Annotated in this window: 47 protein-coding genes and 5 pseudogenes (1 of these 52 only partly in view); 32 read left to right on the top strand and 20 right to left on the bottom strand. The window is 70.5% G+C overall.

Annotated features, from left to right (window positions below):
- Window positions 1-207: 207 nt before the first annotated feature.
- The 7 genes from ACFVYR_RS30735 (at window position 208) to ACFVYR_RS30705 (ending at window position 6937) form a co-directional block, all read left to right on the top strand.
- Window positions 208-1020, top strand: coding sequence for a SagB/ThcOx family dehydrogenase (locus tag ACFVYR_RS30735; protein ID WP_384256151.1), 813 nt, complete (start codon window positions 208-210; stop codon window positions 1018-1020).
- 33 nt (window positions 1021-1053) lie between these two features.
- Window positions 1054-2088: a TOMM precursor leader peptide-binding protein gene (locus tag ACFVYR_RS30730; protein WP_384256154.1), complete on the top strand. Its 1035-nt coding sequence runs from the start codon at window positions 1054-1056 to the stop codon at window positions 2086-2088.
- Entirely contained in the window at window positions 2088-3416 is a 1329-nt protein-coding gene (locus ACFVYR_RS30725) for a YcaO-like family protein (RefSeq protein ID WP_384256156.1), read from the top strand. Before ACFVYR_RS30730 ends, ACFVYR_RS30725 begins: the two co-directional genes overlap by 1 nt.
- Window positions 3391-4203 carry a CPBP family intramembrane glutamic endopeptidase gene (locus tag ACFVYR_RS30720; protein WP_384256160.1) on the top strand — a complete coding sequence of 271 codons (813 nt, stop codon included), beginning with the start codon at window positions 3391-3393 and terminating at the stop codon, window positions 4201-4203. The genes ACFVYR_RS30725 and ACFVYR_RS30720 overlap by 26 nt, the downstream gene beginning before the upstream one ends.
- The gene (locus ACFVYR_RS30715; protein WP_384256162.1) at window positions 4200-5045 is read left to right on the top strand and encodes a type II CAAX prenyl endopeptidase Rce1 family protein; all 846 of its coding nucleotides are present in this window, start codon (window positions 4200-4202) and stop codon (window positions 5043-5045) included. Before ACFVYR_RS30720 ends, ACFVYR_RS30715 begins: the two co-directional genes overlap by 4 nt.
- Window positions 5042-6112, top strand: coding sequence for an LLM class flavin-dependent oxidoreductase (locus ACFVYR_RS30710; RefSeq protein WP_384256165.1), 1071 nt, complete (start codon window positions 5042-5044; stop codon window positions 6110-6112). The genes ACFVYR_RS30715 and ACFVYR_RS30710 overlap by 4 nt, the downstream gene beginning before the upstream one ends.
- A 117-nt stretch (window positions 6113-6229) precedes the next feature.
- Window positions 6230-6937: a TetR/AcrR family transcriptional regulator gene (locus ACFVYR_RS30705; protein WP_384256167.1), complete on the top strand. Its 708-nt coding sequence runs from the start codon at window positions 6230-6232 to the stop codon at window positions 6935-6937.
- Window positions 6938-6995: 58 nt separating this feature from the next.
- Here ACFVYR_RS30705 and ACFVYR_RS30700 read toward each other — a convergent pair whose 3' ends face one another.
- From ACFVYR_RS30700 to ACFVYR_RS30685, 4 genes are all read right to left on the bottom strand, one after another.
- Complete coding sequence (locus tag ACFVYR_RS30700) at window positions 6996-7163, bottom strand: hypothetical protein (protein WP_384256171.1); 168 nt, start codon at window positions 7161-7163, stop codon at window positions 6996-6998.
- A 40-nt stretch (window positions 7164-7203) separates the two neighbouring features.
- Window positions 7204-8265, bottom strand: a complete 1062-nt coding sequence (locus ACFVYR_RS30695; protein ID WP_384256173.1) for a methyltransferase — start codon at window positions 8263-8265, stop codon at window positions 7204-7206.
- Between the two features lie 172 nt (window positions 8266-8437).
- A complete protein-coding gene (locus tag ACFVYR_RS30690; RefSeq protein WP_384256176.1) occupies window positions 8438-8593 on the bottom strand; it encodes a hypothetical protein in 156 nt (51 codons plus the stop codon).
- 19 nt (window positions 8594-8612) lie between these two features.
- Window positions 8613-8822: a winged helix-turn-helix transcriptional regulator gene (locus tag ACFVYR_RS30685; protein ID WP_384256178.1), complete on the bottom strand. Its 210-nt coding sequence runs from the start codon at window positions 8820-8822 to the stop codon at window positions 8613-8615.
- 77 nt (window positions 8823-8899) lie between these two features.
- On the opposite strand from ACFVYR_RS30685, the pseudogene ACFVYR_RS30680 reads away from it, so the two are divergent.
- From ACFVYR_RS30680 to ACFVYR_RS30670, 3 genes and pseudogenes are all read left to right on the top strand, one after another.
- Window positions 8900-9535 (top strand): annotated as a pseudogene (locus tag ACFVYR_RS30680) (enoyl-CoA hydratase/isomerase family protein); the annotation flags it as partial.
- A 105-nt stretch (window positions 9536-9640) separates the two neighbouring features.
- Entirely contained in the window at window positions 9641-9907 is a 267-nt protein-coding gene (locus ACFVYR_RS30675; protein WP_384256181.1) for a hypothetical protein, read from the top strand.
- A 100-nt stretch (window positions 9908-10007) separates the two neighbouring features.
- Complete coding sequence (locus ACFVYR_RS30670; protein ID WP_384256183.1) at window positions 10008-10442, top strand: hypothetical protein; 435 nt, start codon at window positions 10008-10010, stop codon at window positions 10440-10442.
- Window positions 10443-10481: 39 nt separating this feature from the next.
- Here ACFVYR_RS30670 and ACFVYR_RS30665 read toward each other — a convergent pair whose 3' ends face one another.
- Window positions 10482-11582 (bottom strand): hypothetical protein, encoded by a 1101-nt coding sequence (locus tag ACFVYR_RS30665; protein WP_384256186.1) that lies wholly within the window; start codon window positions 11580-11582, stop codon window positions 10482-10484.
- A 90-nt stretch (window positions 11583-11672) separates the two neighbouring features.
- Entirely contained in the window at window positions 11673-12236 is a 564-nt protein-coding gene (locus ACFVYR_RS30660) for a CGNR zinc finger domain-containing protein (protein ID WP_384256188.1), read from the bottom strand.
- Between the two features lie 110 nt (window positions 12237-12346).
- Here ACFVYR_RS30660 and ACFVYR_RS30655 point away from each other — a divergent pair, with 110 nt between their 5' ends.
- The 3 genes and pseudogenes from ACFVYR_RS30655 (at window position 12347) to ACFVYR_RS30645 (ending at window position 14799) form a co-directional block, all read left to right on the top strand.
- Window positions 12347-13519, top strand: a complete 1173-nt coding sequence (locus tag ACFVYR_RS30655) for an epoxide hydrolase family protein (protein ID WP_384256191.1) — start codon at window positions 12347-12349, stop codon at window positions 13517-13519.
- 132 nt (window positions 13520-13651) lie between these two features.
- The gene (locus tag ACFVYR_RS30650; protein ID WP_384256193.1) at window positions 13652-14080 is read left to right on the top strand and encodes a hypothetical protein; all 429 of its coding nucleotides are present in this window, start codon (window positions 13652-13654) and stop codon (window positions 14078-14080) included.
- A gap of 177 nt (window positions 14081-14257) precedes the next feature.
- Window positions 14258-14799: pseudogene (locus ACFVYR_RS30645) on the top strand (GNAT family N-acetyltransferase).
- Between the two features lie 124 nt (window positions 14800-14923).
- Here the strand turns inward: ACFVYR_RS30645 and ACFVYR_RS30640 are convergent.
- A complete protein-coding gene (locus ACFVYR_RS30640) occupies window positions 14924-15862 on the bottom strand; it encodes a GlxA family transcriptional regulator (RefSeq protein ID WP_384256195.1) in 939 nt (312 codons plus the stop codon).
- A 205-nt stretch (window positions 15863-16067) separates the two neighbouring features.
- On the opposite strand from ACFVYR_RS30640, the gene ACFVYR_RS30635 reads away from it, so the two are divergent.
- The 5 genes and pseudogenes from ACFVYR_RS30635 to ACFVYR_RS30615 form a co-directional block, all read left to right on the top strand.
- Complete coding sequence (locus tag ACFVYR_RS30635) at window positions 16068-16757, top strand: DJ-1/PfpI family protein (protein WP_384256198.1); 690 nt, start codon at window positions 16068-16070, stop codon at window positions 16755-16757.
- Window positions 16758-16821: 64 nt separating this feature from the next.
- Window positions 16822-17151, top strand: coding sequence for a hypothetical protein (locus tag ACFVYR_RS30630; RefSeq protein WP_384256200.1), 330 nt, complete (start codon window positions 16822-16824; stop codon window positions 17149-17151).
- A complete protein-coding gene (locus ACFVYR_RS30625) occupies window positions 17148-17624 on the top strand; it encodes a hypothetical protein (RefSeq protein ID WP_384256203.1) in 477 nt (158 codons plus the stop codon). The genes ACFVYR_RS30630 and ACFVYR_RS30625 overlap by 4 nt, the downstream gene beginning before the upstream one ends.
- A gap of 2 nt (window positions 17625-17626) precedes the next feature.
- Window positions 17627-17923 carry a DUF3817 domain-containing protein gene (locus ACFVYR_RS30620; RefSeq protein ID WP_384256205.1) on the top strand — a complete coding sequence of 99 codons (297 nt, stop codon included), beginning with the start codon at window positions 17627-17629 and terminating at the stop codon, window positions 17921-17923.
- Window positions 17920-18327: pseudogene (locus tag ACFVYR_RS30615) on the top strand (DUF6010 family protein); the annotation flags it as partial. The gene ACFVYR_RS30620 and the pseudogene ACFVYR_RS30615, both read left to right, overlap by 4 nt.
- A gap of 21 nt (window positions 18328-18348) precedes the next feature.
- Here the strand turns inward: ACFVYR_RS30615 and ACFVYR_RS30610 are convergent.
- Complete coding sequence (locus ACFVYR_RS30610; protein ID WP_384256207.1) at window positions 18349-19206, bottom strand: alpha/beta fold hydrolase; 858 nt, start codon at window positions 19204-19206, stop codon at window positions 18349-18351.
- Between the two features lie 100 nt (window positions 19207-19306).
- On the opposite strand from ACFVYR_RS30610, the gene ACFVYR_RS30605 reads away from it, so the two are divergent.
- On the top strand, window positions 19307-19717 hold the full coding sequence (locus tag ACFVYR_RS30605) for a winged helix-turn-helix transcriptional regulator (protein ID WP_384256210.1): 411 nt from the start codon (window positions 19307-19309) through the stop codon (window positions 19715-19717).
- Window positions 19718-19754: 37 nt separating this feature from the next.
- On the opposite strand, the gene dctA is transcribed toward ACFVYR_RS30605, so the two are convergent.
- From dctA to ACFVYR_RS30590, 3 genes are all read right to left on the bottom strand, one after another.
- Complete coding sequence (dctA, locus tag ACFVYR_RS30600; protein WP_384256212.1) at window positions 19755-21134, bottom strand: C4-dicarboxylate transporter DctA; 1380 nt, start codon at window positions 21132-21134, stop codon at window positions 19755-19757.
- Between the two features lie 87 nt (window positions 21135-21221).
- Complete coding sequence (locus tag ACFVYR_RS30595; protein WP_384256214.1) at window positions 21222-22280, bottom strand: tartrate dehydrogenase; 1059 nt, start codon at window positions 22278-22280, stop codon at window positions 21222-21224.
- A 73-nt stretch (window positions 22281-22353) separates the two neighbouring features.
- Complete coding sequence (locus ACFVYR_RS30590) at window positions 22354-23244, bottom strand: LysR family transcriptional regulator (RefSeq protein ID WP_384256365.1); 891 nt, start codon at window positions 23242-23244, stop codon at window positions 22354-22356.
- A 339-nt stretch (window positions 23245-23583) separates the two neighbouring features.
- Here ACFVYR_RS30590 and ACFVYR_RS30585 point away from each other — a divergent pair, with 339 nt between their 5' ends.
- The 3 genes from ACFVYR_RS30585 (at window position 23584) to ACFVYR_RS30575 (ending at window position 26467) form a co-directional block, all read left to right on the top strand.
- Complete coding sequence (locus tag ACFVYR_RS30585; protein WP_384256217.1) at window positions 23584-24069, top strand: hypothetical protein; 486 nt, start codon at window positions 23584-23586, stop codon at window positions 24067-24069.
- A gap of 124 nt (window positions 24070-24193) precedes the next feature.
- The gene (locus tag ACFVYR_RS30580; RefSeq protein WP_384256219.1) at window positions 24194-25420 is read left to right on the top strand and encodes a glutamate--cysteine ligase; all 1227 of its coding nucleotides are present in this window, start codon (window positions 24194-24196) and stop codon (window positions 25418-25420) included.
- A gap of 153 nt (window positions 25421-25573) precedes the next feature.
- Entirely contained in the window at window positions 25574-26467 is an 894-nt protein-coding gene (locus ACFVYR_RS30575; protein ID WP_384256222.1) for a phenylalanine 4-monooxygenase, read from the top strand.
- Here ACFVYR_RS30575 and ACFVYR_RS30570 read toward each other — a convergent pair.
- Complete coding sequence (locus ACFVYR_RS30570; protein ID WP_384256224.1) at window positions 26412-27779, bottom strand: FAD-dependent monooxygenase; 1368 nt, start codon at window positions 27777-27779, stop codon at window positions 26412-26414. The genes ACFVYR_RS30575 and ACFVYR_RS30570 overlap by 56 nt on opposite strands.
- Before the next feature lie 89 nt (window positions 27780-27868).
- Between ACFVYR_RS30570 and ACFVYR_RS30565 the strand changes: the two genes are divergently transcribed.
- Window positions 27869-28453 (top strand): TetR/AcrR family transcriptional regulator C-terminal domain-containing protein, encoded by a 585-nt coding sequence (locus ACFVYR_RS30565; protein WP_384256368.1) that lies wholly within the window; start codon window positions 27869-27871, stop codon window positions 28451-28453.
- Window positions 28450-28974, top strand: a complete 525-nt coding sequence (locus ACFVYR_RS30560) for a hypothetical protein (RefSeq protein ID WP_384256226.1) — start codon at window positions 28450-28452, stop codon at window positions 28972-28974. Before ACFVYR_RS30565 ends, ACFVYR_RS30560 begins: the two co-directional genes overlap by 4 nt.
- Here the strand turns inward: ACFVYR_RS30560 and ACFVYR_RS30555 are convergent.
- Both ACFVYR_RS30555 and ACFVYR_RS30550 read right to left on the bottom strand, forming a co-directional pair.
- A pseudogene (locus ACFVYR_RS30555) lies at window positions 28946-29596 on the bottom strand (WYL domain-containing protein); the annotation flags it as partial. The gene ACFVYR_RS30560 and the pseudogene ACFVYR_RS30555 sit on opposite strands and share 29 nt — an antisense overlap.
- A gap of 184 nt (window positions 29597-29780) precedes the next feature.
- A pseudogene (locus tag ACFVYR_RS30550) lies at window positions 29781-30140 on the bottom strand (helix-turn-helix transcriptional regulator); the annotation flags it as partial.
- 81 nt (window positions 30141-30221) lie between these two features.
- On the opposite strand from ACFVYR_RS30550, the gene ACFVYR_RS30545 reads away from it, so the two are divergent.
- A complete protein-coding gene (locus ACFVYR_RS30545; RefSeq protein WP_384256370.1) occupies window positions 30222-30608 on the top strand; it encodes a VOC family protein in 387 nt (128 codons plus the stop codon).
- A gap of 298 nt (window positions 30609-30906) precedes the next feature.
- On the opposite strand, the gene ACFVYR_RS30540 is transcribed toward ACFVYR_RS30545, so the two are convergent.
- On the bottom strand, window positions 30907-31830 hold the full coding sequence (locus ACFVYR_RS30540; RefSeq protein ID WP_384256229.1) for an alpha/beta hydrolase fold domain-containing protein: 924 nt from the start codon (window positions 31828-31830) through the stop codon (window positions 30907-30909).
- Window positions 31827-32384 (bottom strand): quercetin 2,3-dioxygenase, encoded by a 558-nt coding sequence (locus ACFVYR_RS30535; protein ID WP_384256231.1) that lies wholly within the window; start codon window positions 32382-32384, stop codon window positions 31827-31829. The genes ACFVYR_RS30540 and ACFVYR_RS30535 overlap by 4 nt, the downstream gene beginning before the upstream one ends.
- A 115-nt stretch (window positions 32385-32499) precedes the next feature.
- Here ACFVYR_RS30535 and ACFVYR_RS30530 point away from each other — a divergent pair, with 115 nt between their 5' ends.
- The 3 genes from ACFVYR_RS30530 (at window position 32500) to ACFVYR_RS30520 (ending at window position 35510) form a co-directional block, all read left to right on the top strand.
- Entirely contained in the window at window positions 32500-32937 is a 438-nt protein-coding gene (locus tag ACFVYR_RS30530) for a MarR family winged helix-turn-helix transcriptional regulator (RefSeq protein WP_384256233.1), read from the top strand.
- A 226-nt stretch (window positions 32938-33163) separates the two neighbouring features.
- Entirely contained in the window at window positions 33164-33793 is a 630-nt protein-coding gene (locus ACFVYR_RS30525) for a GNAT family N-acetyltransferase (protein WP_384256236.1), read from the top strand.
- Window positions 33794-34496: 703 nt separating this feature from the next.
- Entirely contained in the window at window positions 34497-35510 is a 1014-nt protein-coding gene (locus ACFVYR_RS30520; RefSeq protein ID WP_389613210.1) for an NADPH:quinone reductase, read from the top strand.
- Window positions 35511-35749: 239 nt separating this feature from the next.
- On the opposite strand, the gene ACFVYR_RS30515 is transcribed toward ACFVYR_RS30520, so the two are convergent.
- Window positions 35750-36274: an Imm21 family immunity protein gene (locus tag ACFVYR_RS30515; RefSeq protein WP_389613231.1), complete on the bottom strand. Its 525-nt coding sequence runs from the start codon at window positions 36272-36274 to the stop codon at window positions 35750-35752.
- Window positions 36275-37279: 1005 nt separating this feature from the next.
- Here ACFVYR_RS30515 and ACFVYR_RS30510 point away from each other — a divergent pair.
- Both ACFVYR_RS30510 and ACFVYR_RS30505 read left to right on the top strand, forming a co-directional pair.
- The gene (locus ACFVYR_RS30510) at window positions 37280-40027 is read left to right on the top strand and encodes a hypothetical protein (protein WP_384256243.1); all 2748 of its coding nucleotides are present in this window, start codon (window positions 37280-37282) and stop codon (window positions 40025-40027) included.
- The gene (locus ACFVYR_RS30505) at window positions 40024-41808 is read left to right on the top strand and encodes a hypothetical protein (protein ID WP_384256246.1); all 1785 of its coding nucleotides are present in this window, start codon (window positions 40024-40026) and stop codon (window positions 41806-41808) included. The genes ACFVYR_RS30510 and ACFVYR_RS30505 overlap by 4 nt, the downstream gene beginning before the upstream one ends.
- 45 nt (window positions 41809-41853) lie before the next feature.
- Here the strand turns inward: ACFVYR_RS30505 and ACFVYR_RS30500 are convergent, their stop codons facing one another.
- A complete protein-coding gene (locus ACFVYR_RS30500; RefSeq protein WP_384256248.1) occupies window positions 41854-42819 on the bottom strand; it encodes a pirin family protein in 966 nt (321 codons plus the stop codon).
- Between the two features lie 336 nt (window positions 42820-43155).
- On the opposite strand from ACFVYR_RS30500, the gene ACFVYR_RS30495 reads away from it, so the two are divergent.
- Together ACFVYR_RS30495 and ACFVYR_RS30490 are read left to right on the top strand one after the other, a co-directional pair.
- Window positions 43156-44040: a PRC and DUF2382 domain-containing protein gene (locus tag ACFVYR_RS30495; RefSeq protein ID WP_384256251.1), complete on the top strand. Its 885-nt coding sequence runs from the start codon at window positions 43156-43158 to the stop codon at window positions 44038-44040.
- 245 nt (window positions 44041-44285) lie between these two features.
- A complete protein-coding gene (locus tag ACFVYR_RS30490; RefSeq protein WP_384256253.1) occupies window positions 44286-47048 on the top strand; it encodes a glycosyl hydrolase family 65 protein in 2763 nt (920 codons plus the stop codon).
- Between the two features lie 55 nt (window positions 47049-47103).
- On the opposite strand, the gene ACFVYR_RS30485 is transcribed toward ACFVYR_RS30490, so the two are convergent.
- Window positions 47104-48144, bottom strand: a complete 1041-nt coding sequence (locus ACFVYR_RS30485; RefSeq protein ID WP_384256255.1) for a phosphotransferase family protein — start codon at window positions 48142-48144, stop codon at window positions 47104-47106.
- A 181-nt stretch (window positions 48145-48325) separates the two neighbouring features.
- On the bottom strand, window positions 48326-49960 hold the 3' portion of the coding sequence (gene metE / locus ACFVYR_RS30480) for a 5-methyltetrahydropteroyltriglutamate--homocysteine S-methyltransferase (RefSeq protein WP_384256258.1). Its footprint extends 684 nt past the window's final position; only the last 1635 of its 2319 coding nucleotides appear in the window; the start codon falls outside the window, past its right edge; its stop codon occupies window positions 48326-48328.

The raw sequence follows: 49960 nt of genomic DNA, 5'->3' as shown, positions 1-49960 counted from the left end.
GGGCCGAGGCCCACCGCACGCCGGTTCCGCTCCCCGCTTCGGCGACGACGGTAAATCCGCACGTGACGCGGGTGAATACAAGGAGCGAATGACATGAGCGATGCGGATACCCCTGCGGATTCGCGTCTTGTTCAGGCTTCAGTGGCTGCCAGTGCCTATCGGACGATGAGTCCGCATGTCCGGGGTGTCGGCCTGCAAACCAATTCCATGCGCTTCGAGAACCTTTCGTCGGGCGCCGTCGAACGGCTCGCGGAAGAGTTCTTGATTGCCACCAGAATGCGACGCTGGGACAGGTCGTCCCTGCTCTCCATCGGTTATTACTTCTCCGATGTCATGGCCGTGGTCCAGTCCCGCCAGGACCGCCTGCCGCACCGGAGCACCCCGCGCACCCCGCTGCCCGAGGGCAGGGACACCACGGCCCCACTCGACCACGCCGTCTTCGGCCGGCGCAGCGGCCGCGACTTCTCCGGCGCCCCGGTGCCCTTCGACGACCTCGCCACGGTGCTCCGCTTCGCCGGAAGCGTCACGGCCGAGGCCGACATCGAGCTCGCCGACGGCTCACCCCTGACCATGGGATTTCGTACCGTCCCCAGCGCGGGCGGCCTCTACCCCGTAGAACTCTGGCTCGCCGCCCTGAACATCGAGGGCCTCGACCGGGGGCTGCACCACTACCTGCCCGTCGAGGACGCCCTCGCCACCCGGGCGGGGCCGGACGTCATCGACCCGCTGCTCGCCTCCTTCGACCCGCAGGACGGCTCGATCGACTTCGAGCGGGCGGCAGCCGTCCTCCTGCTCGTCGGCAACCCGTGGCGCTCCATGCGCAAGTACGGCCCCCGCGGCATGCGTTCGATGTTCCACGAAGCGGGCGGCATCGCCCAGAACTCCCACCTGGCCGCCACCGGACTCGGCCTGCGCAGCGTGGACTTCTCCGGCTTCTACGACGACGAGGCGCACGCGGCGCTGCACCTCGACGGAGTGCACCGGGCGCTGCTGCACACCGTGCTGCTCGGCGCGGGCTGACCACCCGCACACCCGCAGAGAGAGGCCCCTCGCATGTCAGACAACCGGCAGCCACGCGTGCGCCGTTCGTTCTCGGTCGTCGGTCACAGCCCCGACGTCGTCGAGCTGCGCACCGGCGTGTGGAACGCCAAGTCGTACACCCTCACCGACGACTCACGCTCCGGCAAACTCTTCAACCTCGTCAGCGGACTCGACGGAACGCTCTCGCGGCGCGACCTCGCCAAGCGCGAAGGCGTCTCCCGCGTCGAGGTCGAGGCGCTCGTCGACCACCTCTACGGCCTGGACGCCATCGAGGAGGGCCCGAGCAGCGCCCTCGACTCCTACCTCGACTCCATGGCCACCCTCGGTGGCCGCGGCCAACCTCGCGCGGCCGAGGGCGTGGTACTCCTCGGCGACGCCGAACTGGCCGAACGGACGGCCGCGTTGCTGCCGCCCGACGTCACGGGCGACGTGCTCATACCCGCCCCCGACCACCCGGTGCGCGCCCGCCTCGACACCCTCGCGCCCGCCGTCCTCCACGACGGCCTCGCCTTCAGCGAAGCCGTCGAGATCCTCGACCCGTGGCGCGGCCAGTACCTGCTGCTCGCCGAGAAGACGGTCGACCCGGTGCGCGCCCAACTCCTCAACCGGCTCACCCGCGCCGCCGGGATCAGCTGGACCTACGCCGCCGTCGACGGACCCTTCCTCTTCGTCGGGCCCACCATGGTGGCCGGACGCTCCGCGTGCTTCGAGTGCTTCGAGACGCGCGTGACGATGAACCTCCGCGAGAGCGCGGGCTACCAGCGCTACAAGGAGGCCCTCGTCCGCTCCGCGGTGCACGCCGGCGCCCCGCCCGTCTACGGCCCCGTGCAGGCACTGCTCTGCTCGCACCTCGCCCTCGAGGCGACCAACTACCTGAGCTGCGGCTCGACGTTCACCATCGAGAAGGTCCTCGGCTGCTACCTGCCGAGCATGGAGATCTCCTACCAGGAGGTGCTGCCCCTGCCCGGCTGCCCCGGCTGCGGCCCGGTCCCCGAACGGGACGACGAGACGCTCCACTTCGACCCGCGCACCTGGCTGGAGGACTGATGCGGCTCACAGTCCACCAGGACGAGGACACCCGCGTCCACCGGCTGCGCCGCCGCATGCACGGGCCGCTGTGCGGGCTCACCACGTCCATGGGGTTCCTCACCCGCTACCCGGGCGGACCGCGGCTCCTGGTGGGCACCGCGGACATGACGGGCGTGCACGTGCGCCAGGACCAGCCGCCGCCCAAGGCGGGCAGCTACCACATCGGCGGCTACGGCATCTTCCCGTTCGAGAGCCACATCCGCTCCCTGGCCGAGACCCTGGAGCGCTACTCCGGCTACGCGGCGGCCCTCGACGGCAGGTTCACGACGCGGCACGCCTCGTACTCCCAACTGCGCGCCGAGGGCGAACCGGTGCTGCCGCCTGCTGCCTTCAGCCTCTTCACCGAGGAGCAGTACGCCCGCGACGGCTTCCCCTTCTCACCCTTCGACCCGGACGCGGAATCGGGCTGGGTGAAGGCCGGCTCGCTCACCGACGGCGAGCCCTGCTGGCTGCCCGCCCACCGCTTCCTCCTCGGATACGTACGCGAACGCGACGAGCCCTGGACGCTGCCCGCCGTCACCACGGGCACCGCGACGCACACCACCCCCCAGGCCGCCCTGCGCGCGGCACTGGAGGAAGTCGTCCAGGTCGACGCGGCGATGGGGCACTGGTACGGGCGCACGGAGTCCGTCCTGATCCGCCCCGACGCGCGGACCCGGCACGTCGACGCGATCGTCGACACGTACTTCCCCACGTCGGCCCCGCGCCCCGAGTTCCATGCCCTGCCCAGCCCCGACCTGCCGGGCTTCACCATCGCCTGTCTGCTGCGCCAGCCCCCCGGCCTGGTCCCGGAGGCCGCCATCGGACTCGGCAGCGGCGCCTCGCTCGCCCGCGCCATGTACCGGGCGCTCCTCGAAGCGGCGGGCGTCCAGTGGCTCGCCGCCTGGGTGGCCGTCGAGCAGGCCGTCGACGGCACGCCCGCCGACGCCGACATCTACGACCTCGAAGGCAACGTCGGCCTGTATGCCACGTCCAACGGCGCCCGGACCGTCGAACGCCGCTTCGCCGCGCACACCGAGCGGGCCGCGTCCGAACTGCCCCCGGACGACGACCGCCCCGTCAAGGAAGCGGTGCGCGCCCTCGTCGACGCCTTCCGGCTCTCGGGCAAGCAGCTCTACTTCGGCGACCTCACCACCTGCGATCTGCGGGCCCTCGGGTTCCACGCGATGCGCGTGTGGTCCCCGGACACCGTGAGCCTCCCCCTGCCCAGCGCCGTCCCCGCCGCCCATCCGCGCTTCGCCGACTACGGGGGCTTCACCGATGACGTCCCTCATCCATATCCCTGAGCTGCGCGACACGGCACTGACCGCGCTCGTCCTGTGCGCGCTCAGCGCCCTGGCGCTCGCCTCCCACCTGCATGTCCGCCACTTCGACCACCGCGGGGTGCACACGCTCCAGGTGTACGCCGCCGTGCTCGCCGCCGTGACCGGGTTCGGCCTGCTCGTGCTCGGCCCCGGCGCCCTCGGGCGCGGACCCGCGTGGGGGCTGCTCGCGGGCCCGGTCCTCGGTGCGGCGGCGGCGCCGCTGGTGGCGGCGGCCGACACGGCGGTCACCCGCCGACTGGGACGCCGCGCCGCCGCACGCCCGGCGCCCACCGCGCCGTCCGCGACCGCGCCCCGCACGCGCGGCACCCGCGCGGTCGGCCCCGCGGCCCGGCTCGCCAAGGCCACCTCGTCCACCACGTCCACGGCCACCGAGCAGCGCTGGACCGCGACCCGCCGGGACAGCGACGTCGCGCTGCCCCTGGCCTGGCTGGTGGCCGTCGGCGTCCTGGAGGAGTGCGTGTTCCGCGGCACGCTCACGGGGGTGGCTCTGGCACAAGGCGCTCTGCCCGTACGGGTATTGATCCTCACCCTCGCCACAGCGGCGTTCGCCCTCTCGCACATCTTCTTCGGCTGGGCCCAGGTCGCGGCGAAGCTCCCGCTGTCGGTGACGGCGCTTGCCCTGACCCTGCTGACCGGCAACGTCCTCGGCGCGGCCGTCACTCACGCGCTCTTCAACGCCCGCATCTGGCGCTACCAGAACACGGTGCGCGCACCCCGTGGTGCCCGGACCGGGACGGCCCGGCCATGAGCGCGGCCGAACAGCTGCCGTGGCCCGTCACGGGCATCGGCGTCCTCGTCGTGGCGGTGTCGGCGTACGGTGGGCTCGCGCCGTGGCTCGCGGGCCGTCTCCGCGGCGGGGCGCGGGCCCGGTCGGTGGCGGGGGCCGCGGCCGGGGCCCTGGTCATCGGGGCCGCACTCGCCCTCGGCGTGCTGCCGGGCGATATCGGCATCGGGGCACTCGACGGTGCGGCCCCGGCGCTCGTCCCGCTCGGACTCGTCCTGGGCTGCGGCGAGTTCGCGGCCTCGGCCTTCCTCGCGGGACTCGCCGCGGACGTCGGCGCCGCCCTGCGGGACACGTCCACGGGCCGGGCCGCCCGACGCCTCACCGGGGCCCTGCGGCGCCCCCGCTCACGCGGGACGGCCCCCACCAGGACCGCCACCGCCCGCGAGGGCCGCGCCCCGCGCCCCGCTTCCGCCGCGGGCCGCACCCACTGGCTCTCCCTCGCCCGCGGGCACGCCGCCGACGAGGCGCGGGCCCGCGTCACAGGGCCCGGCGCCCGCTGGGGCATCGCCGCTTTCGCCCTGGCCGTCGCGGGGGAGGAGGCCGTCTTCCGTCCCGTACTCCTCGACGCGCTACGGGCATCGGGCGCGGTGGCCGCCCTCACCGTCGCGGTCCTCACGCACGCCGTCCTCCGCGTGCACGCGGCCCCCGCCGGACGGCGCACCGCCCCGGACAGCTGGGTTCCCACCCTCCTCCTGCCGACCGCCCACGCCGTCCTGTACTGGCGCACCGGGACGCTCGTGCCGCTGCTCGCCGCCGACGCCGCCTTCTTCGCGCTGCTCATCCCGACCGAGAGGAAACGATCGTGAAACACGGCATCTCACTGCTCCCCGACTGCAGGCCGGCGACGCGCGGCGCCCAGGAGTACTACCAGGACGTGCTGCGGATCTCCCGGCTTGCGGACGAGGCCGGTCTCGACTACGTCAAGATGACCGAGCACTACCTCAAGGACTACGGCGGCTACTGTCCGAGCCCGCTGACCTTCCTCGCCGCCGTCGCCGCCCAGACCGAGCGGATCGGCCTGATGACCGGCTGCGTCCTGCCCGCCTTCCACCACCCGATCCAGCTCGCCGCGCACACCGCGATGGTCGACGCGATCAGCGGCGGCCGCCTCGAAGTCGGGTTCGCGCGTGCCTGGATGCCGTACGAGTTCGCGGCGTTCGGGGTGTCCATGGACGAGAGCCGCGACCGGTTCAACGACACCATCGCGGCCGTCCTGCGGCTGTGGACCGAGGAGAAGGTCAGCGAGGAGAGCCCGTTCTTCTCCTTCCGTGACGCGACCTCGCTGCCGCGCCCGGTGCAGCGCCCGCATCCGCCCGTGTGGGGCGCGGCGGTCCGCTCCCGGCAGAGCTTCGCCTGGCTCGCCGAGCAGGGCTTCGGACTCCTGGTGACGCCCCCGCCCAGGCAGCAGGACCTCGCGGGCGTACGGGACCTGGTAGAGGTCTACCTCGACACCTTCGAGGACGTGCACGGCTCGGCCCCGGACGCGCCGCGGCCCCGCGTCGCCGTCTCCATCCCGCTGTACGTCGCCGAGACGGACGACGAGGCGTACGCCACGGCCGACCCGCTCCTGCGCGAGTACCTGACGGTGTGGGCCGAGGCCGCCGAGGCCTGGATGCACACCTCGTCCAAGGACTACCCCACGTACTCCCAGATGGCGCTGACCCTGCGCAACCTCGACATCGCGGACTTCCGCAGCCTCGGCACCGCCGTCGTCGGCTCGCCGGAGACCGTCCTCGCGCGCGCCCGCGAGCTACGGGAGTTCCTGTCCGTCGACACGTTCCTGTGGCAGGTGGACTTCGGCGGCCAGGACGGCGTGACGATGGAACGCAGCTTCCGGCTCTTCAGGGACGAGGTGCTGCCGAACCTCCGGTGAGGACCGGGTGAAGGTGCGGGGCGGGGTGGCCGGAAGCACTTCCGGCCACCCCGTTCCTCTAACATGGTTAGAGAACATCAGCGGACCGGGAAACCGAGGACCAGGAGGGGTTGGCGCATGCCAGGCCATCGAGCCGCCAACACGGCCCGGCGCCAGCCGAGACCGTCCATCACGCTGGAAGCCGTCACCGCCGCGGCGCAGCGCACACTCCAGCGGGACGGCCTCGACGCCCTGTCGATGCGCCGCCTCGCCGACGAACTGTCCATCCAGGCACCCTCGCTGTACTGGTATGTCCGCAACAAGGACGAGCTGCTCGACCTGCTCGCTGACTCCCTGCTTGCCGACCTGCGCCTAGATGTCCATGTGCGTGACGATGGCGACTGGCAGAGCGGACTGCGCGAGATGATGCAGGAGTACCGCAAGTACCTCCTGTCCAAGCGGGACTCGGGCCGGGTCCTCGCGGGCCGCCTGCAGTTGGGGCCGCACTTCCTGCGGCACGCGGAGGTCATCCTCGGCGTGGTGCGCGGCGCGGGCTTCGACGACCAGGACACCGCGGACTCGCTCTACTCCCTGACGCAGTACGTCCAGGGCTTCGTGCTGCACGAGACGTCGCCGCTCTCCGCGGACGTAGCGCGCGGCGCCGACCCCAAGGAGTTCCTGGAGGCGGCCAGGGAGCGCCTCGCCGGTCTGTCCGCGCAGGAGTACCCGAACGTCGTGGCGGTCGGCGCCCGGCTCGCGCGCCCCGACATCGAGGCGCGCTTCAACTACGGCCTCGACCGGTTGCTCGACGGACTGCGGGACCGGCTCGCGGGACGCGACTCCTAAAAGGCGCCCTGATCCCGGTCCCGGCCGGACCCAGCCGCTCTGGCCGCGGCGGTCCTGGCTAGCCTCGGCGGTCCTGTTCCGCCTGACGGGCGTCCCGCTCGGCCTGCTCGCGTTCCTGGCGCTCGCGGTTGCGGGCCTGCTCTTCGTCCTGCTTCTTCTGCAGGACGCGCTGCCGGGCGCGGTTGCGGGCCCGCTCCACGGGGTCGCCCTTCCACGGTGCACGCATGGGAGTTACCTCCTCGATAGGGGGATGAACGCGGTACGGGTCATCGGGCCGGGTCGGCGGGCCGGGCGATCAGCACCGACTGGGGCGGGGTCGCGGGCATGACGCGTTCCAGCGTGAAGCCCGCGCCGCGCAGCAGTTCGCGCCACTCGTCCTCGCCGCGCTCGCGTCCGTCGTTGTCGGCGAGCATTTCGATGTCGATGAGCTTGGCCCAGTGGAAGCCGTTGCCGGGCGGCACGACGGCCTCGATGACGAAGAGGCGGGCGCCGTCGCCGCCTGCCTCACGGACCTTGCGGAGCACGGTGAGGGCGGTGGCGTCGTCGAAGCAGTGCAGCATGTTCTTGATCAGGTACGCGTCGCCGCCCGCCGGCACGTTCTCCGTCGCGTCGCCCGGCACCAGGCGCACCCGGTCGGCGACGCCGAGCCGGTCGAGCCGTTCGCGGGCGAGGTCGATGACGTGCGGCCGCTCGACCAGGACGCCGGTGACGGCGGGAGTCCTGGCAAGCAGCGTGCCGAGCAACTCGCCGTCCCCGCCGCCGAGATCGACGAGCGTGCCGTACGCGCCGAAGTCGAGGGCGGGCGCGAGTTCGGCGGCGAGTTCCGAGGTGAGCTCGCCCATCGCGGCCTCGTAGACGGACCGGAACGCGACGTTCTTGTCGAGGTGCTCGAAGAGGGGCATGCCGTGAGCGGCCTCGAAAGCGGGCCGCCCGGTGCGCACGGTGTCCATGAGCCGGCCGAAGGAGTCCCACATCGGGCCCTCGGTGAGCATGAGCACCCAGTTGCGGATGGGAGTCGAGGCGTCCTGACGCAGACAGTCGGCCATCGGCGTCAGCCCGAACCGGCCGTCGGCGTGCTCTTCGAAGACACCCACCGAGGCCGTGGCGCGCAGGCATCGGTGCAGGGCTGGGGTGTGCGCGCCGACGGCCGAGGCGATCTCCGCGACGGGCAGCGGGCCGTCGGCGAGGACGTCCGCGACACCCAGCGAGGTGAGTACGGAAAGGGGCTGGGACACCCATTTCGCCGCGGCGAGGGAGAGCACCCTGGCGTGTGGCGGATCGTAGGGGCCTCCTGGAAGGCCGATCGGAGCGGATGCCTCGGCAGTCACGTAACCCCCCTGGAAACGGCGCCCTGATCGCGTCCCGCAGACCGGCGGAGCGCGTCTCTAACAGTGTTAGGTGCTATCCAGGCTAGCACCGCGACCACGTCGCGGCGAGGTTTTCGAGGGGCTGAGCGGGATGTGGTGGACGGTGTTCCACGCGGCCCGCGCCGTCGGCGAGTCAGGTCACCGCTGCGGCGATCAGCAGGGATCGGACGCCGTACATCGCGGCGAAGTGGCCTGGATCCGCGCTGCCACCGGTACCCGGGAATGCCGAGGGGTCGAGCAGCGCCAGCGCGCCGAACGCCGCCGAGGCGGCCGCCACCAACACGTTCACGTGGCGACGTGACGGGATGTCAGCCGTGCGTACGCCGCTCGTCGTAGTGGGTGCGGGCGGCTTCGACCGTGTCGAGATGGTCGACGACCCACCCCAGCATGGCTTGCAGCGGCGGTTCGAGGCTCCGGCCGAGGTGGGTGATGCGGTACTCGATCGCCACCGGTTCCGTGGACAGGATCACTCGCTCCACCACGCCGTTGCGCTCCAGCCGCCGCAGGCACGCGGTCAACGACTTCGGCGTGACGGCGGGCAGATGCTGGCGGAGCTCCCGCGACCCTCACGGTCTCGGTCACCGACGGCGTAGCCCACGTTGCGATCGACAACCCGCCGCTGAACCTGTTCGACTCCGCCCTTCTGCTCGATCTCGACCGGTTCGCGGAGTCGATGTCCGGCAACGACGACGTCCGGGTGATCGTTTCCGACAGCGCGGACCCGGACTTCTTCGTAGCCCACGGCGACATGACGATGGCCGACGACCCGGCGTCGTTCCGGGAACTCCCCGTCGCGCCCGATGAAGACCTGTCGCTGAACCCGATGATGCGGCTGCGCGAGCGCATTCGGTCGCTGCCGCAGGTCACCATCGGCAAGCTGCGTGGTCTGGCACGTGGGGGCGGTGCGGAACTGCTGTCCGCGATGGACATGCGCTTCGCGTCGCTCGAACACGCCGGTCTGGGACAGATCGAGTGCGGAATGGGAATCATCCCTGGCGCGGGCGGCACCGCATACCTGCCCCGTCTCGTGGGCCGCGCCCGCGCCCTGGAGATCATTCTCGGCCGGCAGTTGATCGATGCCGCGACCGCGGAACGGATCGGATGGGTCAACCGAGCCGTGCCGAGCGCCGAGCTGGACCACGTCGTCGACACCCTGGCCGCCCTGGCCGCAGGCGCTCAGACCCGCGAGGGAGAACGCCGCCTCGAATCCCTCGTCGAGCAGCTCATCTGAGGCAAGCCGACCGGAACCTTTGCGGAGCGAACTCCGTCCTCATCTCTAAACGATCAACACACTGCGACCGGCGAAGGCAAGGAGGAGAAAACAGGTGAGGAGCAGGTGAGGGATGGCGAGGCGGACCGCGGAGAGCGGCAGGGCGACGAGGACCCGCGCACCGGCGATGAGCCCTGGTGGGCCGGTCTCGGCTGGCCGGGAGGCGTGTTCTTCGTCGTGGTCGGCGTGGCGCTGCTGCTGTGGTTGCTGCTGAGCGGGCAGACGGACGACGACGACTGGTCCGCCTATTACGGAGCCGGCAAGGTGCTGGCCATCGGATGCGTGGTCGCGGGCACGACGCTTGTGGCCCGAGGCCGCGGACGTAACGGCTAGCGCCCTTCTGGCGGATCTCCCTGGGAGAAGGAGCGGCGTTCGGTGAGCGGGCGTTCGCCCCTCCGCACTGGTGCCGCAGCCCCGAGTAACGTCAGGACGCATGGTGTCCCTCTTCGCGTTGTTCGGCCCGCTCGCGATCACACTCCTCCTCTTCGCCGTCGGCACGATCCCGTACGCGTTGTGGGTGACCCGGAGGAAGCCCTCGCGGCCTGCCCGCTGGGCCGTGATCGGCGGCGCAGCGGCGATCGCCGCCTATGGGGCCGGAACCGTCTACGGGCTCGCCTTCACGAAACCGCTCGACATATGCGGGGACGAGACCGGCGACGGCGTGTACAGGGACGTCGGGCGGGACTATGGCCTGACATCGGTGAGCGTGGACAGCTTTCCCCCGTCCGTCACCTGCCATTGGACCAGCGGCCACGCCACCGAAGCGGTGTGGTTCTGGAGTACGCCCCTGTTGTACGCGGGACTGGCTTGCTCCGCCGTCTGCTTGGTCGTCCTCATTCAGCGAACACGAAGAGCACGAAGAGGCTGAGCGCCCGGCGGCCGGGTGACCGTCAACGGGGAACTCCCGCTAGGAGCGCGTGGCCCTCGCGCACCCGTTCTTGGAGAAGCCGCCCTGTCCGACCGGCGCGGCGCGGTCGTACGGGTCGACCTCCGTGCCGGCCCCGTCCGCCGGGCGGTCCGTGCCGAAGGGCGGGGTGAAGTAACCCGTGGGGGCACCGCAACCGCCGTTGGTCATGTCGTACTTGTACGAGGCGATCGAGAACGTGCCCGGCTCAGTGATCACCTTGTCGGGGTCGTCCCAGTTCAGGACCAGCTCGCGCCGGACGATCGTGCGTACGATCTCGTCGCCGCCGCCCGCGTCCGCGCGGGCGACCGGGTAGACGAACGTGACGTCGGCGGTCACCTGGAGCGCGCCGCGCTCGCCCTCCCGGTAGGTGAGCCGGCCCCGGGTCTTGACGATGTCGCCGACGATGCGGGTGCGGGAGGGCCGGAAACGGCTGAAGAGGAGGAGGGGGTCGTTCTTCTCGCTCGGGTTCCGGAAGGAGGTTCGCAGGAATTCCTGGACGTCCTTCTGGTGCGGGCTGATCAGTGCGATCGCCTTCTCGGGGCGTTCCCCCCGCAGCACCTCGCGGTCCAGTCCGGACGCGACGAGGAAATCCCTGGTACGGGCGAGGGCCTGATCCACCTCGGCCGCGCTCATCCAGCCGACCGCCCTTGCCTTCGGCACGGAGATGCCCTCCGCTCCGTTCGCCCAGCTCTCCGCCGGTGAGCCGCGGAAAGGCCCGTGCTCGGTGGGCTGTTGGGCCGCCCGCGCCCGGGGCGCCTGCGTGGGGCGGGCGGCCTCGGCCGCCATCGGCGACGAGTCGGCGTCGTCGCCGACGAACAGGTCCGCCATGCGCCCCGGCGCGAGCGCCACCGCCAGGAGCATCAGTGAAGCCAACGACCCGGCCACGTACCAGCCCGTGCGTCGCTTCGGCCGTGCGGGCGTGTGACTGCGCCAGCCCTCCGGGTCGCGGCCGTGCCCCGCGGCCAACCGGTTCGCCACGTCGCGAGCGCGCGCCGACGGCTCCTTGGGCGCATCGGCGGCACCCGCCACCGACTCGCGCAGAAACCGCTCCCACTCCTCGTCGGACCTGGACGACCCGTCTGACGCCGTTCCCGAACCCATCCCCAACCCCAACCCCTGGCAATCGCTAGTCAGTCGCCCTCTCGCCTGGGACGTGTCCGCATAATGACACAAATCCATTGATCTTTGGATCTACGCGTTCTTGCGCTGGTTGGCATGGAAGCGCGCCTTCTTCTGGCGATTCCCGCACGTGTTCATGTCGCACCATTTGCGGGTGCGACTCCGACTGGTGTCGAAGAAGGCGGCTTGGCAGGTCGGCGATGCGCACAAGGCCAGTCTTCCGTCTCGTTCGCCCGCGATGATGCTGACCGCGTCGGCGGCGATCACGCCGAGGGCATCTTCGACGCAGGAAGCCGAGCCGAGCCGCCATCGCCGCCTGCCCTCGGGCGTCAGGACCGCCGCGGCCCGGCCCTGAACGCTGAAGTCATTGATGACTTGGACGGCAGACGCGGGGAGAGCGTCCTGGACCGCGGCCGCCGTCGCGGCGGCGTGAATCGACTCCCTCAGTTCCCGGGCGCGGTCGAGCTGGACAGCGGTGCAGGAGTCCACGGCGAGGCCGTTCACCGCCAGCCAGTCGACGAGCCGCTGCGGCGTGGGAATGCGCTCGACAGCGTCGCCATGACGCTCCGTCAGGGTGCCGGTGAAGCTGGTGGCCAGCACCGTACCGAGGCGGAAGTCCGGGAAGTCAGTGCGCATGGAACCACCTTAGCCGGTTGCGCGCGGTCATGAAAGCGCGGTAGAACCGTCATAGCCGGTTCGCGATGAGTCGCGGCCGGTCCCACGATGGCCAGGAGGCAGGAGGTCTCATGACCCGTACAACCAGCGACGTGCAAGCATTCGAAGCCCACGCGACCGATGCCGAGCTCGACGATCTGCGGGCGCGTCTCGCCGCGGCGCGGCTGCCCGAGGTCGAGACGGTCCATCGCGCCGAGCCCGGCTCCCGCCGATGGGCACAGGGGGTTCCGCTCGCCGACCTCGTCGACGTGGTGAACTACTGGCGCACCGGGTACGACTGGCGGTCGTTCGAGGAGCGCCTCAACCGGATCGGCCAGTTCCGCACGACCATCGACGATCTGGGAATCCACTTCCTGCACCGCCGATCCGCGCGCGCGGACGCCACTCCTCTGATCCTGACGCACGGCTGGCCGGACAGCATCGCCCGGTTCGTCGACGTGGTGGAGGAGCTGGCCGACCCGAAGGACGCGGCCGCCCCGGCGTTCCACGTCGTGGTCCCGTCGTTGCCGGGCTTCGGCTACAGCGACAAGCCGGCCACCACCGGGTGGGGAACCGAGAAGATCGCGGCGGCATGGGTGGAGCTGATGGGGAGGCTCGGCTACAGCAAGTTCGCAGCACATGGTGGCGACTGGGGAGGCGTTGTCACGACGATCCTCGGCGGCAGGTTCCCGGCGCACGTCCTCGGCATCCACACCACGTTCGCTGAGGCGTCGCCCGGCCTGCCGACGGACACGCTGACGGCGGTCGAACGCCAATGGGCCGAGGAAGCCCGCGATTTCCGGCGCCACCGTGCGGCGTACGCGAAGCAGCAGGCGACCCGGCCGCAGACCATCGGCTACTCGCTCGTCGACTCACCGGTCGGGCTGCTCGCCTGGATCCTCGACAAGTTCGCCGAGTGGTCGGACACCGAAGACAGTCCGTTCGAGACCATTTCCCGGGACCGAATTCTCGACGACGTCACCCTGTACTGGCTGACGCGGACCGGCGCGTCGTCGGCCCGCATCTACTACGAGAGCCACAACTCCCTCGACCCCGAACTGCGGGTCGACGTCCCCTCGGCGCTCACGATGTATCCCCGCGACGTGGAGAAGTGCCCGCGCCCCTGGGCACAGCGGCGGTACCGGCAGATCGTCCGATGGAGGGAGCCCGGAACCGGGGGCCACTTCCCGTCGCTGGAGGTGCCCGAGTTCTTCGTCAAGGATCTGCAAGAGGGCCTCGCGGCAGTGCTGTCCGCCCATCGGTGAAGGAACGAGCCATTCCCTGACCGGAAACTGGTCTGCTGGGAACCACGTCGGGGTGCACGGTGACTGAAACCGTCAGTGAGTCATCGCATGACACCCGGGGGAGACGGTATGAATCGGCGACACTCCACAGGCGTGGCCCTGGCCGTGATGCTCTTGTCCGCGTGCAGCCCTGAGGGAAGCTCCGGAAGCGCTGCTGACGGCAAGGACGGAGCTCGCAGTGTCGTCGATTCCTACGTCGCAGCCTTGAACGGCCGGGACACGGGCCGGTTGATCGAAGTGGGTGGCGTCCCTGACGATCACCGCGCCCGGCGTGAAGCCCATCGAATCCTCACGGCCAAGGGCGGTCGCGGATTCTCGGTCGCGGCAGTCCGGATCGACTTGGACATGGGGCCGGACGTCGGATCGGCCAAGGTGGCGATGAGGGATCGGTCCGGCAAGAAGATGAACGACTCATTCAGCGTGGTGCGGGAGGGCGGCAGGTGGCACCTCGTCGTCTTCACCGACCGGCCTACGCCCGCTGACAAGCCGAGCTCGTCGACGGAGCGGCCCGGCGGCTCATGAGGCGTCTGTACGCCCCGGCACAGTCACCGACCGAGCCGCCGGTGCACGCGCCCCGAGTCCAGCGCCTACGAGGTCCGGCCCGGCAGCATGTCCCTCCCTCCGGGCCTGCACCACTCATCGGCCAGGGTGAAGATCACGCACGCACCGCATGTCAGAGGCTGCTGCCATGATTCCGGGATGGCTCCCGACTCCCTCGTCCTTCACCAGCTCACCTCGGCGGACGACGCAACTCCCGAACTCCGCCGCGATCTCACCGAGTGCTGGGTCGAGGTCACCAACGCGGGTGGTGCCGCGGGCTTTCCCTTCCCGCCCGTCGGCACCGCCACGGTGATGCCGGCCCTCGACCGTATAGTCGACCGACTCGCTCCCGACACCAGCCGAATCCTCACGGCGACCGCCGATGGGCGACTCGCGGGCTGGCTCAACATCCGCCGCGACCGGTTCGAACTGGTCGCACACTGGGGACCCTCCATCACGTCCAAACCCGTACTTCGTTCCGGGGGCTGGGTGTCGGACGTGCCCTGATGGAGGAGGTGTCCAGGCTCGCCAGGGACGAGATGGGCCTGGAACAACTCCACCTCGCCGCGCGTGGCGGTGTGGGCCTGGAGGAGTTCTACGGGCGGCTCGGCTGGAAGGAGATCGGCCGATGGCCCGGCGCGCTCCGGCTCGGTGCAGGCGACGACCGCGATGAGATCCTGATGTTCCTTTCCCTGCTCTGAGAGCCTGTCTTTGAACCCCCGCCGCTGCGCAGGCGGGGGTTCAAAGACAGGCTCTGAGCGACCTCGCCTTCGGAATTCACCTCCGGGAGTGCACAGGTGAACTCGTCGAGTTCGAGTCAGTGGTTCAGCTGAACGTGCGTCGGTAGGTCCGCGGGCTGACGCCGGTGGTGCGTTTGAAGCGGTCGCGGAAGGCGGTCGGTGAGCCGAAGCCGACCTGGCTGCCGATGCGTTCGACGGAGTGCTCCGTGGTTTCGAGGAGGTGCTGTGCCTGGCGGATGCGGGCACGGTGGAGCCATTGGAGCGGGGTGGTGCCGGTCTGGTCGCTGAAGCGCCGGATCAGGGTTCGGGTGCTGGTCCCTGCCTGCTCGGCGATGTCCGCGAGGGTGAGGTCGCGGGCCAGGTTCTCCCGCAGCCAGTTGAGCAGCGTATCCAGTTCGGAGCCGTGCGGCGTGGGAGCGTGGTCGTAGACGATGAACTGCGCCTGCCCGCCCTCCCGTTCCAGGGGCATCACCGACAGGCGGGCGGCGTCGGCGGCGACGGCCGAGCCGTAGTCGCGGCGGATCATGTGCAGGCACAGGTCCAGGCCCGCCGCCGCGCCGGCCGAGGTGAGGAACTGGCCGTTGTCGACGTAGAGGACGTCCGGGTCGACGTCGATGTCCGGGTAGGTGGCGGCCAGTAGCCCGGCCGCATACCAGTGGGTCGTGACGCGCAGCCCGTCGAGCAGCCCGGTGGCGGCAAGGGGGAAGGTGCCCGCGCAGATGGAGGCGATGCGCGTGCCGTCGGCGGCGGCCGACCGCAGCGCGTCCCGTACGGCGGTGGGGAGCGGGGCAGTGGCATCGGCCACGCCCGGCACGATGATCGTGTCCGCGTCCTTGAGGCCCTCCAGACCCCAGGGAGCGCGCAGGGTGAAGGCTCCGGCGTCGATCTCGTCGCGCTCGGCGCACACCCGGACCTGATAGCCGGGCCGCCCGTCGGGCAAGCGGGTCCGGGAGAAGACCTCGATCGGGGTGGACAGGTCGAACGGGATCACCTGATCCAGTGCGAGAACGGCGACGGTATGCATGGCCAGAACCTACCTCTCCGCTGGCTCGGCGACTCCGGGCAAGGTGCTCGGGCGACTCCCCATCACCTACATCACCGCAGCTCGTGCCGCTCCGGCACCCCTTGGCACTATCCCGTTGAAACCTGTCACTAGTGCCACTGGGCGATGACGGTGACAGCCGGTTGACTTCGGAGCATCCGATGGAGATCAACCCGAAGGAACCTCCATGCACATCCAAGTCGTCCTGTTCGATGGCTTCGACCCGCTCGACGTCATCGCCCCCTACGAGGTGCTGTACGCCGGCGGCTCGGCGTCGGACGGCGCGGTGACCGTCGAGCTGGTCTCCGCGGAGGGCCCTCGTGAGGTGATCAGCGGCACCGGCGGACTGACACTGCGCGCCACCGGCGCTCTCGACCCGGAGCGCGCGGACATGCTGGTGGTCCCCGGCGCCTCCGGCCGCGTAGGCGAACCCGGTGAGGCGCCAGAAGAAGAGACGGGCCCCCGCGAGTGGAAGCAGGACGAGTCCATCCCGGTGCTCCTGGGCCGCACGCTGACCACCGAGCTCCCCGCACTCCTCAAGCAGGCCATGGACGACCCGGGCACCACGGTCACCACAGTCTGCGGCGGCTCACTCATCCTCGCCATGGCAGGCCTGCTGGAGGGACGTCACGCCACCACCCACCACCTGGGCCTCGACATGCTGGACGCCACCGGCGCCCACGCGGTCCGCGCCCGCATCGTGGACGACGGAGACCTGATCACCGCCGCCGGCGTCACCTCCGGGCTCGATCTGGCCCTGTACCTGCTGGAACGCGAGGTGGGCCCCCGCGTCGCACATGCCGTCGAGGAACTCTTCGCCCACGAGCGGCGCGGCACCGTGTGGCGCCCCCAGGGCCCGACGCCCACCACCCTCTGAACAACCGGCCCTCCGCGGCCCAGCCGCTCACCACCCTCCTTGCACAGTCAGGAAGAACATCAGCATGTCGGTCGAAGGCACCTGGAACCTGTCCATCCCCACCCCCATCGGCAAGATCAAGGCCGTGGTCGAACTCCGTGAGCAGGACGGCATCCTGACCGGCACCGCCCACGGAGCCGGCGAGGACGTACCACTCAGCGACATCACCCTCGACGGCGACCGGCTCACCTGGAAGCAGGCCATCACCAAGCCCATGCGGCTGAACCTGGCCTTCGACGTGGCAGTCGACGGCGACACCCTCCAGGGCACCTCCAAGGCGGGCCGCCTTCCGTCCACGAAGGTCACCGGCGAGCGCCGCGCCGCCCCGGAGCACGCCCCGGAGCGCCGGGCGTGACCAAGCTCCTTCTGTCCCTGCACGTCCTGGCCGCCATCATCGCCGTCGGCCCGGTCACCGTAGCCGCGAGCATGTTCCCCGCGACGCTGCGCCGTGCCCTCGGCGACGACGGTGACAGCGACGCCCGAACGACCCTGCGCACCCTGCACCGCATCTGCCGTGTCTACGCGGGCGTCGGCATCGCCGTCCCGCTCTTCGGCTTCGCCACAGCCAGCAGCCTCGGCGTCCTCGGCGACACCTGGCTGATCACCTCGATCCTGCTGACCGCGACGGCCGCCGGAGTCCTGGCCCTCCTGATCCTGCCCGCCCAGGACCGCGTCCTGGCCGGGACGACGAGTCCTGCCGCGCCGCCGTCGGCACCAACCCCTCCCACACCGGGGCGCCTGGCGATGCTCACCGGCACCTTCAACCTGCTCTGGGCCACGGTCACCGTACTGATGATCATCCGCCCCGGCTCCACCACAGGGGCGTGACCATGCACCTGCGACCTCCGCGCCACTTGCGCATCGCCGCTCATGCCGAGCTGATCTCACTGCTCGTCATGCTGGCCAACCTGTTCACCGTCCACCTCAAACCCGTCTCATCCCTGATGGGTCCCACCCACGGCTGCGCCTACCTGTTCGTCGTGATCGCGACCTGGCGGCTGGAAGAAGCGACGACCGCCGCCAAGACCCTCTCCGTCGTCCCGGGAGCCGGCGGACTGCTCGCACTGCGGCGACTCGGCCAGGCCTGTCAGGACCCGGCCCGACAGAAGGAGTTCAGCCAGTCATGATCTACGTATCGCCGATCATCGTGGGCATCGTCTACTGCCTGGTGATGTCTCTGATCAGGGAGCCGCACCGGCGCCGCTTCAACGCGGTCATGGTGGCGGGGGCGGGCGCCGCCTATCTGAGCGGGGGCGGCTTCGGCCCGTGGGAGTTGCCGGTCGTCGCGCTCACCGCGTACATCGCCTACCGGGGACTGGAATCCTGGACCTTCATCGGCATCGGCTGGCTGCTGCACACCGCGTGGGACGTGGCCCACTGGCTCAAGGGCAACCCGATCCTGCCCTTCGGACACAACACGTCCATGGCCTGCGCCATTTGCGACCCGGTCATCGCCCTGTGGTGCTTCCGCGGCGGACCTCCGCTGATCACACTCATCCGCCAATGGGCCAGGACCGGCCGGACAACGGATCGTCCTTCGGCCGACTTCCCGTCACTTCGGCAGATCGGGGGAGAGGAAAGGAGCAAGGAGTGCGCACAACGCGTCGGGGCGGTCGAGGGGGATGATGTGGCCACAGTCCTGGAGACGGTGACCGACCAGGTTGTCGGCGATGGGGCGGAGTTGGCGTTCGAGCCCCGTGCCGACGGGGTGTGAGCCGACCGCCATGGTGGGCATGGTCAGCCGAGCCGTCGCGACGGCGTCCTGAACCTGCTGTGCGCTGGTGGGCAGGGCCCTGTAGTAGGAGAACGCGCAGCGCAGGGCCTCACTCCCGGTATACGCGTCGACGAAGGCCGCACGGATGTCCTCAGGTACTCCTCGCCCGAGCGTCCCCGAGTCGAGGAACCAGTCGATGTACGGGGCCTCGTTGCCGGCCAGGACGGTCTCGGCGAGACCGGGGACGGCGTGGAAGCCGAACCACCATGGGGCGCCGCCCGCGATGACGTGCTCTGCTCCGGGCAGGCGGCCGAGCAGCGCCTCCATCACGACCAGGCGTCGGACGAGGTCCGGTCGCCGCAGCGCGAGCAGGACGGCGGGGGCGGTACCCGCGTCGATGCCGACCACCGCGGCCGAGGGCTCGCCGAGTGCGTCGAGCAGCCCTTCGGCGTCGTCGGCGAGAGAGCCGGCGTCGTACCCCTCGATCGCACGTTCACTGGCTCCGAAGCCTCGAAGGTCCGGGGCGATGACCCGGTACTGCCCCGCGAGTCGGCCCATGACGCCGCTCCAGAGTCGCCAGGTGTGCGGAAAGCCGTGCAGCAGGAGAACCGCAGGTCCCTCCCCGGCGATCGCGACATTGAGCTGGACGCCGTTCGTCGTGATGCGGCGCAAATGGTGCACGGTGGTGACGGGCATGCCGACCCCTTCAAGTGGTTACCATTGGTGACCACTGAACGATAGGTAACCGGCCGATCGCTTTCTAGACGGCACTTTCAGGGAAGGTGGTGAGCCGCAGGTGACCACCCCAGGAGCGCGGGCCGCCGACCGCGGCGTACGCGGCGATCTGTTCGATCCCCACTGCCCGACACGGCAGTTGCTGGACCGCATCGGAACGAAGTGGACGTCCATGGCCGTCAAGGCGCTCGCCGATGCCGCACCGGGCGAGGTGCGCTTCGCGGAGCTGAGACGCCGGATGCCCGGCGTCTCACAGAAGATGCTGTCCGTGACACTGCGCAGTCTGACCCGCGACGGGCTGGTGTCGCGCCGGGTCGAGCCGACCGTTCCGCCGCGAGTCTTCTACCGGCTCACCGGACTCGGGCTGTCGCTGGAAGCCGCGCTTGCGGGGCTGCGGATCTGGGCGGAGGAGCACATGGCTGAGATCGACCGCGCCAACGAAGCCGCCGACGAGGAGGAAGGTAGGAGGTAAGCAGGACGGTTGAGAGCTCCATTGCCGTCACGGCGACTCACGCCTTGCTGGGCAGGTCGGCCGGGAGCACGGGCGTCTGGGCGGGCGCGGGCTCGGGTTCAAGTTCGGTGCGTTGTGGTTTGCCGGTGTGGAGGACCTTGTTGACCTGCGCCGTGTCGAGGGCGTTCTCCCAGCGGGCGACGACGAGGGTGGCCACGCTGTTGCCGGCGAGGTTGGTCAGGGCCCGGCATTCGGACATGAACTTGTCGATGCCGAAGATGAGCATGATGCCGGCGGCCGGGACCGTGCCGACGGTGGAGAGGGTGGCGGCCAGGGCGATGAAGCCGGCGCCGGTGATGCCGCCGGATCCCTTGGAGGTGAGGATCATGACGGCGAGCAGGCCGAGTTGCTGGCCGATGCTCAGGGGGGTGTCGGTGGCCTGGGCGATGTAGACGGCGGCGAGCGAGAGATAGATGGAGCTGCCGTCGAGGTTGAAGGAGTAGCCGGTGGGGACGGTGAGTCCGACGATGTCCCGCCGGATGCCGAGGCCTTCGAGTTTCATCATCAGGCGCGGCAGGGCGCTCTCGGACGAGGAGGTGCCCAGAACGAGGAGGAACTCCTCGCTGAGGTAGCGCAGCAGCCGGAAGATGTTGATGCGGAGGAGGGCCGTGACGGCGCCGAGGACGACGATGACGAAGAACGCGGAGGTGCCGTAGAAGAGGCCGATGAGCCGGCCGAGGCTGGTGAGGGTGGAGATGCCGTACTCGCCGATGGTGTACGACATGGCTCCGAAGGCGCCCATCGGGGCGGCCAGCATGACGTAGTGCAGGATCTTGAAGACGACCGTGCCGAGGCGCTGGATGCCGTCCACGAGGGGTTCGCCGACGGGGCCGACGGCTTTGAGGGCGATGCCGAACAGCACGGAGAAGAAGATGACTTGGAGGATGTTGCCCTCGGCGAAGGCCCCGACCGCGCTGGTCGGTACGAGGTCGGTCAGGAAGTGCCACCAGGACTGGTTCTCGCCGTCCTTGACGTACTGGCCCGCGTCGCCCGTCAGGTGGAGGTCGCCGGGGTGGGCGTGCACACCGGCACCCGGCTGGAAGACGTTGACGGCGACGAGGCCGACGAACAGGGCGACCAGGGTGCCGGCCTGGAAGTAGAGCAGGGATTTCAGCCCGACGCGGCCGACGCGGCCGAGGCTGTCGACGCTCCCGATTCCAGCGACGATGGTGAGGAAGACGATCGGCGTGATCAGCATCTTGATCGCGGCGACGAAGGTGGTGCCGACGGGCTCCATGGCGGTCCCCACGGAGGGCCACAGCCAGCCGGTGAGGACGCCGGTGACGATGGCGGTCAGGACCCAGAAGTACAGCTGCCGGTACCAGCGCTTCTTGGTCGTGTCGGCGGCGGGCGGTGCGGACGTTGCGGGTGCTGCCATGGCGTTTCTCCTCGTTGAGGAAAGCGGTCCGGGCGTGGTGGGCGGTCCGTACGCGGCGGCCCCCCCGTGGAGCTGAAGGCCCGCGGGTTACAACAGTTCGAGGAGCTTGTCGGTGAACTCCGCGGTGGTGGCGGTGCCTCCGAGGTCGCGCGTACGCAGATCGGTCTTGGCCAGCACCGCGGCGATGGCGTCGGTGATGTCGCGGGCGGCTCGCGGGTGGCCGAGGTGGTCGAGCATCATGGCTGCCGACCAGATCGCCCCCAGCGGGTTGGCGATCCCCTGGCCCGCGATGTCCGGGGCGGAGCCGTGGACGGGTTCGAACATGGAGGGGAATTCCCGCTCCGGGTTGAGGTTGGCGGCCGGAGCGATGCCGATGGATCCCGCGACCGCGGCGGCGAGGTCGCTGAGGATGTCGCCGAACAGGTTGGATCCGACGACGACGTCGAAACGGGCCGGTTCCAGGACGAACTTGGCGGCGAGGGCGTCGATGTGCTCCTGGTCCCAGGCGACATCCGGGTGGTGTGCGGCTCGTTCGGCGACGAGCTGGTCCCAGAACGGCATGGTGTGGACGATGCCGTTGGACTTGGTGGCCGAGGTCAGGCGTCCGTCGCGGCGGGCGGCGAGGTCGAAGGCGTAGTCCAGGACGCGGGTGACGCCGGTGCGGGTGAACACGGATTCCTGGACGGCCATCTCGTCCTCGAAGCCCCGGTTGAGGCGGCCGCCGACCTCGCTGTACTCGCCCTCGACGTTCTCGCGGACCACGACGAATTCGACCTTGCCCGCCGCCGCGCCGCGCACCGGGCTGTCGATGCCTTCGAAGACGCGGATGGGCCGCAGATTGACGTACTGGCGGAAGCTGCGGCGGATCGGGATCAGCAGCCCCCACAGGGAGACGTGGTCGGGCACGCCGGGGCAGCCCACCGCGCCGAGCAGGATGGCGTCCTTGTCGCGGAGTTGGTTGATGCCGTCCGCGGGCATCATCGCGCCCTCGCGCAGGTAGCGCTCGCACGACCAGTCGTCGTAGTCCGTGTAGCTGAGGGTGAAGCCATGCCGGCGGCCCAGAACGTCGAGCACCTGCCGCGCGGGTGGCAGGACTTCGGCGCCGATGCCGTCGCCGGGGATGAGGGCGATGCGGTGGTTCGTCATGCCGTTGATTGCAGCAACGTGCCTGGTCCGGCGTCCAAGACGCAGTTCGTATCTCACTTATAGGCAGGGCTTATCAGGCGCCATCGGCTGGGTGGGTACGGGCGATGTCCAGGAACGCGACGGCAGCGGGAGAGAGAAGACCACGGCGGCTGACGAGTCCGATCTGCAGGGCGGTCGCCGGTTCGATGTCCAGGACGCTCGCCCCCGCCTGCCGGGCCAGCTCCCGCCAGGACTCGGTGACCACGGCGAGCCCGACGCCGGCCAGTACCAACGGCAGCAGCGCCACCCGGTGCTCGATCTCCGCGGCGACGCTGAACTCGATGCCCTGCTTGCGCAGTGAGTCGACGTAATCGCGCATGCCCGTACCCGGCTGACCCACGATCAACCGGCGCCCCGCCAGCTCCTCGCTCGCCACACTCCGCCGTCCGGCGAGCGGGTCGCCCGCCGGAACGAGAAGCACGAAGCGCTGCTGTCCGAGGGAGAGCGCGGTGACCTCCTTCTCCGGCAGCGGACCGGCCGAGGCGAGCAACCCCAGCTCCACCGTCCCGGTGCGTACGGCTTCGATCACATCGCGGGTCGTGAAGGCCGCCTTCAGCGCCACCACGACGCCGGGGTGACGGCTGCTGAAAGCACGGATCAGCGTGGTGAGCGGCTCGACCGCCTGTGAGGGCATCGAAGCCACGTCCAGCCGCCCCGTATGCAGTTCGTGTACGGAGGCGACGCTGGCCCGCGCGGTTTCCAGGCTGCGCACGGCCTCGCGCGCCGGTTCGATCAGCGCCCGGCCCGCTTCCGTGAGGACCGCCCGCCGCCCGATCCGATGGAAGAGCTCGGAGCCCAGGTCGCGCTCCAGCGCGCGAACCGCCTGCGACAGCGAGGGCTGCGACACGTACAGGGTGGTGGCCGCGCGGTTGAAGCCGCCGGAGTCGACGATCGCCAGGAAGTACTCGAGCTGGCGGATGTCCATCATGTCTCCCGGGCGGGCTGGTACAGCAGCCCCTCGCTGCTCAGGCGCCGAGTGGCCTCCCGCGGCGGGTGATGCTCATGATCAGCGACTCGGACAGCGGCAGCACAAGACTACGGGGCCGCCACGCAGGCATTCCCGACCGGCAGGCCTGGAAGGGCATGCACCGCACAGACTGAGGTGATGGACGGGCACAGGCCGAGGTGATGATCGGCACGATGACGTGCTGGACGCTTGACCCGGGCGTTTGAACTGATGGGCCATTTGGACGAGCCCTTGATCGCACGTCATCTCCGCGTGGCATGGACAGCAGGAGCAAGCTCCATGTCACGGAGGTTTTCCATGTTGCGATCTGCGAGGCTCAGTGCCGGGCGGTCCCTCGCCCTGGGCGCGGCAGCGGCTTTCATCGCCACGGCGTGCCTACCCGTTGCCGGCGCGACGGCAGTTGAGCCCAAGGCTTCCCTCACCATCAAGTCCGGCACGATGAAGCAGAAGACCCGGGCTGTAACGGTCAACATGACGGCGACCTGCCACGGTGGCGGAAAAGCCGCTGTGAGCTATGCCTACGCGAAAGTGCAGGGCCGGTCGTACCAGTACGAGCGGGAGATCGTCGACTGGCTCCCGGCAGCCAATTCGACGGAGCTCATTCCCAAGTTCGGGGATGTGACCGTGGCGTGTGACGGGAAGCCGCACGACCTGAAGGTGAAGTTGAAGGGTAAGTCGGGTGCTTGGCCGGCCGCTGGCACAGGAACCGTGTGGGCAGGGCTGAGCAAGTCCGACAAGAAGATCGCCGAAACGAGCGCCAAGGTGCCCTTCAGTTTCGGGTAGACCGGCGCTCTCAGGGCGGTTGCGCCCAGCATCATCGTTGCTGGGCCGTCATGGTGGCAGGCTTCGGCTGATCACTGAAGGCCTTCGCGTTGCGGCCTCGGGGGGTGGCAGGAACGGTTGTTTCATGACGGTTCCCGATGACCTGCCCCCTATGGGGGTGGAAGAGGAATACTTCCTGACCTCGGCTGGAAGCCGTGCTGTCGTCGATGGCGCCTCGGCCATTCTCCCGGGCGCCACGGCGCTGTTGGGTGACCGCTTCTCCGGCGAGCTCATGGAGTGCCAGGTCGAGGCGAAGACGCCGCCGTGCACCACCCTGGAGCAGGTACATGGCCATCTGACCGCGATGCGGGCCGCGGTCACGAAGGCGGCCGGCGCGCAGGGGCTGCGGATCCACGCCTCGGGCACCCCCGTGCTGGGGTTGCGGGACTCTGCCAGGCTGCGGGACGACCCGCGCTACCTCGCAGCTCACGCCACGTTCCGGGCCAGGACGGAGGGAGCCGTCATCTCGGCGACGCATGTTCATGTGCAGGTGCCCGGGCGCGAGGAGGCGGTGCTGGTCGGCAACCATCTGCGTCCCTGGCTTCCGGCTCTCGTCGCGCTGTCGGCCAACTCCCCGTTCTGGGCGGAGCGTGACACCGGTTACGCCAGTTGGCGGATTATGGCGGCACACGCGCTGCCCGTGTTCGGGCCGCCGCCGTACTTCGCGTCCCTGGACCATTACGAGCAGGTCGCCTCCCGCCTGCGGGAGGCCGAGGCAGTGGTCGACGAGGGCATGCTCTTCTGGGACGTACGGCCGTGCACGCATCTGCCGACCGTGGAGATCCGCGTGATGGACGCGGTGGCCGACGCCGAGGCGGTCGCCGCGCTCGCGGCCCTCATCAGGGCCACGGTCGTGACCGCTCTGACGCGGGTGTACCGGGGCGACCCCGGGCCCGTCCTCGAGGAACCGGCACTGAGTACCGCGTACTGGCGTGCTGCGCGCGACGGGTTGCTGGGCTTCGGCGTGGACGTGCGCCACGGACGGCTGCTGCGGGCACCGGAACTCGTCGCACAGCTGGTGCGGTATGCCCGGCCGACGCTGGCGGAGTACGGCGAGCTAGGACCGGTCTGCCGGGTGCTGCGGCGTTGGTGCCGACTGGGCGGCGGCGCGGCTGTTCAGCGGGCGGCCTTCGGCCGGCGGGGGCACTTGCGGGACGTGGTCGATGATCTGACGTCGGCCACCGCAGGCGTGTTGACGGACTTCGGCGCGGCGGACTCCGGTGCGTGCCGGGGTGGCGGCCAGGAGACCGACCGTGTCGCTCCGGCACCCGTCGCCGTCGACGACATCACCGGTGAGACCGTCTCCGGCTGACGGGTCAGCCAGGGGAGAGGGGGCGGGCGGTGACGTCGGCGGTCACCCGTACGGCCTACGCAACACGCGAAGCGCGAGCAGGGCAGCAAGGCTGAAAGCCTCGCTCCAGCGGGCAGCGAACCGCCTGTGTGGCCTGCAAGGGAAGGGCTCGCGATGCAGCAGATATCCGGCTACCCGGACATCGGGATGGTCGACGGCAAGGTCTTCGTGGACTTTCCTCCCGACCACCCGGGGCACCGGGATCCCAGCTATCACGAGCGCCGCGTCGCGATCGCCGAGGCGGCCTTCCACACCGATTCCGCCTCCCGTGCTCCGGACATCCCGTACACCGACGAGGAACACGAGGTGTGGCGCACGATCACCGCGGCACTGGCGGGCCTGCACGCCAAACACGCGTGTTCGCAGTTCCTGGAGGGCGCCGACCGCCTGGCGCTGCCCGCTGACCGACTGCCGCAGCTCGCCGAGGTCTCGGACACCATCGAGCGGCTCACCGGATCACGGTTCAGTCCGGCCCCCGGCATGCTTGAGCCGCGCGACTTCTACAGCTCCCTGGCCGAGCGCCGCTTCCAGGCCACGCAGTACATCCGGCACCCCTCGATGCCGCACTTCTCGCCCGAACCCGACATGATCCACGAGATCGTCGGGCACGGCACCGCCCTGGCACACGACCGCTGGGCCGACCTCTACGAGCTGTTCGGTCACACCATTCGCCGCCTGACCGGCCGCGAGGCCGTCGGCACCGTGTCGAACGTCTTCTGGTTCACCATGGAAGCCGGGCTCGTCAAGGAAGGCGGCGACATCAAGGCCTGCGGAGCCAGCCTCCTGTCCTCACCCGGAGAACTGCAGAACATGTCCCGGACCGACATCCGCCCCCTCGACACGACGCTCATGGAGAGCCAGCCCTACCACGTCACGGGATTCCAGCCCCTGCTCTTCTGCGCCGAATCCTTCGATCACCTCGTGGAACACCTTGGGACGTACTTGACTACCTTCACGGACAGCGACTCCATTCGAGATGGCCGTCCGGGCGGATCAGCGCGGCACTGACCGCGGCCCAGTCCGCTCGGTCCTCCTTCTCGGCCAGCTCCGTCCTGACCCGGACCGTGTCGGCCGGCACGGCATGGGGCACGGCGTCGCCGGTGAAGTCCAGGAGGACGTGTCGCCCCGGCCGGAGCAGTTCGAACAGGCGGCTGTCGTCGGTGAACCGCAGATCGGGCGCGCGCCGTCCGGTGCCGTAGTCCACATCGAGGCCGGACAGCCGCTCGGCCAGGTGCCGGGACAGTTCCGGCACGGTGGCGATCAGACCGCTCAGCACGCCGCGCAGGGCCTGGCCGTCCGCCGAATACGCCATCATCAGCGCCGTCTGGGCCTGGGTGTGCACGACCAGGTCGGCGCCCACCGGGCGACGCTCTGCCTCGTAGGTGTCCAGCAGGGCGCTGTCTGCTCGGCCGGTGGCGACCGCGGCCAGCTTCCACCCGAGGTTCATGGCGTCCTGCACACCCACGTTGAGCCCCACACCGCCGGCCGGGAAGTGCATGTGTGCCGCGTCTCCGGCCAGCAGTACCCGGCCGCGGCGGTAGACCGACGCCTGCCTGGACGCGTTGCCGAACCGGGACAGCCACGCCGGATCGCGCATCCCGAAGTCCGACCCGGCGATGTTCACGACCTTCGCGCGCAACTCCGGCAGCGTCAGCTCTCCCGGCCGCCCGGTCCGGAGGCTGTCGGGGTCGCCACCGACGATGCGGTGGACGCCTCCGGGCAGCGGCACGACCATGAGACCGCCTCGGGGGCTCGTGACGTTGGCGAACCCGCCGCTCGGCGGCTCGTCCAGGACCACGTCGCCGAGCCAGCCCCACGCAGTCGCGTCCGTGCCCGGAAAATCGATGCCGGCTTCCTGCCGGACGGTGCTGCCCGCGCCGTCGCAGCCGACCACGTACCGCGCGCGCACCACCTCCCCGCCCTCGACGACCACTCCCTCCTCGTGCAGCGCGGTGACGCGGTGACCTCGCCGGACGGTGGCTCCCAATGACCTGGCCCGAGCCTCGAACAGTTCCTCGGTACGGGTCTGCGGCAGCGCCAGGGTGAAGGGGAACGGCGTGTCGAGGGCCTTGAAGTCCATGCGGTCGTCGAGGCCGCCGAAGTGGCCGTCGGGAATCGGCACGCCTTCGGCCAGGAACGGCTCGGCGACCCCGCGGCTGTCCAGTATCTCGATGGTGCGGGGGTGCAGCGTCAGGGCCTTCGAGTGCGGGTCCGGAGCCGGGCGGGGCTCGATCACCGTGACCGATGCCCCGCCGAGCCGCAGCTCCGCGGCCAGCCAGAGCCCGACGGGCCCGGCGCCCACCACTACAACGTCATCCACTACTGACCTCCTCTTGGTCAGTGACCAATGTTGATGCAAGATATACTTGGTCGGTGAACAAGAGTCAACAAGACGTCGTCGGGACCGCCATGGAGGTCCTCGACGCAGAAGGCTTGGAAGCCGTCTCGCTGCGGGCGATCGCCGCGCGGCGGGGGGTCCGGATGAACACCGTCGTATGGCACGTGAAGTCCAAGAGCCGGCTTCTCGAGCTGATGGCCGACGTCATCGTCGCCGAGGTGCGGCTGGACGACCTGCCCGCCCGCTGGGACGAGAGGGCCGGTGAACTCCTCGGCCGCTACCGCAGTGCGCTGCTGGCCCACCGCGACGGCGCGGCCGTCGTCGCCGGCACGTACGCGCCGGAGCCTGCCACCCTCGCCCTTGCCGAGACGCTGCTCGCCGCCCTGCTGGACGGCGGCTACCGCGAGCGGGAGGCCGTGTGGACGTGCTGGAACGCGCTCTACTTCACCCTCGGTCTGTGCCGGGAGGAACAGGCGCTGCCCAGTGCCGAGCCGGACCGGCTCACCGAAGCCGTCGCCACGGGTGCCTACCCGGCCCTCACCCGCACCCTGCCCCACCTCGTGGAGGCTTCCTTCGATGACAGATTCGCCTACGGTCTGCGACGCCTACTCGCCAAGCCTCCCGCACCCGCCGCCCGATCCGTGCTTGAACCATGAGCGAACCCCTGCCCGCCCTCGTCCACCTGGACAGCCCTTTCATCAATTTCAGGGACTTCGACTTCGGCGAGGGCTCGCACGGTTACCGCTGGGTCGCTGCCAAGCGTTTCCAGTTGTCGTCCGAGAGGCTGGACGACCGAGACGTGCTGGCTGCCTTGATAGCGCATCCGCAATTTCGGGATACGTACGACGGAGCCGACGTTCAAGACTGGCCACGGCATGGCCAGTGGTGGCTCGACCGCATCACCCCTGACGCCTACGAGTCCGTCGATGCCGCGATGGCGGTCGCTGTCATCCACTCCTGGGCCAACCAGCACGGAGACATCCCGGAATCACTCGCATCGCGCCTGCAGCAGGAGATCTACAACCCGATCCGTGAGGCAACCAGCAGATACCTGCTGGGACGGCTCTCCGAGGGCGCCTTCCACGACTACGGCCCGATCCACATCGACTACCACGAACTCGTCCTCATCGACCGCCCGGCAGCGACACTCATCCTCCTCGTCGCAGCTGACGACTGACGCTCCGAGCACAGCCGCCGGGCGACCCGGACCGACCGTTCGCGTTGTCCTCGAAGAGTTCCTGGGCACGGCGCAGCAGGGCCTGTCGTACGGCCTCCGGTGACAGGACTCGCAGGGGTGTGGCCAGGCCGAGGAGATACCTGGCGAGCCCCTCCGCGTCGGGACCGCCGATATCGACGATCGTGGCGTCGGGCCCGTCGGGACGGTGGGAACCGACTGTCGACGGGATCAGCCGCAGCGCTTGGTCCATGGACACCGGGAGGTGGATCGTCGCAGTGAGCGGGTAGGGGCCGGTCGCGACGGAGCGGGAGACGAGCAACGCGGGGTCGGGTGGGTCGATGAGTTCCACCGGGTGCCCGGTTGTCTGCAGTCGGTCGACCCTGTCCGCCCGGAAGGTACGCCATTGGCCGAGCGCCACGTCCCGAGCGACGAAGTACCACCGGCGGCCTGTGTGGACGAGGCGGTACGGGTCGATGTCCCGGACCGTGGCCTTTCCTTCCCAGTCGCGGTACGACAGGCGGGCGCGCTCGCCCCGGCGGCACGCGGCGGCCAGCTCCAGCAGCATGCCGGACGTGATCTGCGGCTCGTCGGGTCTGGGAGTGTGCACGAAGGCGGCATCCATCTGAGAGCCTGTCTTTGAACCCCCGCCTGCGCCTCGACGCCCGGCACGCACGCTCGGCGCACGGAGTCCCAGGACAGGTGGCTCCGCCACATGACCTGGGACTCCGCACTCCGATCGCACGCACCGAACGCCGCTGCGCCCGCGCTTCGCGCGGACGACGGGGGTTCAAAGACAGGCTCTCACCCAGCCGGTCCGCGATCCGCCGCGGCAGGACCTGCCGTAGTTTCAGCAGCGCCGACAGCGCGGCCTGGTCGCCGCCCAGAGCGCCGCTCAGCGCCGCCTCGCGCAACCCGACAGCCACGGCGAGTGCTTCTTCGTCATCGAGGATCAGCGGCGGGACCCGAGTCCCGGCGCGCAGGCGATATCCGCCCCATGGCCCGGGATCGGACTCGATGGCGTAGCCGAGTTCACGGAGCTTGGCGATGTCCCGCCGCACCGTGCGTTCCGTGACCGCTATCCGGTCGGCCAGCTCACCGCAGGTCCACGACGGACGGGCGGCCAACAAGGAGACCAGTCGCAGCAGGCGGGCGGATGCGCTGATCACATGCTGAAGTGTTCCACATGACCAGGACCGAATCTGTCCTGGTCCCGCCGTAGCGTCTTCTCCATGAGCATGAGCATGAGCATGAGCACGGGAAACACTTCCGCACCCACATTCCGCTACTCGGCGGTCACCTTCGACTGCCCGGACCCCGCCGAAATGGCCCGCTTCTACGGCGAGGCCCTCGGCCTGCCTGTCGTCTTCTCCACCGAGGACTTCGTCCTCCTCGGCCAGGAGGGATCGGCCGGACTGGGATTCAACCGGCTGTCCGACTACCGCCGTCCCACCTGGCCGGATCCGGCCCAGGAGAAGCAGGCCCACATCGAACTGGGCGTAGACGACTTGGATGCCGCCCAGGCCCGGCTCCTCGCCCTGGGGGCCGTCAAGCCCGAATTCCAGCCGGACCCCGACCGGTGGCGGGTCCTGCTGGACCCGGCAGGCCACCCGTTCTGCATCTCCACCCTGGTCTGAGCACGACCTGCAAACCGATGCGGTCCCGGCGTGGCCGACGGAGATACGGCCACACCACAGCGGTGTCAGTGCCGTCGCCATCGAGGGTGAGGCGGCGCCAGATGCGGATCGCGATGCCGCCGGGGCGCGGCCCACACAGTTCAGCCTGCGTACGGGGCCGGACGTACGCACCCCAGGGACACGCTGCCCGGACGCGGATGGGGGAGCGACGGGGGGCGTGAACTGCCGGTTCGTCGCCTGACCGCGGGGTGCGGACGGACAGCTGCATGGGGTACCGACCTGCCCCCCCGGGGAATCGCTAAACCCCAAGGCTGCGGGCGAAGGCCAAGGAGTGGGAGAAAAGTCCCTCCACTTCGGTGTCGGGCAGGCCGTGCCAACCGTGATCGGCGCCCGGCACCGTCCACGACTCAACCGCCGCGCCGGCCTGCTCCAGTGCTGCGGCCAGGGACCGGCTGTGTGAGCAGTCGACCAAGGTGTCCTGGTCTCCATGGACCAGGAGGAACGGTGGCGCGCCGGGCCGGACGTGAGCGAGGGGACTGGCCGTGCGGGCGCGTTCCGGGACGTTGGCCGGGGCCGCTCCGAGCAGGCGCGCCTCGGGGGTCGCGGGGTCTTCGGGGTCGAAGCAGCCACGGGCGGTGGTCAGGTCGCTCGGCGCGTACCAGATCACGGCGCCGACCGGCTGTACGTATTCCCTGTTCACAGGGTCGGCGTTCACAGGGGCAGCCTCGGTCAGGGCGAGGAGTGAGGCGAGGTGTCCGCCGGCGGACTCGCCCCACACCACCGTCCGCCCGCTGTCGATGCCGAGTTCCGCCGAGCGCAGGGTGAGCCAGCGCAAGGCGGAGCGCAGATCGTCCAGCGGGGCGGGGAAGGTGGCCTCGCCGCTGAGCCGGTAGTCGGCGCAGGCGACGGCGAAACCCGCGGCTGCGATGCGCGCGAGGGGCCGGGGCGACCAGTGGCGGGTACGCAGCCCCATGTCGTCGCGCCGCCCCCTATGCCAGGCACCGCCGTGCACGAACAGCACCAGCGGAGCGGGGCGCGCCGCCTCGTCGGCCTCGGGCAGCCAGAGGTCGAGTTCCAGCGGGCGGCTGCCGTCGATCTCTTGATAGGGCACTCCGCGCAGTTCCCGAACCCCGGGCGCGCTCATCGCCGCGGGTGGCAGGGCAGCGCGGTCGGGGTGGGGCGCGGCGATGAGTTCTCGCAGCGAGGGCTCGCGCGCCGTCACCGGGTACGCCACTGGTGATCAGGCAGGAAGCGTACGTCGTACTGCTGCGGGACCGTCTCGAACTTCCCGGCTTCCGGGATGACGGGCTGGTGCGGCAGGCCGAGCTGTTCGGCGGGGGCGCCGAGGTTCTCGAAGAACCGCTCGAACGTACCGCCGGGGCCCGCGGCGACGCCGACGACCTGGCTGTGGTGGCGCTCCATGCGGTAGGCGTGCGTGCAGTTCTTCGGTACGAAGCCGAAGCCGCCGGGGGTGAGCAGCTTCTCCTGCTGGATGCCTTCGGTGTCCTCGACGAAGAGCCGGACCGCGCCCTGGGTGACGTAGAAGACCTCGTGGGTGTCGGCGTGCAGATGGGCCGGTATGACGTCGCCCTTGGGGCCCTCGACGGTGAAGAAGTTGAAGGTGTTCTCGGTCTGCTCGCCGCCCGCGTAGACGGTGATGAGGTCGCCGAAGAGGTGCGCGCGGTCGCCCTCGCCCTTCTCGATGAAGTAGGGCTTGCCCGGCTCCGGGGGGATGTGGGAGGCGCGGCGGTAGCGGGTGGCGTACTCGATGGTCATGCGGTCTCCTTGGATCGCCTGCCGACTGTGAATGTCAGGCAGCCTGACACAATTCCATGTCGGTGGGCAAGCCGTACAGGTATCCGGCCCCGCCGTCCGTCGTCGTGAGGAACAGATGCAAGACACCCGCCGCAATCTCCCCCAACTGCTCGGTGAGGCCCGCCGCTGGTTCGAGGAAGGGCTGCTGGCCGCCGTGGAAGCGGACGGCGTCACGCCGGTGTCCCCGACGCAGACGCAGCTCTTCGCCGTCCTGGACGGCGGGGGCACGACCGTGTCGGAGTTGGCCCGGCGCATGGGTGTCACCCGGCAGACCGCGCACCAGGCCGTGCACGGTCTGATCGCCGCCGGGCTGCTCGAACAGGTCCCGGACCCCGGCTCCGCCCGGCAGCGGCTGATCCGGCGCACGGAAGAGGGGGAACGCGCACACCGCCGGGCTGTCCGCACCCTCGAACAGCTGGAGGACCAGCTCGCCGAGCGGATCGGCCGGAAGGCGGCCGATGCCTTGCGGGCGGCACTGGAGGCGCCCTGGGGGCAGCCGCCCTCCCTCGACTGATCGGCATGGCGCTGTCACCGCGGCGGCATGGCGAAGTCAAAGCCGGTGGCAACCGGCTGAGACCGGCATGACCTCGCACTCCGCGCTCCGACTGCATGACACCGACGTCAATACCTGCCTCCTGCCCCGAAAATCAGCTGCCAGGACTCCACAGCAATGTAATGTGTGATGTCGACTACGGCCTATTACCTGGCCGTTGGCGCGGTCGCGACTTCGGAGGGGCTTGATGGTTGAGGACTTGGTCAGGACCTGGGTGGCGGGCTGGGCGGTGTCCCGGCGGACGCCCCCGCCGGTCAAGACGCCCTGGGGGCTCTACATAGAGGTGGCCGACAGCCCCGATGAAGTGGGACGCCATGTCCTGCCCCGGGCCGAGGAGACGCTGGTCCGCGGTGCCGCCGCCTCGGTGTCCATGCCGCGTACCTGGATGAAGATGCCCGCGGAATCGGAGGAGGCCGAGTCCTGGCTGCCTCAGGGGTGGGCGCGGGAGGAGGACGGGCACCTGATGGCCGTCGACCTGATGACCACGCGCCCGGGCGTGCCCGAGGGGTACACCGTGGCCGTGGAGACCGTGCGAGCCGTTACCACTGCGCGCGTACTGGACGCGACGGGTCATCAGGCGGCCAAGGGGCAGATGGCGTCGCTCGGGGAAGCCGTGGTCGTGGACCGGGTGATGACGGAGGAGGCCCATCGACGGCGCGGGCTGGGCGGCCTCGTGATGCGTACGCTCGCCGACCACGCCGTGGGGGAGGGCGCGGTCCTCGGCGTTCTCGGCGCGACGGACGCCGGGCGTGCGCTGTACGAGACGCTGGGCTGGAAGAAGCACACGACGCTGGCGGAGTACATCTACCGGCCCTGAGAGCTGAGCAAGGACCCGGAGACGAATGACATTCCGGTGATGCCGCGTCACGGCCATCCGCGCCCTGCTGTCGGACGTGAAGTCCCCGGGGCGGTGCGCAACTCGCGTAGGTGACCGGCGTCAGGACTTCCTCGGCGACGCGGACCTGCTCGCCCCGAGGCGTTCGCGGGGAGTAGCTGGAGCCGGGTCGTGACGGGCGCAGGGGCAACCGGTCCTGCAGGCCGCCTGTTTGACGGCCCCGTCGGCGATGGGACCGGTCCAGGCGCGGCCTCCGATCCCTAGTGCGTACGCCGCCGCAACGTAGGTGCGGCGGCGTGCGCAGGCCTGGCTGTGCCGGGGGGCGTGTCGTGCCGAGCCGACGATGCGGCGTCGTCAGCCCGTCGCGGTGCGGCGGGCGTAGGCGCGGGCGCGGTCGCCGCAATCGGCGTGGGCGGCGAGGATGCCTTCGCGACCCCGGCGGACCCGCCCGCCGGGTACAGCCCGCTTGCAGCATGCGTACGCGCCCGCAGCGCAGGCAGGCTGGCTTCCTCACCTCGTCGATCCCGGCCTTCTCAACGCCAGGTACGTACCCGCAGAGTTCACCGAAACTCTCGGAATACCCCGCTCCGTAAAAGAGTTCGGAGGGAACAGCCCCATACAGAGCGGCGTCCTCCCCGGGTGCCGACCGCCTGTTCCCCAGGGGTGAACGAAGGAAGGGTGAGACATGAAGTCCGTCATCCGGACGGCTGCCGGCGGGCCCGAGGTCCTCCAACTCGTCGAGCGTCCGGTGCCCGAGCCCGGCCCCGGTGAGGTACGGGTTCGTGTGCACGTCTCAGGCGTCAACCCCACCGACTGGCGCAGCCGCAGACGCGCACTGCCACAGGGCATGAACGAACAGGTGCCCCACCAGGACGGCGCCGGGGTGATCGACGCCGTCGGTTCGCAGGTCGACCCGGAGCGGATCGGACAGCGGGTGTGGATCTGGGAGGCCGCGTGGGAGAGTCCCTGGGGAACGGCACAGCAATACACACTCGTCCCTGACCGGCATGCCGTCGCCCTGCCCGACCACGCCCCGTTCGAACTCGGCGCCGCCCTGGGCGTCCCGGCCCTGACCGCCCACCGCGCGCTGACCGTTCATGACGGCGGACCGGGGCGTATCGCGCCCGGCACCCTGCGGGGTACCACCGTGCTGGTGGCGGGCGGCGCCGGCGCTGTCGGCAACGCGGCCGTTCAACTCGCCCGCTGGGCCGGAGCGCGTGTAGTCACCACGGTCAGCAGCCCCGCCAAGGCCGCGCTGGCGCGCGCAGCCGGCGCCCACCGAGTGGTCGACTACCGCACGCAGGACGCGGCCGCGGAAATCCTGGACTTCGCCCCCGAAGGCGTCGATATCGTCGTGGAGGTCGCACCGGGCGCCAACACCTCTCTCGACATCGCGGTGGCCGCCCCGGGGGCCGTGGTGGCCTACTACTCGGGTGGCGAGGGGGAGCGGCTGTCCGTCCCGGTACTCACCTCACTGTCGGCGAACCTGCGCTGGCAGAGCGTCTTCGTCTACACCGTGCCGCCTGCGGCGAAGCGGCAGGCGCTCACCGATGTCGCGGCGGCCGTGGACGCGGGGGCGCTGCGCGTGGGCGAGGAAGCCGGACTGCCGCTGCACCGCTTCGTGCTGGAGCGCGTCGCTGACGCCCACGCCGCGCTCGAGAAGGGTGTCGTCGGAAAGGTCCTTCTCGACATCCCGTGAGCGTGGCACCGGCTGCCGGTCGGCGCCGTGCACCCGCAAGTCCGCACGCCGCGGCGTATCCGACATCCAGCCGACATCGGCCGTGAGACCGACACGAAATACGGGCACCGGCAAATCGCCGGGTTACGTCTGGGTCATGTCGACGAACCGCGGGTAGCGGCCTGAAAGGCGATGGTGATGGTGACGGTGGGGCCGTTTCGCGGCGCGGCTGACCGCACCCAGCCTGAAGCACTGTCGGTTCAGGATTCGGCGGGCAGGAGCTGGACCAGGCCGACTCCGTTCTCCTCGTCCACCCCGGTCTGCGTGGCGCGGACCCTCCAGCGGCCGGCGGGCAGTAGGACCGGCGCCTCAGCGGGCATCCCACCATCGGGGTACTCGATGCCCAGGTCGGCACCTGCTTCGGCGGAGTCCATGAGCACCGCCGGGCCGTCCGAGGCCCAAGTGCCGCACTGCTCCCAGACCGTGGCCGGGTCTGCAAGGACGGTGTCCGCCGCGGCTCTCAGTCCGGCCTCGGAGTCGGCGGCGCGCCATCGCAGGAACGCTCGGTGCTGGGGCAGATAGCAGCTGGTCGCCGGCTCGTCCGCCAGCACCAGTACCTGCGCACCGTTCTTGTCGATGGGGATCACACCGGCCAGACCGTCCACCGCGCAGGCCCGGTCGTAGTCGTCCGGGGCGGTGGCGTCTCCCGCCATAAGGCCATGCTCCGTGCACCCGCCCCAGGAGGCCAGGGCGGAGAGGGGGATGACAATCAGAGGGCCGCCCATCGACTCCACCCAGACAGGGGAGGGGGCAGAGGCATCGTCTGCGACGGATGAAGAGGTGATCATGCGAGTCAGTGTGCCGTCGCCCACTGACAACGTCCCCCAGCTCGTGGGAACCCAGCACGGGGAGAGGCGCAGCACCCGTGGCAAGCAGCAGCTGCGGGACAGCCCTTGGGGCGATCTCCTGTGCGTAGAGGATCAGCGGCAGCCCCGCGACGCGGTCCAGGTCCGGCTGGGTGCAGGTCCCCAGTGTGAGTCCTTGTGGTGAGCCAGTCGAGGAAGTAGTTCGCCGCGGTGACGTGGCAGCGCACGTTCAGGTACTGGAGCCGGGTGGTGTGGTCTTCGCCGAGGCGGCGCCGGAATCGGCGCAGGTGGTGCCAGACCGCGTAGCCGTGCGGGATCCGGCGCTCGGTGAGATCGGTACGGGCCTGGACCGTGGTGGTGGTCCATTTCTCCAGAGCGATGAGCCGTTCATCGCGGGGCGGGAAGGCGCCGGTCGCGACCAGGACATTGCGCAGGTGAGCCAGCGCCTTGCCCGGGGGCGGTTCGTCGAGGATCTCGTGGGTCACGGGCCGCTCGTCGCGGCCTGTACGCTCCAGGAGATCTCCCGGGCCCGTACCCGCCCCCTCACCCAGCGAGGAGACCAGCCGCTACCGGCGGACCATCGCCTCAGGGGCGCACAGGAGCGAAAGGGGGGCGTGTCGGCGCACGTACGCGCCACTCAGCCCCATCCCGTGCCAGCATGACCACCCTGAGCAGGCAGCCACCCTGCCAACCGCACCTCGCCAGACACACCGGAAACAGGGGGTCGCGGGCGCGGATTGCCCCTCCGGGCCGCCCGGGCACCGCCCGGCCCGGGACCCGACCGTCCTTTTCACAACACCTAGCCGCACGGGTCCCGCACGCCCACCGGCCCACGACCGCACCGGGACGGGGCGCGGGCGCGGTGCGGCATCCTCCGAACGAGATGGCGCAGCCTCGCGACCGTATGAGACGTGGAGTGAACTCGTGGCGCTGATTGTGACATTCACCGGCAGGACACCACTGGGCACGGCGGGCGGTGGCCTGCCGCACCAGATCTGGTCCTACTCCGTACAACCCGGCATCGGGGCCGACCTGCGCATCGGCCAGCGCATCGCTCTGGCCGTCCCGGCGGACGCCGATGTGCGCGACCCCCGGCTGTTCCCCGGCGTGGCCGCTCTGGAGGGCATGTTCGTCGAACCCGACGGCGGCCTGAGCCGCACCTATACCGGGCGGGTGATCACTACGCCGGGCACGCAGACCCTCGCGTTCGTCGCCCCGCCCGCCCAGCAGGAGCGCGAGCTGTTCCTGGTGACACGCACCGGCTCCACCCCGTGGACGGTGACGCCCTTCGCCAAGGCGCAGGGCGAGGACGTGGGGAACACCCAGGTGCTCCCCGCTCCCGCCCCGACCCCCAGGGCCCCCAACGGCCGCCCGGTCACCGACTTCGCCGGGACCCTGCCCTACGCCAGCGAACTCTTCGGCGTCTACCAGCCGCTGCCCGGATGGCTCGGCTATTCCAGCAGTAGTCGTCTGGCCGAGGTGGGCGGCGGCGAGCGTCCGGCGCGCGAGCTGTTCAGCGGCGAGGCAGCACGTGACCTCGACGTCCCTGGCCTCGGCCCCCTTCTCTGGGCGCCCGACGGCGCCGGGGACTCCGCGCTCGCGCTGCCGCAGCCGCCCACCGAGGGCATCCTCAGCCCGGTGGGCCTGGTGGACCTCTTCCGCGAATACTTCTTCGAGTTCGACACTTTCCTGGGCGCCCCCGTCGGTCACCTCTGGCTCAGCCCCGGCGGCACTGTGGAGGTGGTGGAGACCTCCACCCGCCGCACTCTCGTCGAGCGCAGCGCCGAGCAGTCCGAGGAGAGCGTCGTACGCACGGAGGAGTCCCTGACCGACCAGACCGATGTCGCCGACGCGGTCAAGGAGGACAACGCCAGCGAGACCTCCCTCGGCGTCACCGCCAACGCGGGCGCGAACTACGTCGGCATCGCTCACGCCGACGTCAGCACCAGCTACAGCACCAAGAACACCACCAACAGGTCCTCGGAGGTGACGCACAAGCACAGCAGGACCCAGAGCTCCAAGGTCAGCAGTGAGATCCACCGCAACTTCAAGACCACCTTCAAGACGGTGACGGAGACCACCGACACCTCCAGCCGCCGCTACGTCGTCCAGAACACCACCGACCGGCTCGTCAACTACGAGCTGCGCCGCAAGATGCGCAAGGTCGGCATCCAGCTCCAGCACATCGGCACCCAGATGAGCTGGCAGGTCTTCGTCGGCGACCCGGGGCGCGGCCTGGGCCTCGGCGAGCTGCTGCACGTGGTTGAGGCCCCTGACCTGACCTCGCTGAAGAAGCCGGTGCCGCCGGACCCGCTGGGCCTCACCCAGACCAGCTACACCGACATCTTCCCCGCCCAGCAGCACCCCACCAGCGACAACGGGCCCCATCTGGCCGAGGACTGGACTCCTCAGCAGGGGTTCGACCGGCTCTGGCACGGCCACTCCAACGAGTACCTGATCGCGCACTTCGACTTCACCCCCGTCTCCCCCGGCCCCGGATACAAGCTCAGCGCCAAGGTCGACAAGCCGATCCGGCTGAAGGAGGCGAAGGCGGGCAACGGCAGCGGCACCAAGTTCCTCGCCGACTACGAGATCATCGACCGCGACTCGGGCCAGTTCCGCGTCAACTGCAAGCTCGTCAACTTCGCCAACAGCAACTACGTCAGCCTCACCCTCATCATCTTCTGGGACCCGCCGGACGTGAACCCCGCGCAGGCGGCCTACGAACGCGATCTGGCCGAGTACCGCAAAGAGGTGGCCAAGCTCCAGCGTGCCGCGTACGCCCGCGCCGTACGGGAACGGGCGGAGCTGGTCAGCAAGGTGCGCAGGCGCCCGCCGGAGGAACTGCGCAAGGAAGAGCGGCAGTCGGTCTTCGCCAACCTGATCACCCAGCTCGACCTCTTCCACGGACGCCGCCCCCATCTCGGCTCCGAGCTGATCCGGCAGATGTTCGACGTCGACCGCATGCTCTACTTCGTCGCCCCGGACTTCTGGCGGCCCGGCGCCGCCTCCGCCGCCGGCGAGCACTCCCAGGGCCGGGTCCCCGTCCCGACGCACGACTGGGACCTCACCGAGGGCGATCCGCTCGCCGGCGCGACCGTGCCCAGCCACTACGCGCACACCAGCGCCAACAACCCGCCGGAGGCCGCACACCCGGTGAACCTGGGCAAGCCCGAATGGCGCATCAACTACCCGCTCACCGAGAACGCGCAGGCCGCGCCGATGGGCAGCTCCCTGGGCTGGCTGATCCAGACCGACGGCGACGAACGCCGCAACGAGTTCCTCAACTCCGCCTGGGTCACCGCCGTCCTGCCCATCCGGGCGGGACACGAGGTCGAGGCCCTCGGCTGGCTGATGGGCGCACACGTCGAGGGCGAGGCCGCGCTCGCCAAGCCCTACCCCTGGCAGACGGGCGACCCGGACACCTATCGGGACAAGACCATCGGCCAGGTCCTGGAGCTGCGCGCCCGTGAACTCCAGGAGAAGAACACCGACATCGCCAACACGCTGCGCGCCGAGAAGGTCTTCGAGACCGGCTTCGACCCGCTCGACGGCGGCTTCCGGCCCGCTGAGCCGTACAAGGTCTTCGACCAGTGGGTGGAGGTGCTGCCCACCGACCAGGTGGTCGCGGTCGAGGTCCAGTACGACCCCAAGACCGGACAGCAGCGGTGAGGCTGCACATCTCCTGGGCCGACCGACCGCACTTCCTGCTCAAGGGGGCGGTGGCGGAGATCCACCTGGACCCGCCCTTCCCCGACTGGTGGCAGAGCGGCACAGGCCGGACCGTGGCACCGCTCTCGCAGGACGACACCGGCGCGGTCTTCGACGTCCCTGCCAAGACGCCGATGCGACTCGACGTGCGGGTCACCCCCTCGGCCGGAGGCCGCGCCGGCCCCGTTGGCCTGGAAGTCGTCCAGTTGCTCCGGCTCACCGAACAAGGCGTGCCCATCTACGACGGGCACGCCATCAACCGCACAGTCGTGGCCATGCACAAGACCCACCCCGGCCAGGACGTCGTACCGGGGCAGAAGCCCGTCGTGCTCCCGGAGGGCGGCCCCGCGCAGGTCTTCACCGGGCCCCACCCGCTTCTCACCACGGGCCCCCGCGCCGCCTCGCTGCGCGTCGCCGCCGACTTCCTCGACATCACCGGCCTGTGGTGGGAGCTGCACCACAAGCCGACGCTCCGCAAGGGGGTGCCGGGCTCCCCGGCCGCCTACCGCCAGTGGCACTTCAACTCCTGGTACCTCGATCCGGAATGTGCCGGGCAGCCCACCCGGCTGCGCGTGCTGGCCAGCACCTGGGGCGTGCCACTGGTCTGGTTCGCGGCCCTGCCGCCCACCGCGATGGGCCCGCTCCCCGCACAGACCCGGATCGGCGGCGCGGTCTTCTACCGCCCCGTGTTCAGCGCCTACCCCTACCCGTCGGACCGCGAGAAGGGTTTGACCTCCCCCGTGCACAGCCTGCTGGGCATGGAACAGCTCGCCCGCTATCTGCTCCAGGGACGCAACCGGTCACAGGCCCCGGGCATCGGCTATTACTCCCCGTACGACACCTGGCTCCTGGATCACTTCCGCAGGTCCGAGGAAGAGGAGGAAGAGGACGGACCGCAGACCTGGCCGAGCAAGCACATCCTGAACCTGCCCATCGCCCTGGAGCACCAGTTGGCGCGCTCCGCCACTCTGCTGAAGGAGGCGGACAACCCCGAGCAGCGGGTGCTGCTGATGCCCTGGCCCGCCGCGGGCGGCGTCGACGGCGCCTACGACCACACGATGCGCGCGGGACTCGCCCCGCACATCGCCCAGGCAGTGGCGCTGCTCTGGTCGACCGGGGCGCTCGGCGGGCGCGGCCAACCGCTGTCCGTGCGCGGACTCGCCCCCATCGCGTTCCACGGCGGCTCCTCCGCGCCGCTGCGGCTGGACCCACTGCTCTGGATCGCGGGCTACAGCCGTGGCGGGGACGCCGTCACCAGGACCGTGGAGAACAACGGCGAGAGCCTCGCCCGGGTGATCTCGGTCGACGACGGCCGGATCAACCGCCGCCGCGACGGCTTGCTCCGTGCCGCCGCCGCGGCGGCACGCGCGGGGCGGCGTCTGCGGGTGTTCGTGGTGAAGTCCCCATACACCGGACCCGTTCCCCACTCCCTGCTCGAGGAGCTGACCCGCGCGAAGGCCGACGTCACACTGCTGCCGGGCGGCGACTACACCGCCTTCTGGGCACGGCCCCCCAACGGGTCGGCCTGGCAGCGCTATCTGTTCGCCGACTGGGATAAACACGCCGAGGACGTAGCCAAGGACCTGGCCGCAGAGACCCGCGCCGCCACGCGGAGCAAGGACTACGAGAGCCCGTACGACGCCATGCGGCACATGCTGGCCGTCGTCGGCGGCCAGGTCTTCGACACCGAGCCCCAGCACACGGCCAGCCGCGGTTTCCTGGAGGAGTGCCTCGGCCCCTGAGGGGGACGCCGTGGGATTTGGCCGGCCATAGTGTGTTCTCGCAGGTCAGCGTGGACGTGATCGCGGCTTCAGAGGCAAGTCCGGAAGCTCCGGTGCCCGCAGTGGTGCTCCGTCGTACCCTTGCACTTCGCCGAATCGGGTCCCTTCCACCCAGTCCTCGCGCGCCCGCTCGACCTCTTCCTGTGTGCGGGCGACGAAGTTCCACCACATGATCAGTTCCTCGTCGAAGGGCTCGCCGCCGAGCAGCATGAACTCCGCGTCCGACGCGGCCCGCAGGGGCAGCTCGCTGCGTCCGCAGCCCAGGTAGAGCATCGAGCCCGGCAGGACTGGTACGCCGTCGACGTGCACCTCGCCCGCCATCGACAGGACCCCGTACTCGAAGTCGGGGTCCAGCGGCAGGCGAGCCTCGGTGCCGGAGGTCAGGGTGAGGTCGGCGCCGACGATCGGTGTGTACGTGGTGCCGGGGGACGTGGCGCCGTCCAGGGCGCCGAGGATCACCGTCGCTCGCAGGCCGGGCGCGGTGACCGTCGGCAGCTCGGCGTGGTGCTCGAACTTGGGGTCGGTGTGCCGGTGCGCGTCCGGCAGCGCCACCCACAGCTGCGCTCCGTGCAGGAGGCGGGCGTGCGGCTTCGGTGACTCCTCCGAATGCGAGATGGCCCGGCCCGACGTCATGAGGCCGAGCTCGCGCGGGCGGATGGTCTGCAGGCTGCCGGTCGAGTCGCGGTGCAGCACCTCGCCTTCGTGCAGCCAGCTCACGGTCTGCAGGCCCATGTGCGGGTGGGGCGGCACCTGCATGCCGGGTTCGTCGGCGATGTCGTCGGGGCCGTAGTGGTCGACGAAGGCCCACGCCCCGATCATGCGGCGCCCGAGGTTCGGCAGCAACCTGCGGACCTCGGTCGACGCGCCGAGCCGTACCCGGCGCGGGCTCAGCAGCTCACGGACGGGTTCGGCGACGACGAACCCGCGCCCGCCGCACAGCGAGGGAACCGCCTGACGGTCAAGGTTGCTCATGCGGCTCAACCTAGCTTGCGATCATGGTCGGGCGGCAGAGTCCTCCCGTACGTCTTCCCGTACCGGTGGCTGCGCAATCTGCTCCTCGCGCGGCCGGGAACCGCAGTGGGGTTCGAAAGGCGTCACACGAATGGGCTAATCAGGCGCAGGCCGCATCAGACCGGTCCGGTCGCCGCAACCGTGCCTCAGCAGGCCCTTTGTCTCGCGATCCGTGCACGCTGCGTGACTCTCCTGGTTGCGGGAGGAAGCGGTACGGAGCGGAGTGGAGGGGAGGCGTGCGTCGTCCGTGGCGAGAGTCGATTCTGCCCGTCGCGCGCTCCAAGGGAGTGATCACCCATGACGCAGGGCGAGGCCTTCACCAACCCCGACGGGCTTGCGGGCCTGACGGCCTATGACCAGACCGGCGAGAAGATCGGCAGCGTCGAGCAGGTCTACCTCGACGACCGTACCGGCCGCCCCGAGTGGGTGACCGTGAAGACCGGTCTCTTCGGGATGAAGCAGAGCTTCGTCCCGCTCGCCGGCGCCCGTCGCCAGGAGGACCAGCTGCATGTGGCGACCACGAAGGAGGCCGTCAAGGAGGCCCCGCGCGTGGACGCCGACCAGCACCTTGAGCCGGAGGAGGAGCACGAGCTCTACCGGCACTACGGGCTCGCGCGGCCCGAGGCCACCGCCGGCGGCATGGCGGGCGGCGTGGCGGGCGGTGGCATGCGGCCCGGCGCCGCCGGCCGCGGCGACCTGGCCGGAGCGGGTGCGGGAGGCGGTCGTGAGTTCGCGACCCGCGCCGGAGCGGACCGCGACCGCAAGGGCGACGAGATGATCCGCTCCGAGGAGCGGCTGCACGTCGGCAAGGAGGAGGAGACGGTCGGCAGGGCCCGCCTGCGCAAGGTGGTCGTCACCGAGGACGTGACGACGTCCGTACCCCTTTCGCACGACGAGGTCCGCGTCGTCCGCGAGCCCATCCGTGAGGGAGACGGCACGCGCGCGAAGATCGGCGAGGAGGAGGCCGAGGTGACCCTGCACGCCGAGAGGCCGGTGGTCAGCAAGGAATCCGTGCCCGTCGAGCGGGTCCGTCTGGAGACGGAGAAGGTCACCGAGAACCGCGAGGTCTCCGACCAGGTGCGCAAGGAGCAGATCGAGTACGACCAGGCCAAGGGTGAGCGCGGTCGTGGTGACGCCAAGGGCGAGAACTGGCGCGAGCGGAAGCAGGGCCCGCGCCACTGACGCCTCTCGCAGCTCCCCGGCCGGGGGCGGCCGAGGGCAGAGGCGGAGACAGAGGCAGACCGCAGAGGGAGGGAACACTCGCAGCGAGTGTTCCCTCCCTTACGTGTGCCCCGCACCTCTCGTACGACACGAACCGTCGCGCTCGCGTTCGAGAATTGACCGTTGTGGCACATCTATTGACGCGGCTTGTTCAGGAAATTTATGGTCCCTGAACCCTCGAAGGCGAACCAGAGTGACGGAGAACAATGACGTACTCCCTCGGTGTACGGCCGCGCGCCGCCCGACTGACCGCGGTGTTCCTGGCCGGAGTGCTTGTCGCCTCGGTGCCGCCCGCGGCCTCGCAGACGGCGCGGGACACCGCCACGGCTGCTTCCGCCACTCCTCCCGCCACGGCCGCGCAGTGCCGCAAGAACGACGGCTGGACGCTCGGCACCACCCGCCCCGACACACAGGACACGCACCACGCCTACGTGGGCAACGGCTACCTGGGCCAGCGCGTACCGCCCAACGGTGCCGGATACGCCGACAGCGACGTCAAGACGGGCTGGCCGCTGTTCACCCCGCGCTACGACGGCTCCTTCGTGTCCGGCCTGTACGCGCACAACAAGCAGACCGCGGGGGACAGGCAGGCCGCCGCCGCCCTGCCCACGTGGTCCGCGCTCAACGTCAGCACCGGCGGAACACAGGGCGATACCTTCAACTCTTCGACGCCCACCGGCCGGATCTCCCACTACCGCCAGTCGCTGTTCCTCCACTGCGGCGTGGTGCGGACCTCGTTGACGTGGACCGCCGCCGACGGCCGCAGGACCGACCTCGTGTACGAGGTGCTCGCCGACCGCGCCGACCCGCACGCGGGCGCCGTACGCATGAGCATGACGCCGCACTGGAGCGGCCGGGCGACCGTGACCGACCTGTTGGACGGCCGCGGCGCGCGGCGCATCCGGCAGACCGGTGGCGGCGACCGGACCGACGGGCACCGAGAACACGGCCGGGCCCCCGCCCCGAGCATGGACGTGGCCTTCCGTACGGACGGCACGAACGTGGACGGTGCCGTCGCCTCCACACTCCGCGCCGAAGACGGCGCACAGGGGGCGCGCCCCGAACGCGCCGCCGAGGCACAGAAACTGACGGCACGCCAGTCGCTGTCGCTGCCCGTCCTTCGCGGCCGCTCGTACGGCTTCACCAAGTACGTGGGCGTCGACACCGCCCTGACGTCCCGCGCACCGCGCCGCGCCGCGACCGCGACCTCGCGGCGCGCCGCTGACCGCGGCTGGCAGGCACTTCTCCGCTCGCACACCGCCGCTTGGTCGCGGCTGTGGCGCAGCGACATCGAGGTGCCCGGGCAGCGGGACATGCAGACGTGGGTGCGTTCCGCGCAGTACGGACTGTTCTCCAGCACCCGTGAGGGCGCGGCGAACAGCATCGCTCCTGCGGGGCTGACCAGCGACAACTACGCGGGTCTCGTCTTCTGGGACGCGGAGACCTGGATGTACCCGGGGCTGCTCGCCACCCGCCCCGAACTCGCCAAGTCCGTGGTCGACTACCGCTACCGCACCCGTGCGGGCGCGCGGGAGAACGCCCGCAAGCTCGGCTACGGCGGCCTCTTCTACCCCTGGAACAGCGGGAGTTCGGGCAACCTGGCCAAGGAGTGCCACAGCGTCGACCCGCCGCACTGCCGCACCCAGATCCACCTCCAGTCCGACATCTCCCTTGCCACCTGGCAGTACTACCTCGCCACCAAGGACGCCCGCTGGCTGCGCGAGCGCGGTTGGCCCGTGCTGAAGGGCATCGCCGAGTTCTGGGCGGACCGCGTCAGCCGCAACGCGGACGGCAGCTACTCGATCAAGGACACGGCCGGGCCCGACGAGTACAGCAACGGCGTCGACGACGCGGTCTTCACCAACGCCGGCGCCGTCACCGCCCTGCGCCACGCCACCCGCGCCGCCGAACTGCTCGGCCGGCAGGCCCCTGCCAGGTGGAAGTCGATCGCCGACCGCATCCGGATTCCGTACGACAAGAAGCGCAAGGTCTTCCAGCAGTACGACGGCTACAAGGGCAGCACCATCAAGCAGGCCGACACCGTCCTGCTGATGTACCCGCTGGAATGGCCGATGCCCGAGGGCGCCGCCGCAGGAACCCTCGACTACTACGCCCAGCGCACCGACCCCGACGGTCCGGCCATGACGGACTCGGTGCACGCCATCGACGCCGCCGGGATCGGTGAGGCCGGCTGCTCCACGTACACCTATCTGGAGCGCTCCATCAAGCCGTTCGTACGCGGTCCCTTCGCCCAGTTCTCGGAGGCCCGCGGCGAGAAGGCGGGCGCCGAGGACCCGCTGTCGGGCTCGCCCGCGCACGACTTCCTCACCGGCAAGGGCGGCTTCCTGCAGGTCTTCACCAACGGCCTGACCGGCCTGCGGATGCGGGAGAACCGACTCCACCTCGACCCGATGCTGCCCCCGCAGCTCGACCGCGGCGTCAACCTGCACGGTCTGACCTGGCAGGGCAGGACGTACGACATCGACCTCGGCGCCCACCACACCACCGTGCGCCTCACCGGCGGCGAGCCGATGACGCTCGACACCCCGCAGGGCGAGCAGGTCGTCAGCAAGGGCGCCCCGGCCGTCCTCAAGACCCGCCGCCCCGACCTCAAGCCCACCACGAACGCGGCCCGCTGCACCAGTGCCACGGCCACCTCCCAGCAGCCCGGCATGTACGCGGGCGCAGCCGTCGACGGCAACACGGCCACGGCCTGGGTCCCGGACGGCGCACGCGGCCGGCTGACCACGCACCTCGCCCGGCCCGTCCACGTCAAAAAGGTCACCCCGACCTGGAGCGACACCAAGCCCGCGGCCCACACCATCGAGCTCTCCCTCGACGGCAGGCACTGGCACCGCGCGAGCGCGGACACGGGCGAGGGACGACTCGCACGCCATGTGCGGGTGACGGTGCGCGGTGACGCGAAGGCGAAGAAGCATCCGGGCATCGCCGAGCTGACGGTCAACTAGGTGTCCGGGTGTATTGAGCCGCAGGGGCGATACACCTGGCGCCGGGGCACTGTCGCTACGGCCGCCGGGACGGCAGCGGATGCAGCGTGGGCCACTGGGCCAGCATGGCGGTGCGCATCGCCGTCGCGAGGCGGCCCAGGTCGGCCAGCTCGCCACCCCCGGCGGTGAGGCGGCCGACGACTCCGAGGCGGTGTGCCAGGCGCTGCCGGGCCGTCGCCGTGCCCCAGTGCCAGTCCCGTTCCGACAGCTCGGCCAGGTGGTCCGTGGTGCCGCGCTGCGCCCGCTGGACCAGCGCGTCGCCCCGCAGTACCCAGCCCGCGCACGCGTCCGCGAGGTCGCACTCCGTGTCGGCGCCGGTGTCGGCGCCCGTGGCCTCGCGCCAAGCCGTGCGGTACGCGGTCTCGGCCGCCGCAAGGAGCGGCGGCGCCGGGGCGGTCGAGCACCAGCAGGTCGGAAAGCCGATGCGGAGGTAGGCGAGCTCGACGAGTCCGTTGCCCAGCGAGGCCTGCTCGAAATCGATGAACCTGACGCCGTCGGCGGTGTGCAGGTCGTTGCCGGGGCAGGGGTCACCGTGCAGGAGCGAGCGGTGCGGCGTGCAGGACAGGCGGTTCACCAGGGCGTCCAGCGCGGCCGGGACGGAGCGGGGCACCTCGACGCGGAGTCTTCGGGCCAGCGCGAGGAAGGAGTCGATGTCGTCGTGGTCCGGGCCCGGCCAGGTGGGCAGAGCGCTCGCGGTGTCCGTGTCGGCGGCCGCGTGGAGCCGGGCCAGCGCGGCGGCGTACTCGACCACCCAGTCCTCGCGGGGCGGCCGTTCCTCCAGGTGCTCCAGGACCAGGACCCGGTCGTCGGGGTCGGTGCCGAGGAGTACCGGCACCACCGGTGGGTCGACCCGGGAAGCGAGCCGCAGCGCGCCGACCTCGCGCGCGTACCTGTCGTCGGCGTCCGGCCCCTCCACGAGCTGCTTGATCACCACGGGCGTGCCGGACAACTCGGCGCGCCACACCCGTGACCGGGGGCTGCTGGCCAGTTCGCGGGCCCGGCCCGGCACACCCAGCCCGGCTCTCAGCTTCTCCCCGAACGGCAACCGTGACCGCATGTCCCACAGGCTCCTCAGCGTCGATGGCCCGGCGGACGCGGCGCTGCTTTCCCGCAATGCCGGTGCCGGTGCCGAGCACAATAGGGGGCGCGGACTGCCGTGCGGTGCAAGGGGGTTGGGTGCGCCGATCCGGTCCCTGCCCTCGTACGCGCGGGGCCGGATCAGCGGGCCTGACCAGCCGTCAGGAGGCGGACAACTCCTCTCGGACCGTCCTGGCCGCCACGACCAGGTTCTCCAGGGACGCGCGGGTCTCGGGCCAGCCGCGCGTCTTCAGGCCGCAGTCCGGATTGACCCACAGCCGTTCCGCGGGGATCGCCTCAAGTCCATTGCGCAGCAGGGCCGCTGCCTCCTCGGCGTCGGGCACGCGCGGGGAGTGGATGTCGTAGACGCCGGGGCCGGCCTCGCGCGGATAGCCGTGGGCGGCGAGTTCGCGGGCGACCTGCATGTGGGAGCGGGCCGCTTCCAGGCTGATGACGTCGGCGTCGAGGTCGTCGATGGCCTGGACGATGTCGCCGAACTCGGCGTAGCACATGTGCGTGTGGATCTGCGTGTCGGGCCGCACCCCGCTCGTGGTGAGGCGGAACGCCTCGGTGGCCCAGGCGAGGTAGGCGGGGTGGTCGGCGGCGCGCAGGGGCAGCGTCTCGCGCAGGGCGGGCTCGTCGACCTGGATGACGGACGTCCCGGCCGCCTCCAGGTCGGTCACCTCGTCGCGCAGTGCGAGGGCGACCTGGCGGGCGGTGTCGGCGAGCGGCTGGTCGTCACGGACGAAGGACCAGGCGAGCATGGTGACGGGGCCCGTGAGCATGCCCTTGACGGGGCGCTCCGTCAGGGACTGGGCGTACGTCGTCCAGCGCACCGTCATCGGCTCCGGTCGCGAGATGTCACCGGCGAGGACCGGCGGACGCACATAGCGGGTGCCGTACGACTGGACCCAGCCGTGCTGCGTGGCGAGGTAGCCGGTGAGCTGCTCGGCGAAGTACTGCACCATGTCGTTGCGTTCGGGCTCGCCGTGCACCAGGACGTCGAGGCCCGTCTTCTCCTGGAAGGAGATCACCTCCTGGATCTCGGCCCTGACGCGCTCCTCGTACCCGGCGGCGTCGATCCGTCCCGCCCGCACATCGGCGCGGGCCGTGCGCAGTTCGGTGGTCTGCGGGAAGGAGCCGATGGTGGTGGTCGGCAGCAGTGGGAGGCCGAGGGCGGCGCGCTGGGCCGCCGCGCGCTCGGGGTAGGGCTGGGAGCGGCGGGCGTCGGCCTCCGTGACGGCGCCGGCCCGGGCGCGGACGGCCGGGTCGCGGGTGATGGGGGAGCCTGCCCGGGACGCCAGATCGGCGCGGTTGGCGGCGAGTTGGGTGGAGATCGTGTCGGTGCCCCGGGCCAGGCCCCGGGCGAGCGTCACGATCTCGGTGGTCTTCTGGCGGGCGAAGGCCAGCCAGCGCAGGATCTGCGGCTCGATGTCCCGTTCCAGGGTGGCGTCGACGGGGACGTGGAGGAGGGAGCAGGAGGCGGCCACGTCGACACGGTCGGCCAGGCCGAGCAGGGTGCCGAGGGTGGCCAGGGACTTCTCCAGGTCGTCGACCCAGATGTTGCGGCCGTTGACGACCCCCGCGACCAGCCGTTTGCCGGGCAGCCCGCCGGCGGCGGCGAGCGCGTCGAGGTTGGCGGCCGCCGCATCGGTGAAGTCGAGGGCGAGGCCCTCGACCGGGGCCTTGGCGAGCAGGGGAAGGGCGTCGCCGAGCCGGTCGAAGTACGAGGCGATGAGGAGCTTGGGCCGGTCGGTGAGGGCGCCGAGGTTGCGGTAGGCGCGCTCGGCCGCGTT

The organism is Streptomyces sp. NPDC058284 (assembly GCF_042881135.1).
Classification (GTDB): domain Bacteria; phylum Actinomycetota; class Actinomycetes; order Streptomycetales; family Streptomycetaceae; genus Streptomyces.
This window is presented reverse-complemented; position numbering and strand designations above follow the sequence as displayed.

Coding starts and splice junctions, on each gene's coding strand:
- ACFVYR_RS30495 (WP_384256251.1), top strand. CDS start 43,156: ATGACGCAGGGCGAGGCCTTCACCAACCCCGACGGGCTTGCGGGCCTG.
- ACFVYR_RS30670 (WP_384256183.1), top strand. CDS start 10,008: ATGGTGTCCCTCTTCGCGTTGTTCGGCCCGCTCGCGATCACACTCCTC.
- ACFVYR_RS30530 (WP_384256233.1), top strand. CDS start 32,500: ATGCAAGACACCCGCCGCAATCTCCCCCAACTGCTCGGTGAGGCCCGC.
- ACFVYR_RS30610 (WP_384256207.1), bottom strand. CDS start 19,206: ATGCCCGTCACCACCGTGCACCATTTGCGCCGCATCACGACGAACGGC.
- ACFVYR_RS30490 (WP_384256253.1), top strand. CDS start 44,286: ATGACGTACTCCCTCGGTGTACGGCCGCGCGCCGCCCGACTGACCGCG.
- ACFVYR_RS30545 (WP_384256370.1), top strand. CDS start 30,222: ATGAGCACGGGAAACACTTCCGCACCCACATTCCGCTACTCGGCGGTC.
- ACFVYR_RS30630 (WP_384256200.1), top strand. CDS start 16,822: ATGTCGGTCGAAGGCACCTGGAACCTGTCCATCCCCACCCCCATCGGC.
- ACFVYR_RS30730 (WP_384256154.1), top strand. CDS start 1,054: ATGTCAGACAACCGGCAGCCACGCGTGCGCCGTTCGTTCTCGGTCGTC.
- ACFVYR_RS30620 (WP_384256205.1), top strand. CDS start 17,627: ATGCACCTGCGACCTCCGCGCCACTTGCGCATCGCCGCTCATGCCGAG.
- ACFVYR_RS30525 (WP_384256236.1), top strand. CDS start 33,164: ATGGTTGAGGACTTGGTCAGGACCTGGGTGGCGGGCTGGGCGGTGTCC.
- ACFVYR_RS30485 (WP_384256255.1), bottom strand. CDS start 48,144: ATGCGGTCACGGTTGCCGTTCGGGGAGAAGCTGAGAGCCGGGCTGGGT.
- ACFVYR_RS30590 (WP_384256365.1), bottom strand. CDS start 23,244: ATGGACATCCGCCAGCTCGAGTACTTCCTGGCGATCGTCGACTCCGGC.
- ACFVYR_RS30575 (WP_384256222.1), top strand. CDS start 25,574: ATGCAGCAGATATCCGGCTACCCGGACATCGGGATGGTCGACGGCAAG.
- ACFVYR_RS30565 (WP_384256368.1), top strand. CDS start 27,869: ATGGAGGTCCTCGACGCAGAAGGCTTGGAAGCCGTCTCGCTGCGGGCG.
- ACFVYR_RS30655 (WP_384256191.1), top strand. CDS start 12,347: ATGACCCGTACAACCAGCGACGTGCAAGCATTCGAAGCCCACGCGACC.
- ACFVYR_RS30715 (WP_384256162.1), top strand. CDS start 4,200: ATGAGCGCGGCCGAACAGCTGCCGTGGCCCGTCACGGGCATCGGCGTC.
- ACFVYR_RS30700 (WP_384256171.1), bottom strand. CDS start 7,163: ATGCGTGCACCGTGGAAGGGCGACCCCGTGGAGCGGGCCCGCAACCGC.
- ACFVYR_RS30560 (WP_384256226.1), top strand. CDS start 28,450: ATGAGCGAACCCCTGCCCGCCCTCGTCCACCTGGACAGCCCTTTCATC.
- ACFVYR_RS30660 (WP_384256188.1), bottom strand. CDS start 12,236: ATGCGCACTGACTTCCCGGACTTCCGCCTCGGTACGGTGCTGGCCACC.
- ACFVYR_RS30735 (WP_384256151.1), top strand. CDS start 208: ATGCGCTTCGAGAACCTTTCGTCGGGCGCCGTCGAACGGCTCGCGGAA.
- ACFVYR_RS30720 (WP_384256160.1), top strand. CDS start 3,391: ATGACGTCCCTCATCCATATCCCTGAGCTGCGCGACACGGCACTGACC.
- ACFVYR_RS30520 (WP_389613210.1), top strand. CDS start 34,497: ATGAAGTCCGTCATCCGGACGGCTGCCGGCGGGCCCGAGGTCCTCCAA.
- ACFVYR_RS30635 (WP_384256198.1), top strand. CDS start 16,068: ATGCACATCCAAGTCGTCCTGTTCGATGGCTTCGACCCGCTCGACGTC.
- ACFVYR_RS30665 (WP_384256186.1), bottom strand. CDS start 11,582: ATGGGTTCGGGAACGGCGTCAGACGGGTCGTCCAGGTCCGACGAGGAG.
- ACFVYR_RS30595 (WP_384256214.1), bottom strand. CDS start 22,280: ATGACGAACCACCGCATCGCCCTCATCCCCGGCGACGGCATCGGCGCC.
- ACFVYR_RS30705 (WP_384256167.1), top strand. CDS start 6,230: ATGCCAGGCCATCGAGCCGCCAACACGGCCCGGCGCCAGCCGAGACCG.
- ACFVYR_RS30535 (WP_384256231.1), bottom strand. CDS start 32,384: ATGACCATCGAGTACGCCACCCGCTACCGCCGCGCCTCCCACATCCCC.
- ACFVYR_RS30640 (WP_384256195.1), bottom strand. CDS start 15,862: ATGCATACCGTCGCCGTTCTCGCACTGGATCAGGTGATCCCGTTCGAC.
- dctA (WP_384256212.1), bottom strand. CDS start 21,134: ATGGCAGCACCCGCAACGTCCGCACCGCCCGCCGCCGACACGACCAAG.
- ACFVYR_RS30515 (WP_389613231.1), bottom strand. CDS start 36,274: ATGGGCGGCCCTCTGATTGTCATCCCCCTCTCCGCCCTGGCCTCCTGG.
- ACFVYR_RS30580 (WP_384256219.1), top strand. CDS start 24,194: ATGACGGTTCCCGATGACCTGCCCCCTATGGGGGTGGAAGAGGAATAC.
- ACFVYR_RS30725 (WP_384256156.1), top strand. CDS start 2,088: ATGCGGCTCACAGTCCACCAGGACGAGGACACCCGCGTCCACCGGCTG.
- ACFVYR_RS30500 (WP_384256248.1), bottom strand. CDS start 42,819: ATGAGCAACCTTGACCGTCAGGCGGTTCCCTCGCTGTGCGGCGGGCGC.
- ACFVYR_RS30585 (WP_384256217.1), top strand. CDS start 23,584: ATGTTGCGATCTGCGAGGCTCAGTGCCGGGCGGTCCCTCGCCCTGGGC.